This window comes from Flavobacterium album, assembly GCF_003096035.1.
GTDB lineage: Bacteria > Bacteroidota > Bacteroidia > Flavobacteriales > Flavobacteriaceae > Flavobacterium > Flavobacterium album.
Genome location: NZ_CP029186.1, coordinates 1,651,810 through 1,709,480 on the forward strand (window position 1 = coordinate 1,651,810; position 57,671 = coordinate 1,709,480).

Genomic DNA, 57,671 nt, shown 5'->3' on the forward strand with positions numbered 1-57,671 from the left:
CGGCGACCTGGGCGACTCAGCCTTTAACGATGGCGACATGAAAGTCATTATGGATGCCATCCTTGCCGAAAAGCTGGCACAGGAAGCCGAAGCCATAGACACTATGATTTGGCAGGGAGATGATACCGACCCGACCGAATTCGATGGATTCCTTAAACTCTTCGCAGCCGATGACGATATCATCACAGTAGACGGTATCGCGATCACCAAAGACAACGTAGAAGCCCAATTGATGAGGGCTCTTAGCGAAGTACCTGCCGGCTTGCAGAAAAAACCGATCAAAGTAGGTGTAGCATCAAACATCGCAATTGCCTATTCATTCCTGCTTATCTCGAAGGCAATTACCAATGGCCTGGCCAGCGACAGCAACAATCCGGGCAAAAGCGATGCAGCTACCGAGATCAAATTTGGTAAGTTCACCCTTGTAGAGCTTCCCGGGCTTCCGGACAACCACATGGTTATAGCAGAGCCTAAGAACGTAGTATTCGGTACCGGCCTTAAAGCCGACTTCAACAACGTACATGTAGTAAACACCAACGAAACCCTGCTTGACGGTAAAGTACGCGGCTCACTGGTGTACAACGCCGGCGTAGAGTACTACAACTCCGAAGAGATCGTGTGGTACAGGCCTGCAACACCTTCTGTATAATTTACGCACATTGTACCGTGAATTCTCCACGTTCTGTCGGCACATCCCGCTCCCTCTCCTTGGGAGAGGGAGCGGGGGTGAGGACTTTCCGGTATTCTAAAATAATTTAGTGAAATTAGTGTAGTAGTAGCAAAAAAATTAGGTACGAGTAAGCACGTCCCGCTCTCCTCTCTCCTTTGGAGAGGGGTCGGGGGTGAGGTCTAACCAGCAAGAGTTCAGCTCTTCCCCTTCTCTGGAAGGGTGTCCGTAGGGCGGGGTGGTTTAACTATAGCCCCATTTATTCCAACAACAATAAAAACAACCACTGCCCACGCAGTATAAAAAATCAAACAATATGGCATGTGACATCACATCAGGAAGAAAAGTACCTTGCAAAAATTCATTGGCAGGTACCTCGAAAGTATTTTTTATCAACCACGTCGAAAAGCCTTTCACAGTAGTAGATGGCGTAGCAACGGCAATCAACCCACTGATCGAGGAAGTATTCCAGTACGACCTTTCAGGCGAAGGCAATAGCCTGGCACAATCCATGGTTTCCGACAAAACAGCCGGTACCACCGTAAACACCCAGACGCTTACGCTTGCCCTGCAAAGGATAAGTAAAGAAGATAACCACCAGTTCAATCTCCTGGCCTACGGATTCCCGACCGTAGTGGTAAAAGATCGCAACGGCCTTTACCACGCAATCGGTACTTCAGAAGGTGTAGACTTTACAGTAGCACCAACCACAGGAGCAGCCAAAGCCGACTTCAACGGTTACAACCTTACCGGTGTAGCAATGGAAGGAGCCCTGGCCCCGATCCTCAGCGACGCAACAGTAACCGCACTATTGGCCCTTGTGCCGGAAGACGCACCATCGGTATAATTAATTTTTGAGTTTTATAACCTGCAAGGTCGCTAAGACCTTGTAGGTTTTATATTTTTTGGCGTGCCGGCTTCTCCCGAAACCTTTCGGGACTCCGCCGTCGGGCTGTGCGCTTTATCTGCCTTCGTTCCTCTGGCAGGATGCCGCCCTGCCTACCGCAGGCAGGTTCCATCCCTCACGCACCCGTAATGCTCATATCGTCGTTCAATAAGAGTAAGCACGCTTGAGTGTAGCTACTCCCGTCTCCTTTGGAGAGGGGTCGGGGGTGAGGCCAAAACCACAAGAGTAATCACTTCCTCTCGGCACGTTTCGCTCCCTCTCTTTTGGAGAGGGCCGGGGAGAGGATTTACAGTGCGAATGTAGCTGCTCCCCACTCCTTGGGAGAGGGGCTGGGGGTGAGGACAAAACTAAAACAAAATTCCACCTTCCCATTATTATAATATGAACATACTAAACCCCAACAACACAACCCATACCCTAAAGATAATACCGAGGTTTTATCCTCTTTCCGATGTGGTGCTCGAACTTGTAAGCGAAGAAAGGGAGCCGGGCAGTACCATAACAATTTTGCCAACAATCTCTAATGGTTATATGTTCCTGCAATTTGATAAGGCATTTAAAAACGCAACGAATTGGCAGGTAAAGGTAACCGGTGGAAATGAGATCGTTTACCGCGGTAAGTTATTAGTAACAAGCCAGGCATCGGATACACAGAATTACAAGACCACTAAAGACATATTCCTATTATGAGCGATGTTAAATTTCTATACCTGTCAGGCTATGTAAGGCCAAAGCTTGAGGAAAACAAAACAAAAAACTGGGTGCTCAACGGGCGCGATAACTCCTTCTACCAATATATAATCGACAGGAATAATGGCAGCGTTACCAATGCCGCCATCAACAAGTCGTATATCGACCTGGCCTTTGGACGGGGACTTACCGCCCGTGATGCCACCCTAAAACCAAACCAGTGGGCCGAATTCGTTTCGCTCATGAAGCCACAGGAACTGAAGAAGGTGATCACCGACTTCCAGATCTTCGGTGAAGCTTCTCTCCAGGTAGTAAAGACCAGGGACCGTAAAAAAGTATCGGGTATCTACCACCTCCCCAAACAGCTTGTGGCGCCGAGCATTGAGAACGAAGACGGCGAGATAGAAAGCTATTGGTACTGCAAAAATTGGAAGCAGGTTTATAAAACCCCACCTCAAGAATTCAGCGCCTTCGGAAGTTCAAAAGACGATATAGAAGTATACGTAATAAAACCCTACACACCGGGCTGCAATTACTTCGGTGCCCCTGATTATCTTGCCGGGCTGCAATATGCCGAAATGGAAGAAGAGATATCCAATTTTTGCATCAATTCCATCAAGCAGGGATTAACTGCCGGTTATATTATCAACTTTCCCGATGGTGAAGGCCTTACTCCTGAAGAAAAACTCGACTTTGAAAGAAAAGTAAAAGAGCAGCTTACAGGCTCAACCAATGCCCAAAAGTTTGTAGTCTCTTTCCAGAATAAGGACGCTGAAATCACGATAGTGCCTTTTCCGGTAAATGAGCAGCAGCACAAGCAATGGGACTTCCTCACACAGGAAAGCCGCCAGCAGATAATGACAGCTCACAGGGTAGTTTCACCAATGCTTTTTGGTATAAAAGACAGTACCGGCTTTGGCAACAATGCCGATGAGCTGGACACCGCCGAAGCACAATTGGTAAAAAGGGTAATAGCGCCAAAGCAGCAATACATTATCGAGGCGTTGCAAAACATCATTTCCCTCAACGGTATTACACTCGACCTGTATTTCAGGCCGCTTACTGAAACTCCGGCAACACCGCAGGAACCTCAGGTTAACGAAAAGAAAGCACCCCCAATGGATGTCGCTGCCTCAAAAAATTAAACATTATGGAAATACTTTTAATACGCCCTTCAGAAATTACAGCATACACGCCAATGGGTGGCAATGTTGATGTTGATAAATACATTCCGTGCATTCTGGATGTACAGGTTACTGTCATTGAGCCATTACTCGGAACAAAGCTGTACGAAAAGATAAAACAGGATTTTCAGGATGAAACGCTGGAAGGCGATTACCAGGTTTTGTTTACGAATTACCTCAGGCCGATACTCCGTCATCAGGTATTCGCCGAGTATGTGGAGATAGGAAGCTATACGGTAGCCAATGGCGGAATATTCAAGCATGCTCCGGAGAACAGTGAAACAGTGAATAAGGCAGAAGTACAGTACCTGGCACAAACACAGCGCTCCAAAGCACAGATGTATATCGAAAGGGCTGAAAGATGGTTGCGTAGCAACCCGCTGCCGGAATATTCAGGAAGTTGTAATAAAGATATAAAAGTATCCGGCGGATGGTTCCTATAACGGCAAACAGGCAGCTACCTTGCAAAAACACGATAGGAGGTATAAAGAAAGTTTTTTTGGCTCCGTACAAAAAAGTGCAGCGAAGCGAAATTACCTATAACGGTGTAAGCCTCATCGAATTCCCCGAAACATTCTTTTACATTTTCGACCTTGTTCAGGGGCCTGCATTTCTGCAACAGCAAAATGAAAATGAAGGAGGCAAATACTTTGAAGTATCGCTTTCTCTGACTTTCAATAGGATTACAGCTTTCGACAACCTGCAGTTTCAAAAGCTGTTGAAAAAAGACTACTTCCTCATTGTCCTGGATAGTAACGGTGATTACTTCCTTTTAGGCTTCAGAAACGGCTTGACAGCTGAAACCCTGAAAACTACTACAACACAGTACACTATTGAGTTTAAAGGTATGGAGGAAGAATTCGCTCCGTTTGTAAACGACATTATGGGTACAGATATCATAACTGTCGAAGGGTTGAATTACATCTTCCAGGACGGGAGGGATTTTATATTTGAAAACGATACTAATTACATATTTCAGTAATGGAAAATCAAAAACTTACACAAAGGCCACAGGCTGCAACGATAACAGAAAATGCGCTGATTCACATTGCCGAGCCATTTGATATATCGCAAGGACCGGATGGAAGCAGCTACAAATTTCCCGCAGCCAACCTTTTTGCAGCAGGACAGGATAATATCGATATAAGAAAATACATATCAGTTGAAGACGCCGATAATTTAAGTACTATTTTGTCTAAAATAAACTCGTTGCCACAATATGTAGTAAACGAAAAACAATCTGTTTGGTTTGTTACAAAAGCGGCTAACCGTTCAGCCGATGGTCTCTATTCTGCACAAAGGATATTGAAGTTTAAAATGATGAACAAAGGCAAGGGCACCTACGGTAGTGGCGCAACGCAGCTCACATCAAACGATATTGAGCTTATATATTCGAATGATGAAGTATTGTCAGATATTGGGGCAGACCCTGTAACCGACATAGTCGATTATGGAGCATTGGAAAATGAAACTCAAACGGTTTCGCAATGGTTAAACAGCCGTAATCCCGAAATAGTAATACAACCCCAAAATGAAGGTTATACACTATTTCAGGGAAAAGTCGACGGTATACCTGTATCTTATCTTTGGATAGGTTTGCCAGGAGTATATGGTGCAGGGGAACAGCAATCAATAGATGCTGATTTCCAGACTTTAGACGATACTATACCCCAATATGATAACAACACTCCGCTCATCCGTAATATAGGCCTTATACAAGTGTTTCCTGTAATTCAGGGCATGTGTGCAAAGCTGAACCAGCTTACCACTATAATTACCCCCCTCGATACTCCTGTGCTTTTTACGGGTTATACGATTGGAGAAACTGGAGCAGGTATCTCTCACACCTTTCTTTTTATGGGAGGGAAAGGTACGTGGGGAGTAGGAGGCAATAATATTGCCGCTCATATGCTTTATCTATTACTGGAAAAACCACTAGGCACAGATGACATTGAAGATAATGATACTACTATAATTATCCCCTTAGGCGAAATCGAAGAAGGTGGATTTCTCGCTGCTGCAAATTTCGACGAGCATGACTTTACTGGAACCGGGCTGGAATATTACTTCAGCTATTATATCGGTGATGTGTTGTATCTGGCATTATTTATTGGTGCGCCCGGAGTATATGGTAGCGATATAGATTCTGATTATTTTACAAATGCCGATTTCGCCCAGGTTACCAATGATAATATTTCAGGCATGCCGACATTGCAACTGGTTAATGCAGAAGGTAACGGCACAACCGATCCATTAACCGTAAAAGACACCTCTGGTACGCCGAAACTTTCACACCGTAGTGACAGGTTAATATTTACTGATGTTGAAAACATCGAGCATGAATATTCTTTTAGCCAAGAAGACGGGAATAGAATTGCCCGAATAAACGAAGCTATTCCAATAACGGGAACAACAGGAAACAATCCTGTTACTGGAGATATTGAGTTTGAAGGTTCGAGGCAATTTATAAATGGAGATATTAACGGGTTATACTCTATAATCTATTTAAATGATAATTCTGTAGGTATGAATTCGATAAGTACTGAACCTACGAAATATTCAGGGTTTTATATCTCATCAAATTATATTACTTCAACGATACATTCTCCTAATGCTAATTCAAGCTTTACAATAGGCGCAACAGGGATCAGTATGAATATTGGGAATACTTTTGAAGAAATCACTAGCAATGTGAGTTTTTCAACTTCAGGATTAACTTTAAACTCAAATGATCCGGCTTCCAAAGGTATATCGGGTTCAGCTGATTACACGCCAAATATTGGCGATCTCGATTACACGCAGAAAAAATATGTAGATGCACGAACTCTGCAACAGATACTTAGCAATGGTACTGTTGCAACGATAGGAACAAATCTTGCTTTAAATACAGCAATGGGTAATTTCCAGATTAACACAAACGGGGATGTTTTTTTTGGTGGTGCAGGAACATTCCAGATATCTCACCCCAATATTCAAATTACTGGTAATACAGCATTTGCCGGAGATGTTCAGATAACAGGCTCGCCATATAATTCAACTTCTGCTGTTCACAGGGGCTATGTTGATAATGCGATTGCAGGATTAAATTTTAAAGCACAGTGTGTTGTAGCTACCACAGGTAATAGCGCATTGTCTGGACTTTTAACCATCGACGGGATTACATTAACCGGAGGTGAGCGGGTACTTGTTAAAAATCAAATCACAGCTTCGGAAAACGGAATTTATATTGCTAACAGTTCTTCATGGACCAGGGCTTCCGATGCAGATACCGGTTCAGAATTGGAAAACAAAACAATTCCTGTTACTAAGGGTGTTGTTAATCAGGATACTTGGTGGACAATAACCAATGATTCAATCTCATTAGGGACAACTTCCATCACATTTTCCCAGACAGGAGGTATGGGTACCTATGCAAATGGAACAGGCCTGCAACTTGTTGGAAATATTTTTTCAGCCGATCCAAATTACATTGCTACGGCAGTAGCTACAGCATTGACAGGTAAGGAGCCAGTAATTAATGCAGGATTGTCTGGACAATATTGGAGAGGTGATAAAACATGGCAAACCCTAAATAAATCAGCAGTAGGATTAGGTAATGTTGATGACACCAGTGACACTAATAAACCTGTATCTACAGCACAGCAAATGGCGATGAATGGTTTGCTCAATAAGTTGAAAAACGATGTTGCTGACAGTTCTGCGTTAACAGGGTCAACAACTGAAACAATAATGGGCTCTTGCTATATAGCGGCGGGAACGATAGCAGCAGGCACGCTAACATTAAAGATGCCGTTCGCTAAATCATTTGCAAATGGTACAGTGGTATTGAAGGTGTATTGCAATGCTACAAATGACCTCATGGGATCACCGGTTTCGCTTGGAGCGTATACAGCGGCAGCAAATGTAAATTACATCCCGTTTTTCAGGGAATTTTTACTGAAAACAGGCAATGTTATTTTCGGTTGCAATGCAGCCACGTCAAGCGTAGACGGGCGCGCTGTGAGCACATCGGCCCCTTTGTCTGCAACGTTTAATACATCCAATAATAATTACATTATTGTAACAGCTACCCTCGCCAATGGCAGTGATTCCGTGACTTTGAAAGGTTTTGAAGTATTATTTGATAAAGCAGTATAATATGAGACAGAAAACATACCATGCCTTTACTAAAAGAGCAATATTAAACAGAACACCTAACTGGGCTAAAAACATGTTCAGGATAACATTTATACTCACTTCGGCAATTACCATTTTCATAGCCGGTACAAACCTTTTTTCGGAGGAAATAAAGTACGAATCTATGCTCGGATTAAAAGCACTTGATGCCGTGGTCTATGGCCTTTCAAAAATGTTTGGTGTAGAAATAAAAGAGGAACAATAGCATGCCACCATTATCAGAAATATTTCCATATGTAATGAGCGTTGGTGGAGCGTATGCATGGTTTGCCGCGAGCAAATTACGCCAGGCCGGTTTACGAAAAGCGAATGTTGAGGTCGACAGCAGTTGGAGGCAGTTTTATAAAGATCTTGTAACCGACATGAAAAGCGAGATAGGTGAATTAAAGCAGGAAATAGCCATACTGAGGCAAATAGTGGAGAGTTACAAGGCATCCTGTGATGGATGCCCCAATAAAAAAAGCAGGGTATGAATCACATAGCAGAATTTCAAAAAAAGAACGGCCTCAAAGATGACGGAATCGTTGGGAAGGACACGATAAAAAAAATGCGATACGTATTCGATATTCCGGACGATGCGCAAATGGCTCACTTTTTAGCGAATATTCATCACGAGACAGGTGGTTTTAAAGTAGATACCGAAAAACTGAATTACAGCGCTGCCGGATTAGTAGCCACATGGCCGGGTCGTTACAAAGATAAAAGGAGCGGTAAGCCAAATGCACTAGCAGTAACACTCGCTTCCAGGCCCGAAAAGATAGCTAATAATGTTTATGCAGATCGAATGGGCAATGGCAATGAAGCGTCTGGTGACGGCTGGAAGTACAGGGGGCGCGGATCGCTCCAGCTGACTGGTAAAAATAACTACAAGCTTTTCAGCGATTTTATGAACGATCCCGAAATTGTGACCAATCCTGACCGTGTAGCAACAAGATATTTTTGGGAGTCTGCATTATTTTATTTTACCAGGAATAAATTGTGGAGTAAGATGAAAGGCGCAACGCCTGCAGATGTCAAAGTTATCAGGAAAGCTGTAAACGGAGGGTATATTGGACTCAAAGATGTACAGGAAAAATTTACATATTACTATAACATTATTATTTAATGAAAAAATACATCCCATATATTGTTATCGCAATACTGGCAGTGATGCTATTAGTGTCTTTTCAGGAATGCAGCCACCGGGGCGAAATGACGGATACCAATCTTAAGGCTATAGTCGATACAGTACAACATTACAAAAACAGACTTGGTACACAGTCGTCAGGTATAAGGACATTACAGTTCGATAAAGCGCAATTGCAAAAGGAACTTATTGAAAAGGATAGCGACTTGGCCGCACTCACAAAAGAGTTTATAAAAGTCAGGTCAATAGTAAAATTCCAGGCGGTCACACAGTTCGATACTATTGGCATTGTTTACAAAGATAGCGTCCCATGTGTTTTTGAACGCTCAGGTAAAACTTTCGATAAATGGTACAGCTTTGGATATAAAGCAGACCAGGCAGGTGTGAAAATAGATTCGTTTAAAACCTGGACTTCAGCTAATATAATAACGGGCACAAAAAGAAAATGGTTTTTAGGGGAGCAGGCCATAAAAACCGATATTACGCTCTCAAATCCCAATATGGCCGTTACAAATATTACTGCGGCCGAGGTAATAATACCTTCTCCCTGGTACCGAAAATGGTATGTATGGCTGGCAGCAGGAGCAATAGGCGGATTTGTAATATCTAAATAATAGCTTCAAAACGAAAAACCCACTCCTAAGGAGTGGGTTTTTATGTGGTACCTCCAGGAATCGAACCAGGGACACATGGATTTTCAGTCCATTGCTCTACCAACTGAGCTAAGGTACCAGTATGTTTGCAATGTTACTACAGTGTTTCCTGTGCTTCAATGCGGGTGCAAATATAGAACCATTTTTAAATTATCCAAAACAAAATATAAAAAAAATCAATTGCTATCTTTGTTCCACTAATAATAACAAAATGATTTTAGCGGTTGATATCGGTAATACAAATATTAAAGCAGCTGTATTTGAGGACACTGTGCTTGTCGAAAAGTTTGTGTTCGTAAAAAGCAATGCTTCAGACGAGGCTGAAAAAATTTTTCAAAAATATACCAAAATCACCCATAGTATACTTTCATCAGTAGGGAAAGAGCAGGAAAGCCTGTTTTTAATATTGAAAGAAAAAACACGGCTGCTCGAGGTGAATCACGATTTTAAATTCCCTTTTCAAAACAATTACGGTACCCCGGCTACTCTTGGCATCGACAGGATGGTGCTTGCGGCTGGTGCTGTGCTGCAATTTCCGGGGTGTAACAGGCTGGTTATTGATGCCGGGACATGCGTTACCTATGACTTTGTAGACAGTAGTAACATCTATCCGGGTGGGGCTATTTCACCGGGCCTTAGGCTTAGGTATGAGGGCATGCATACTTTTACTGCAAAACTTCCGTTGTTATATCCGGAAATGCCTCAAAACTTCATAGGCAGCTCTACAGCAACATCCATGCATTCGGGTGTTGTAAACGGGCTTCTGTACGAACTGGAAGGGTTTATTGCGCAGTATAAGCAACAGTATCAGGATGTAACGATAATATTGACGGGTGGCGATGCTGATTTTTTGGCTAAAAGATTAAAAAACACCATATTTGCCAATTCAAATTTCCTTTTGGAAAGTCTGAATTTTTTATACTTATATACGATCAAGAAATGATTAAAAAAATTATTGCAGGTATCTGCCTCCTTTTTTCTTCTGTTGTTTTTTCCCAGGAAAGTAATGCGTCTCCTTATTCTTATTTTGGTATTGGTGACATAAAGTTCAAAGGCACCACAGAGAACAGGTCAATGGGCGGATTAGGGATACTGCCTGACAGTATTCACGTTAACCTGCAAAACCCGGCGGCTTATGCATCGCTTATGTATACTACTTTTACGGTAAGTGCTAGTAATTCAAAAACAAGATTCAAAACCGACTCAGCTTCAGACAATGCGAACAGGACTACGGTTGATTATATTGCGGTAGCTATCCCGTATAAAAAATTAGGCTTTGCGTTTGGGCTTATGCCTTATACTGCTGTTGGGTATAGGATAAAGAATGAGACAGTTGGCCCTGTAGCCGAAGATACGATTGTACGGACATTTAACGGTAGTGGAGGCCTTAATCGTGTATTTGGTGGAGTTGCGTATAAAATATCACCAAAATTTAGCATTGGAGCCGAGTTCCAGTATAATTTTGGGCAGGTAAAGACCAAAAGCATCACAAATATAAAGAATGAGGTGCAGGTTATACAGTATCCTACCAGGGAGACCAACAATTCTGATTACAACGGCTTCTCCTTTAACATTGGTGCAATATATCAGGGGAAAATAGGTAAGTACGACTGGGTTACCAGTGCAGCCTTTACGCCGCAAAGTACCCTTAAAAGCAGTACCGACAGGGAGCTGGCTACCATAACCATTACCAACTCTAACAATGAGATTGTGCACGACAATATCGATACGACTGTTTCTACTTCCGATGTTAAGATGCCGGCCAAAGCAAGTTTCGGTTCCGGTTTGGGGCAGAACAGAAGCTGGTTTATAGGCGCAGAATATACCTTCCAGCAAAGCAATGAACTCGGTAACCGTTTTGACAATGTTACCAATGCAAAATTTGAGACAGCCCATAAATTCTCTCTGGGAGGCTATTTTATCCCGAAATATGCTTCATTTACCAGTTATATTAGCCGTATCACTTACCGTGCCGGGCTAAGGTATGAGAAAACAGGGCTGGTAATAAATGGTGAAGCAATAAATGATATGGGCCTTAGCCTTGGCGTTGGCCTGCCGATTGGTGGGCGAATAGGCGGCTCTAATCTTAATATAGGTGCAGAGTTTGGTCAAAGGGGCACAACAAGCGCAAACCTTGTAAAAGAAAATTATGTAAATTTATTCATAAGCCTTTCTATAAACGACAGATGGTTCCAGAAAAGGAGGTATGAATAGTTAAAAACTATAACGGCATGAAAACACTACGCATAGTATCAGCATTTATTATAGGTTTATTTAGCATTGCGGCAAGCGCACAGGGGTCGGCTAAATGCGAAGCCGCAATCAAGACGTTTGAAGAAACGGTGATTGCCAGAAACTACAATGATGCTGCTGCACTCATGCCGGACCTGAGAAAAAAATGCCCCGAGTATAGCGAAAAGCTTTATACTTACGGGCAAAAAGTGATCGAATACAAGATTGAGACCGCGGCAACACCTGCCGAAAGCCGTATACAGCTGGACGATCTTGTTGCGCTGTATACCGAATATGCTAAATACTTCCCTAAAAGCGACGGAACTGTAAAAAAAGCGCTGCTCCAAAAAGTGAACAAGCTGGCTACCGATGATGAGGTGTACAAATTGCTCGATGCCGCTTTTAAATCAAATAAAGAAGGCTTTACCAATTATGATGCTCTCGAAACCTATTTCGATTTATATTTAGCACAGTTTGACGCCGGAAACAAAGGGATTTCACAGGACCAGTTTATCGGTAAATACGGAGAGTTGGCGGCACAGGTAGCCTACACTAAGAATAAGATTGCGGCCGATAAAGATGCGTTGCTTAAAAAACAGGAGACAACAAAGCTAACAGCTGACGAAACTCAGCAGATCGCTGATGCTGCAACAACTATCGATGCTCTCGATGCCGTAGCCGAAAACATGGCGCTGCAGTCGTCCAGGTATTTTACCTGCGAAAAATTGGAGGTCTATTACGATAAAAACTACGAAAAGCATAAAGAGGATATTTCCTGGCTTGAAGGCCTGACAACGGGCATGTACAGCAACAAGTGCTATAACTCACCGGTGCTCTATAAAGGGGCACAGGCAGTACATGCTGCAAAACCAACCGCACAAACCGCCTATATGCTTGGCAATATCGAATTGAAAAGGCGTAACCAAAAGCAGGCTATTGTTTACTTTGAACAAGCTGCTGCTCTCGAAAAAACACCCGAAAAGAAAGCATCGCTATATTATGATATAGCGGGTATTTTCAGGAATTCTGACAAAGCAAAAGCCAAAGAATTTGCTGTAAAAGCGATCGGGCTTAATGCTAAATTTGGCAAACCATACATATTGTTGGCTGAAATGTACACGACTGCCGGTAAAGAATGCGGCCTTTCAGAGTTCGACCGTAAGGCGCTTACATGGCTGGCTATTGAAACGCTTAAAAAAGCTGAGGTTGCCGAACCAAGGTATAAAACTACCGTTGCTTCATTGGTAAAAAACTTCGAAAAAAATAAACCTGCAAAAGAAGAAGCCAAAGCCGCAGGAAGGAAAAAAGGCGACGTGATTACCTATGGCTGCTGGATCAATGAAACTGTTACTGTACCAACCCTTTAATTGATGAAGGTTTATAAAATATATATACTGATTACTGTTCTTGCAGGTCTGTTGTTTTCCTGCGAAAGCAACCTGAAGGATGTGCAGCGAATTAATACTGTAACCTTCAGCCCTGCAGGCGAAACAGAAAATATCAACCTTAAATATACCGACTCCGGAAAAGTAAAGGCGATTTTGGTAAGCTCACTGATGAAAGATTTTTCCAACCTGCAATACGGATTTAATGAATTCCCTAAGGGGGTTCATGTGACCTTGTTAGACAAATCAGAAAAAAAGACCTACGTAGTATCGGATTATGCGATATGGTATAACAAATCGGATATTATAGACCTCCAGGGCAATGTAAGGATCACAACGGACGATGGAAAGGTCATGGAAACGGAGCAGTTGTATTATGACCAGAAGAACGAGTGGTTTTATACCGAGAAAAGGTTTAAATTTACAGATGAAAAAGGTAGTTATATAGAAGGGCCAGGCGTAGACTTCAGTAAAGACTTCAAGGTGTTTAACGCGCAGCGCAATGTCGCCGAAATTAATAATGTTGACTAACAGAAAATGAATATGTATTGGAAATATGCACCCTATTTATTTTTAGCGCTTGCCGCTTTTGCTCTGTATGATGCCATAATGAGGATGAACGAGGGACGGGATCCGCTTATCAGCTTCCTGTTCGCGGGCCTAGCAATAGCCTATTTTTTCTTTAAAAGAAATTTTTATAAAAAACGGTTCGATAACCGTAAATAAAAAAAAGGCCCATGGAAACGGCAGTAATAATACTATGTTTGCTTCTGTCCGCTTTCTTTTCAGGTATGGAGATCGCGTATGTGTCCTCCAACAAGGTGTATCTTGAGGTGGAGAAAAAACAGCCTGACATAATCTCAAAAATACTAACCCGCCTAACCGAAAAGCCCACGCTGTTCATGACGTCAATGCTGGTGGGAAACAGTATCGTGCTGGTTATCTACGGATATTACATGGGAAACGACGTGCTGCGGTGGCTGCATCCGGCTGTTGGCGAAATGAGCGTCTTTTTACAGCTGTTACTCCAAATTTCAATTTCTACATTTATCATTCTGCTCACGGCAGAATTCATTCCCAAAATATTCTTCCAGGTATACGCCAATACTCTTATAAAACTGTTCGCAATCCCCGCTTACGGATTTTACTGTATCTTCAACAGGGTTTCAAGGGTTATTATTGCAGTATCTGATTTTATACTTATAAAGCTGCTGCACACCAAAGGCGATACCCAAAAAGCATTTTTCAGCAGGGGAGAGCTTGGCACTTATATTACCGAGCAGCTCAATGGTGCAGATGAACAAGAGGAGGTGGATTCTGAAATACAGATATTTAGGAATGCGCTCGAATTCTCAGGCCTCAAAGCCCGGGATATCATGACGCCGCGTACAGAGATTGCTGCTGTAGAAGTGAACGATGCGGTAGCGGAACTGCGGGAACTTTTCATCGAAACAGGTTATTCTAAAATTTTGGTTTATTCGGGCACTCTTGATAACATTATCGGTTATGTGCATTCTTTCGAAATGTTTAAGAAACCGCTGACAGTGCAATCGGCAATGATACCTATAGAATATGCGCCACAAACCATTTTTATAAAAGACCTCCTGAACCTCCTTACCCGGAAAAGGAAAAGCATGGCAGTGATACTTGATGAGTATGGCGGCACTTCGGGCATCGTCACCATCGAAGATATAATTGAGGAGCTTTTTGGCGAAATTGAAGACGAGCACGACGACGCGGGCGGGGACATTATTGAGATGGCACTTGAAGAGGGGAGTTTTGTATTCTCCGCACGGCTGGATGTGGAATATATCAATGAAAAATACAACCTCAATATACCCGAAACTGACTCGTATACTACGTTAGGAGGATTTGCGGTGCATCACGCGAAGGAAATTCCGCAAACAGGTGAAAAACTGCTCGCAGAGGGCTTTGAGATCTTTATAGAACAGGCATCTGCCAAAAAGATAGAGCTCATTAAACTGGCGCCCTTAGCGCAGAAATAAAAAAAAATAGAAGATAGGCAAAAATATAAGGCCACCCCTTTTATTATTAAACAGATAATTGTATTTTCGCCCACTGAAATAAAATTTAACAACAATAAAAAATGGCGGTTTTATCAAAAATTAGGCAGCGTTCGCTCCTTCTGATACTGGTTATCGGATTCTGTTTATTGGCCTTTATCATAGGCGACATCATAAACAGTGGCGGTTTTGGCGTTACCAAAGAGGTGGGAAGTGTTGATGGCAAAGACATCATGGCACAAGAGTTTTTCCAAAAAGTAAACGAGTTCCAGACAAGGCAGCAGGGCGTAACAGCCACACAGGCTGCAAATGCGGTATGGAACCAGGAAGTTGACAACATACTTTTTGCGGAAAGGTTTGAAAAAACCGGCCTTAGGGTAGGTAAAGACCATGTGCTGAACATGTATGCACAGGACCCTAGTGTTGCACAAAACCCACAATTTTTGAATGCGCTTGGGAAATTTGACAAGGCTAAATTCAATGAGTTCCTTGTGAATATGAAGACAACCAATCCTGCGCAGTACCAAATGATCGAAAAGAACATTCCGCTTGTAGAGGATATGGCCAAAAGGCAGCTGTATGTTACTATGCTTAAAGCGGGTTTCTACACTACGGATGCAGAAGCAAAAGCAAAATATAAAGATGAGAGCGATAAAGCTACGTTTGATTATGTATATGTTCCGTTCACTACAATAAATGACGACCAGGTAAAAGTTTCTGACGACGAACTTGTTGCCTTTATGAAAAAGAATGAGAAAAAATACAAGTCGGAAGCCTCACGCGAGATCGAGTATGTGAAATTCGATAACAAGCCGTCTGTTGCTGATGAGACTGAAATGAAAATCAACATCAACGCGTTGCTTGCACCAAGTGTAAAATATAACGACAAGACTTCTAAGAACGACACCCTTCCGGGATTCAGGGAAGCTACAGATGTTGCCGAATTCGTAAACATGAATTCTGAAATTCCTTACGATTCTACCTATGTTACCAAAGACAGGCTGCCTGTAGAGCACGCCCAGCAGATATTTGGCCTTGCTAAAGGTGATGTTTACGGCCCTTATATCGATAACGGCTACTACAAGCTTACTAAAATGGTAAACAGGAAAGCCGGCGGAAGCGTAGATGCAAGCCACATCCTTATTTCTTTTTCAGGAAGCAAGATACCTGGCGCCACAAGGAGCAAAGAAGATGCTAAAATAAAAGCTGACGATCTTTTGAAACGGGTTAACACTAACCCTTCAGCATTTGCACAACTGGCAAAAGACAATACAGACGATCCGGGATCTAAAGAAAATGGCGGTGAGTATAAAGGCATCGTGCCAAACCAGATGGTTAAGCCTTTCAATGACTTTATCTTCAATAATCCTGTTGGAAAAACAGGTGTCGTTGAAACAGAATTCGGTTACCACGTGATGAAGATCAATGCTAAGAATGACGCCGTACAGGTAGCTACTATAGCACAAAAAATACAGCCGTCTGAAAAAACTTCTGATGACCTGTTTACCAAAGCTTCAAAAATGGAGATGGATGCTAAAGATAAGCCATTCGATAAGCTTGCAAAAGACCTTGGCCTTACGATCGTGCCGGTAAACAAATTGCTTGCCAACGATGAGAACGTTCAGGGAATTGGTAACAACAGGGACATTGTTAAGTGGGCATTCTCTAAAGATGTAAAAGTTGGCGATGTTAAGAAATTTGACCTGCCAATGGCACAGGGCCACGTTGTAGCGAGGCTTAAAGCAGTGAACGAAAAAGGCTTATTGCCAATTGAAGAGGCTAAAATGGTTGTGTTGCCAATTATCCGCAACGAGAAAAAAGCGGAGCTTATCAAAAAGAAAATGTCAGGCACTACCCTTGAGGCTGTAGCACAAAAAACAGGTTCAAGCGTTGCAACGGCTACCGATGTTACACTTGCCGCTCCAATGATCATGAATGTTGGTGCAGAGCCAAAAGTGGTAGGTAAAGCATTCGCACTCGCTGCCGGAAAAACTTCAGGACTTATTACCGGCCAGGGTGGAGTGTTCATGATAAGGACAAAGTCGGTAGTTGCAGCACCTGCGTTACCTAACTACACTGCTTATTCTACAAGGATGAAAGCGGAAAGCAGGGCAAGTGTTCCTAACAGGATATCCGGCGCGCTGAAAGACAAAGCTGATATTGAAGATAAAAGGTCTGAATTCAACTAAGAATTGCCTTCAAATTATAGAAGATCCCTGCCATTCGGCGGGGATTTTTGTTTGTAATATGATGAAAATCTAGAAGTAGAGACGGAGTGCCTGCGTCTTGTAGTGTTTCTATTCTGTATGGGAGTAGCATTCAATGAGTCTCTACCACAATGTTCAAAAGAAAATCAGCAGTCAAAAACTATTACAATATCATTTCTCTATATGGCACAACGATACCAAAGCCTTTTGTTCTAAAATAGGTTGTTGGGTCTTCAGCAGAAACAGCCAGTACGAAGTCGCCGCCCCAGGCTCCAAGGCTTTTCACTGTTCCGTTAAAATCAGGGAATAAAGCTGCTTTTGCAGTCGGCATTTTCAAAACTCCCGACATGAGCTGCTCATGCTGCTCCAGTAAAGATGCGAATGTGTTGAGGTCATGTCCTTCAGTAATAGCGGTAGTAAGGCAGCTGACCTGAGAAACGATTGGTGCGATATCTGCTCTTTGTTCGCGGTAAGCGGCAATGGCCTGGCGGCTGTTTTGCTTGCGGTTGAGGTAAACGAAATAAAGGTTGCCTGCAAAAGCCGGATTGAAACCAATGATCTTTACAACAGGCAGCTCATTTTCAAGGCTATATAATATAGGAGTATTGTTTTGGGCGCAGGCAATATCATAGCCGCTGCCGCCAAAACTGTTATTGAGGAGCTGGAAGGCATCAATGCCAAACCATTGTGCAATATTATTGATAAGGGTGGAAGAACTGCCCAAGCCCCAATTCCTTGGGAACGTTAGCCTTGTTGTAATAGAGAGCCCCTTTGCATTCTTAAGGAAATCGGTATTTGCTAAGTGCGCATTGTGCAGGATACCAATAAGCGTGTCGGCTTCCGGGCTGCCCCAGTGCTGCCTGTTGCCGATAATTCCCCGGAATGGGAGCTTGTCCTCAAACCAAACGCTGCCATCAGCATCTAAACTTTTCCATGTGAGCCATCCGTTATCTTCGGTTTCCTCAATATCGAGGTACTGGCCGGATTTTGTAGGCACTGCTAATGCAACTGCCCCATCGAGCACGGTATATTCGCCGGTAAGCAGGAGTTTCCCGTTACTGTAAAAAGTCTTTTTCAATAGTGGTGGGGTCAAATTTCCGCAATTGGTCGATATAGCTATGCACCGCCGAATGGCTTACGTTATTGTTTTGGAAATGTTTTACGGCTTCCAGTTTTTCATTTTCGGTAGCGTGTAGCTGGTTAAGGATGTTCATCAGGTGCATTTTCATGTGCCCCTGCTGTATGCCGGTGGTGGTAAGCGAGCGAAGCGCTGCAAAATTTTGCGCCAGCCCTGCCACGGCTACTATTTGCATGAGTTCATCGGCGTTAGGATTGCCCAGCATTTCGTGCGAGAGCTTTACCAAAGGGTGAAGTGAAGTAAGCCCACCTACCGTTCCTAATGCCAGCGGCACTTCGAGCCAGAAGGTAAAGATGCCATTTTCTACTTTGGCATGCGAAAGGCTGCCGTATTGCCCATTTCGGGAAGCGTAGGCATGCACCCCTGCTTCCACAGCGCGGAAGTCATTGCCGGTGGCTACAACTACAGCATCAATGCCATTCATAATGCCTTTGTTATGTGTCACGGCACGGTATGGCTCTATTTCGGCAATGCGGACGGCTGTAAGGAACTTTGATGCAAATTCCTGTGGGTCGATGCCGCTGTCGACATTCAATTCGGCTACGGGGCAGGATGCCTCGGCGCGGACGATACAATTGGGTACGTAATTCGACAGGATGCTCATTACGACCTGTACCTGCTTTTCGGTTTCAGTAAATTCGGCGTATGCCAAGGCTTCTTCCTTTAGTATCCTGGAAAATTGCTCCAGGCACGAATTGATGAAATTGGCGCCCATGCTGTTTTTGGTGTCAAAAGTGGCATGCAGCTGGTAATAGCCATGCAGTTCCGCCGTCTTGTCGCGAAGCGTTATATCGAGTATGCCGCCGCCGCGTTTCTGCATATTGGCGGTAATGGATTGTGTACCTTCAAAAAACTTAGGTTTTACGGTGTCAAAAAAAGCCTGTAGCTTTTCGGAAGTCCCATTAAATATAAAGTGTACCTGGCCAATTTTTTCGGTATTGATGACTGTTGCCTTGAAACCGCCTCGTGCCGACCAGAACTTTGCCGCTTTAGCGGCCGCCGCGACTACAGAGCTTTCTTCGGTAGCCATCGGGATGATATAGTCGCGCCCGTTGATGGTAAAATTCGGTGCAACCCCAAGCGGAAGGTAGAAGTTTGTGATAGTATTTTCTATGAATTCGTCGTGCAGTTGCTGCAAAGCGGCATCGGCATTCCAGTATTTTTTCAGCAGTGCTGCTGCTGCTTCGGGATTTGAAAAGTATTCGTTAGCTATCCAGCCGATCTTTTCTTCCTTGGAAAGTTTGGAAAACCCCGATATTGCTTTACTCATTTTCAGTTGCTTAAAATAATAATCGCCGGCAAAGATACGCTTTCGAGAATGCATTTACCAAAAATTATAAATGCCCGGTATCGCGATTTCTGCATTTTGCGAAAAAAAGGGTGGATAATTCATAAAAATTTACTAAAATTGGAGGTTTTTTACCATCTGCAAAATGAAATATATCAAAACGTCAATTATCCTCTTTTTACTGGCTGTAATGCCGGTGAGCGCGCAACAGAAAATAACGCTTCAGGAAATATGGTCGGGCGCTTTCAGGACTGAGGTCATGGACGACCTCCAGGCAATGAAGAACACCAACCAGTACACGGTGCTCAATGCCAATTATAAAACAGGAGTCGCACAAATAGACCTGTATGATTTCGCCACCCTGACCAAAACAGGCACGCTTATCGACTCGAAAAACCATAAGGAGCTAAAAGGCATCGACAGCTATACCTTTAGCCCGGATGAGAAAAAAATACTAATTGCCACTAACTCCGACCAGATATTCAGGCATTCGTTCGTAGCTGATTTTTATATTTATGATATCGCTTCTAAGACGCTTTCGAAATTGTCGGATAAAAAAGTGCAGGAGCCTACCTTTTCGGCAGACAACTCCAAAGTAGCCTACGGATATGACAACAACCTGTATATATACGACATTGCTTCAAAAGTAAGCAGGCAGATAACTAATGATGGCAAAAAGAATTCGGTCATTAACGGTATCACCGACTGGGTTTATGAAGAGGAGTTCTCTTTTGTAAGGGCGTATGACTGGAATGCGGCAGGCGATAAGATAGCCTACATCCGCTTTGATGAGACTGCTGTTCCGGAGTTTACAATGGAAGTATATGACGAAGGGCTGTACCCTGTACCGCATACCTTTAAATACCCGAAAGCAGGCGAGAAGAATTCAACCGTATCGCTGCACATATATGATGTAAAGGCGAATACCACCAAAGAGATCAAGCTTGGCAATTATTCGGACTACTACATTCCGCGCATCAAATGGACATCGGAAGCCCAGACGCTGAGCGCACAGGTGATCAACCGCCACCAGAATGACCTTGACCTTATTTTTGTGGATGCCAATACTGGTGCTGCAAAAGTAGTACTTAACGAAAAAGACAAAGCCTACATTGACATCACTGATAACCTGACGTTCCTGAAAGACAACAGCTTTATCTGGACCAGCGAGAAGGATGGCTTCAACCACATTTACCACTATAACAAGACCGGAAAGCTGGTAAACCAGATCACCAAAGGCCCCTGGGAAGTTACCGCTTACTACGGCTTTGACGAAAAGACCGGCAATATCTTCTACCAGTCGGTTGAGAATGGCTCTATCAACCGCGATGTGTACCGCATCAGCCTTAATGGCAAGAACAAAACAAGGCTAACCCCGCAAACAGGAACCAACGCAGCGACTTTCAGCCCTAACTTCCAATATTTTATCAATACTTTTTCGAGCGCTACACAGCCAACAACCTATACGCTTAATAATGCTAAGGATGGCAAACTCGTAAAAGAGATTAAGAATAACGAGGCTCTTAAAACCAAGCTTGAAAAATACAGCCTTCCGGCAAAAGAATTCATGGAGGTCACGACAGACAAAGGCAACAAGCTGAATGCCTGGATGATCAAGCCGAAAGATTTCGATCCAAACAAAAAATATCCCGTATTTATGTACCAGTACAGCGGCCCGGGTTCGCAGCAGGTGAACAACGAATGGCACGGCTATGACGATTACTGGTTCATGATGCTTGCCCAGCAGGGCTATATCGTAGCTTGTGTTGACGGACGCGGTACAGGCTACAAAGGCGCAGAGTTCAAGAAAGTGACGTACAAACAGCTTGGTAAATATGAGGTGGAAGACCAGATCGATGCAGCTAAAGTAATAGGGAAATACAACTATGTGGATGCTTCGCGCATCGGTATATTCGGCTGGAGCTATGGCGGCTTTATGTCGTCTAACTGTATCCTGAAAGGCAACGATGTATTCAAAATGGCAATTGCTGTAGCACCGGTTACCAACTGGCGTTTTTACGATTCGGTTTATACCGAGCGCTATATGCAGACACCACAGGAAAACGCATCAGGCTACGATGACAATTCGCCTATTAACCACGTGAAAAACCTGAAAGGCTCTTACCTTCTTGTACATGGATCTGCCGATGACAATGTACACGTACAGAATACCATGCTGATGGTGGAAGCGCTGGTACAGGCCAATAAGCAATTTGACTGGGCGATATATCCTGATAAGAACCACGGTATCTACGGTGGGGCTACAAGGCTGCAGCTGTATACGAAAATGACGAACTTCATTAAAGAGAAACTATAACTAAACAACGCTAAATTTTATGGATAAGACAACAACTCAAAAAGGCCACCCTACGGGACTTTGGTATTTATTCGGCACTGAAATGTGGGAGCGATTTGGATATTACCTGATGCTGGGTATCTTCTCGCTGTACATGATAGATGGCTGGAATAATGGGGGTATGGGATTTGATGCAGGTAAAAAATCAGATATTTACGGCACCTATCTCGGCCTTGTTTATCTTACCCCGTTTATTGGCGGCCTGCTTGCAGACAGGGTGTTGGGTTACAGGAGATCTATTATATTGGGAGGGCTGATGATGGCGTTGGGATATTTCCTGCTATCAATCCATGACATTACGAGTTTTTACGCCGGTTTATTCTTTATCATCCTGGGTAATGGCTTTTTCAAACCGAATATTTCTACGCTTGTAGGTAACCTGTACAGCACAGAAGAACTTAAGCACAAAAAAGATTCGGGTTACAATATCTTTTATATGGGAATCAACGTAGGGGCATTCATCTGCAACTTCGTGGCGGCTTACATGAGGCTTAACTTCGGCTGGAACTTTGCGTTTATCGCGGCGGGTGTCGGTATGCTTATCGGCGTTATTATTTTCCTTAGCGGCACGAAACACATCAGGCATGTAGATGTGATCAAACCGTTGCAGGCGGGAGATATGCCTACCACAAAAATATTAGGTTCTACTATATTGCCAATGTTTGTGTTTGGTATTCTTGGATATCTTATTCCTGATAATATCTTAGGCTCAGATACCAATGATGCATTCATTTTTGGTTGTGTACCGGTAATATTGTTCTTTATTTACCTTTGGTTCAAATCATCAGGCCTTGAAAAAAGGGCAATTGCGGCACTGCTTGCAGTATTTGCGTGCGTAATATTGTTCTTCGCGATATTCCACCAGAACGGCGATGCACTTACAGTATGGGCAGAAGATTATACCGACAGGGAAATGCCGGAATCTGTAGCTACAGTTGCCGATAAAGTGGATATGGCACAAACGGTAGAGAACAACGCTATTGTACAGCTTGACGATGCTGCCTTCAAAGCAAAAATGGAGCAATTGACAGCAGAAGAAAAAGCTATGCCTGAAGTAACCAAAGAGGAAATTGCAGCTAAAAAAGAAAAATCCAAGATCATAGCCGGATATGAATCATCGCGCAAATATTTCCAAAATCTTGGCGCGGATAAAGTTCCGGCGCAGGGAAGCAACCTTAAATTATATTCTACTGAGCTTTATCAATCGATTAACCCTATGTGGGTAATTGTGCTTACGCCAATATTAGTGGGTGTTTGGGGCTTTCTTCGTAAGAGAAAGAAAGAGCCAAGCACGCCTACAAAGATCGCATTAGGACTACTGATCACGGCGCTTTCGGCTTTGGTTATGGTGGGTGCGGTATATGCAACCAACGGACTTAGCATGAAGGCCAGCAGCTGGTGGCTTATCGCTTCATATGGTGTGATAACGCTGGGTGAGCTTTGCCTTTCGCCAATGGGCCTTTCGCTGGTGTCGAAACTGAGCCCGCCAAGGATCACGGCATTGATGATGGGCGGTTTCTTCCTCGCCATATCGGTAGGGAATAAGCTTGCCGGTATGCTTTCGAGCCTTTGGGAAAAAATACCGGAAAAGCAAAACTATTTCTACCTGAACTTTGGGCTTGTGCTTGGCGCAGCAATAATGTTATTCCTGATGCTGAAATGGCTAAATGGGGTAATGAGGGAGAATAACGTAAATTAATTTAGTATTATAAATGGAGATATCTAACCATAAGATAGAACTGGAAAAGATCCAGGATTTTAAAGGCAAATACCCGAAACAGCTTTGGTACCTTTTCCTGGTAGAAATGTGGGAGCGCTTCACGTTTTATGGGATGCGTGCGCTTTTAGGGCTTTACATTTCGCACCTTATCCTCACGGCCGATTATAAACCGCTGGAGCCTGCCGAACTGGAAGCTAAGAAAATTGAATTCCAAAAGCAGAACCATGAAGAACTCACGAAGGATCATCCGAGGTATTATATAGAAACCTCACAGCTCAAGTATAAAGATGCCGCGGAAAGCCGGTCAAACAAGCAATACGGACTAATACAGGCCTTTATATATGCAATGGCATTCGTGGGCGGTATGTTTGCAGATAAGATATTCGGTTTCCGTAAATCGGTTTTCTGGGGTGGTATCCTTATGGCTATTGGTACATTTACCATGGCATTACCGGGTGCGTTCCCATTCTATCTCGGGGTCAGTATCCTCATTGTGGGCAACGGATTTTTTAAGCCAAATATCTCTACTATGGTCGGGGCATTATACCGTCCAGGCGACCCAAGGAGGGATGCGGGCTTCTCACTCTTCTATTCCGGAATTAATATCGGTGCGTTGCTTAGCGGCCTTACCATCGCGTATATCGGTACATCGGTTAGCTGGTCATTAGGCTTTGCACTTGCAGGCGTATGCATGCTTTGTGGACTGGCGCTGTTTATGTTCACCCAAAAAACACTGGGGCCCATCGGGCTTCCGCCAGTGCCTGAAAAGCTAAAGGAAAAAAAGGCAGGCATAAGCAGGAACATGTGGGTGTACATCCTTTCTATAGTGTTCATGCCATTTTTCTTTGTACTTGTTTATTTTCCATTCGACATAGATTTCACCTTCCTTTTCGGACAGGATACCAATGATGCCGGAGAGTTAGTACCCTATATGGTGCAGTTCAGTGACCTGTTCATGATCTCTATTGCGGTCATTATTTTTGGGTTCCTGGTTTACACAATGTTCAATGTTGCCAAAGAAGAGAAAAGCAAGATGTTTGTGGCCGTAGTGCTTATATTGTTCTCTGTATTGTTCTGGTCGTTCTTCGAGCAGGGCGGTGGGTCGCTTAACTTCTTCGCCATAGGCAATGTAGACAGTCACGGACTCAACATGACGCAGGTGAACAACTCAGTAAATGCGCTATGGGTAGTGCTTGCCGCGCCGCTTGTGGGTATGCTTTGGATCGCCCTTAATAAAAGGAAAGCAGAGCCGAATACTGTTGTGAAATTCGGGCTTGGGTTTGTGTTCCTGGGGTTAGGGTTCCTTGTGTTCTATTTCAGTAAGTTCATGGCGAATGATGGCGGTTACACCCCGCTTTGGACATTCGTATTCGCGTACCTGGTGATTACTATAGGAGAGCTTTGCCTTTCGCCCATCGGCCTTTCGATGGTAACGAAGCTTACGCCCAACAGGCTGCATGGCGTAATGATGGGTACATGGTTCCTTGCCAGTGCTTACGGGCAGTATGGTGCAGGGCTTATCGGGTCGGCGCTTGCAAAAGTAGATACTTCGATCAAAAACCCGACTAACCTTGACAAGCTGGAGCAATATACCAACGGTTACCAAAGCATCGCTTATATAGCCATTGGCGCGGGTATCGTGTTGTTGCTGATATCGCCGATCCTTAAAAAGCAGATGAAGGGTGCGGGATAATTTTCGGCACTATTTTTGTCTTACAAATAAAAACGAAATATAAAATGAAAAAAATACTTTTAGCATTGTTTATAGGGCTTGGCACTTTGGCTGTACAGGCACAGGAAATAAAATGGATGAGCATGGACGAAGCGCTTGCTGCCCAGAAGAAAAAAGCGAAACCCATCTTCATGGACGTATATACCGATTGGTGCGGCCCGTGCAAAATGCTCGACAAGAATACCTTTCACGACCCTGCTGTAGTGAAATATATTTCTGAAAATTATTATGCCGTAAAATTCAATGCAGAAGGCCAATCCGATATTACGTATAAAGGTAAAAAATACAGCAACCCCGGCTTTGTAGAAGGCCGTAGCGGCAGGAACGCTGTTCACGAATTTGCCGCATTCCTGCAGGTTCGCGCTTATCCTTCAATGATCGTATTCGATGCTAAAGGCGAAGTAAAGGCCCCGATAGTAGGGTATTACCAGCCGGAACAATTGCTGGAAGCGCTAAAAAAATAAGTTAATTATTTAATTCCGTAAGATCCCTTTTCTGCCGTGGCATGGAAAGGGATCTTTTGTTTTTGGCAGGTTGCTTTCCAGCGTGCCACATAGGTTTTGTAGTTGGTGGCGTCGGCAACCACTTGTTTGGGATGCAGTTCGGCCAGCAATCTTTCAAAGTTCACTTTAGGCGAATGGATAAGCAAGAGAACGTCCGGCTTCATTGCAGGGCTATAGGCTGCCGTGCTGTCTATTATCAGGACCTTGCTTCCCTTATGCCATAAAACATTCTGTATGGGCTTTAGGATAACTTCTGAGGCAAAATTCCCTTTCCGGTAGGATCTTATGTTGAAGTTCTTTAAGGCAAGGCTGTCTTCACTCAGTATCATTATGCGACTGCTTATTCTTTCGGCAAGGAGCGTGCTTTTCCGGTTATTGAAGACGATAAGCTCATCGTGGCTTTTGCTGTCCCACACCGTTATGGTATAAATGGACTGAAAAACAAGCACTGATACAAGCAGGGCTGCCGTGCGCCGGTAGGTCTTTTTATAAAGCCACAACACCATCAGGATAATAACGGCGTAAAGCGAAACATTTAGCAATAGTGTGAAAGGGATGTCTTTTAAAACCAAACTGTCAAATGAAGCGATCCAGGCTATAAAGCTGTTCATTGCCACAATAAGCCATTCCAATACAGATCCCACTATGATCGCCACAGGCGGCGCTATAAAATTCAGGAGCAGTACAATGAGGCCTGTCACCAGTACTACATTCGATAACGGGATCACTACAAGGTTGGCCAAAAGGAATAGCAGCGGGAACTGGTGGAAATAATACAGGCTGAGTGGCAATACGCCTATCTGGGCGGCAAGTGAGATGAGTACTGTGTCTATGGCATAGTTGATTATGAGGTATCCCGACCTTCCAGTTTTTTTGTAAATCGGCTGCAACCATACAATTGAAAACATGGCGACATAACTTAACTGGAATCCGACATCGAACAAGAACATTGGCTTTGCCAGAAGCAACACCAACATAGAGACTGCAATGGAGTTGTAAATGTTGGCATTGCGGGTATGATACTGGCCAATCATGATGAAGCTGAACATCACTACAGAACGCACCACCGATGCCGATAAACCCGTGATAAAGGCAAATCCCCACAACAGCGCCAGTATGACTATGAGCTGTAGCAGTTCGCCTTTTCGCCGTAAGCGGTTCAGGGGTTTGAATAGCGTGGTGAGAATTAAGAACAGCATCGAAAAATGAAGCCCCGAGATAGCGAGTATATGCAGCACGCCTGCATTGGTATAATTATCGGAAGTCTCCTGATCCATATCCTGCCTCTGGCCCAAGAGCAACGCATTGATGACATTGCGGGTTTCAGCGCTGTAATTATGGATATCAAAGCTATGGATGAGCGTTTCCCTCAGTTGGCCTACATAAGCATCAAAACTATCAATTTGCCCTGCCTTCACAAAATTATCCTTCAGGCGCACCTGGTGGAAAACACCCTGCTTTGCCATATAAGCGGCATAATCGAACTGGCCGGGGTTCATTGCGGCAGGTATGGGCTGGAGTTCGTCGGCAATGATAAAAGCATCGCCTGCGTGGAGCAGCCTGCCTAAACTGTCTTTCGGAACGGTAACAAGAAGTTTGCCTGTGGCTGGTTTCCCATTGGCCGACAGCACATCAAAATAATATTTTTCAGAGTATGCGTTGGGTTTCAGCCGTTCGGAAACCACGGTTTTCAGTACGGGTATATCATTAGTGAGTGAGTTCGTGTAATGCAGCTTTTGGTTTGGTGGATAGTGCAGCATTTGAACAAGCATACCCATTACAAAGGCAAACAGCCATGACGTTATCCCGAAATACGGTTTTTGGATGAGGTCTTTTTTTGCAAGGAAATAGGAGGTAAGCAGGAGTGCAAATACACTTCCCAAAAGTGCGTAAAGAAATCCGGGAGCAGGGGAAAGGTAATACCCTGCCAGTATGCCCAGCGCGAGGAAGAATGTAATGGCAATAACGGGATATTTCAATACCTTCATACGTCGGGGATTGAAACAAACATACGGAAAAATCTTATTTGTGAATGAAGTAAATAAGAATCAGGGGTGAAATTTTTACCATAAGGAACACTAAGGATTGGCACTAAGTACACAACGCCGTAATAATATACTTAACTGTAAAGCCCGCATGAATTGTAGTAAAAACGTGATGAAAAAAGGTTTATTCTTCTTCGATAACCCTGTTTGCCTGTACAAAAGTACGTGCGTTATAAGGCTCATTCATAGAGGATACCATAACACCTGAGCTGGTAGAAGAGTGGATAAACAGTACTTCGCCTTCTTCGGTTACCTCACTAACGATGCCAACGTGGTTGATGCCCCTTCTGTTGTGGCTGTTCTTGAAAAGAAGCAGGTCGCCCCTTTTTACTTCAGAAAGTTGTACTACCCTGCCTGCACCTGCCATGCCGGCGGAGCTGCGCGGTAATGTAATGCCGAATATCTGGAAAGTAGCGTAAACCATGCCTGAACAGTCCATTCCGGCTTTTGTGGTGCCGCCTGCCCTGTAACGAACGCCGATAAAATCTGCTGCATTGTTTACTATCTGAACCGCAAGGTAGCTTTCGGAAGGTTCCGGTGTAAAATCCGGGTCAGTAGCCTCGTCGATAATTACCGTACCGTTTTTGATGGGGTTGGTCCTGGTACGCTCGATTTCAGATTTTCTTGGGCCTCCCTTGCTTATATCTTTTTTCTGAACCGGCTCATACGCAACAACATCCCTGTCGTTGAGTGAAGCCACTTCCTTCATAACCGCTGCTTTGTCTATAGCAGGTGCCGGTTTTGAAGCCTGTTTTTCAGTGTAAGAATAAATACCCTTTTTTTGGGCTTCTTTTTTAGAAGTTACGATCTGTGCCGAAGCGGTAAAAGATGCTATCAGGAACAGTACCAGGGTTAGGGGGCGGAGGTTTTTCAAATCTTTAATCTTATAATTCTACATCGGTTTGAAGCAAATATAGGGAAATAATTTTAAAGAAATTTTAAGAGACTATGTTAAATGTTTGATTATGAGGCTTGCTGTTTTTTCACTGGCGCCGATTCCGCCCAGCCTTTCCTCCAGTAAATCGTACTGTTTCAGGAGATTCCGTCTGTATTCGGGTGTTAATAACTTTTGGAGTTCTTCTCTTATGTTTTTTTTGTTAAAGTCATCCTGGATGAGTTCTTTCACAACCTCTTTATCCATGATAAGGTTTACCAGCGAGATGTATTTTAACGTGATAATACGCTTTGCGATCTGGTACGAAATCCATCCGCCCTTGTAGCAAACCACTTCCGGTACTTTGAACAATGCAGTCTCTAACGTAGCCGTTCCCGAGGTGACCAAAGCTGCGTATGCAATGCTCAGAAGGCCATAGGTTTTATTTGAAATGAACTTTACATTGCTATTGTTGAGGAACGGCTCATAAAAAGAATATTCCTGCGACGGCGCTCCGGCAATGACGAACTGGTAATCCGGGAAATCATCGGTTACAGAAAGCATTACCGAAAGCATCTTGATTATTTCCTGCTTCCTGCTTCCCGGCAGCAGTGCGATGACCGGCCTTTCGTCCAGTCCGTGCTCTTTTTTGAAAGCTTCCGGATCGGTTTTCTCGCGGTTGTGTATGGCATCTATCAGGGGGTGCCCCACAAATTCAACAGCAAAATTATGCTTGTTTTCGTAAAAGTTTTTTTCAAAGGGCAGTATGATATACATGTGGTCCACATCGCGGCGGATGGCCTTGATGCGGTTCTCTTTCCATGCCCATATCTGCGGGGAAATATAGTAATGTGTTTTGATGCCCAGCTCTTTTGCCCATTTCGCAATACGCATGTTGAAGCCGGGATAGTCGATAAAAATAATTACATCCGGTTGGAAGGAAAGAATATCCTGCTTGCAGAACTTTATGTTGTTCAGTATAGTCCTAAGGTTTTGCACCACTTCGGCAAAGCCCATAAACGCCAGTTCGCGGTAGTGCTTTACCAGCGTGCCCCCGGCAGCCTGCATGAGGTCGCCGCCCCAAAAACGAATATCCGCGTGTGGGTCTTTCTTAAAAAGTTCCTTCATCAGGTTTGACCCGTGCAGGTCGCCCGATGCTTCGCCGGCTATAATGTAATATTTCATTGCCTGTTGTTTACGGTTTCAAAAGTAGTGTTTATTTGGGACTTGAAAAAAGGAGTTCCATCCTCCAATAAAAAATGCCCCACAAAAGCAGGGCATCTAAATAAGATTTGACAGGTATTAATTACTGTTTGGTAAATACCAGTGTAGCATCAATGCTGTCAGAAGTTGTCTGCCCGTTTACGGTTACTTCCACTTCATAAAAGTCAGGTACCAGTGCTGTAAGCGTATTTCCATTTTGGGTGTAAACAGTAGTATCATTGTCGCCCTCATAGTTCACGGTAACAGTTACTTTGTTGCCATTTACGCTATACTCGCCATCTGCCTCTGCAGTGAAGCAGGCATCCCCCAGCATAGGCGCACTAAGGAAATTAGCAACCGTGTGGTTAGCGCCAAACTGAAGGTAGGAATCTGTAAAGCACGCGCCGCCTTCTGTGATAAGGTTGGTAGAAGATACACCATCATCATTGCCGTCAACAGCATGAGAAGCGGTTACCGCAGTAAGCATCCATTTTCCGGATACAGTAGCATTGTTGTTTGTAGTATTGTTGTCATCGTCTGAACACGACAAAGCTGTAAAAGCTGCAGCTGCAAAAGCTACCATTGTAAGTTTTTTCATAGTTTGAAATTAATTTTTTTTTGTTAATGCCAAACAAGCTTGCAACAAGCGTGCCATTAAAAGTAATTTAATTTTTAAATTTTTGGCATAATCTCAATTTTTTAGGTTAAATAACTAAAAAACAGCATTATTAAGCAGTTGATTTCTTTTTAACAAATCAATACCTGATTAAATTTTTAATAAGCTGTACTGCTTTTTCAAACTTTTCATCAAAGCTTCCGCCGATCTCAATGTAGGGGATTTTATTGTCGTCTAATGTTTTTCTGTGCGAAAGGTCCAGCAGGCGGACCTGAGCTTCGTTGAGCCTCGAACCATCCTGGAAATACCCACTGTTGTTGGTAAGATAAATGCAGAGGCCGGCCTTGTTCGCTTCACAAACAGTATCGCTAACATGAAGCTCTTCCCCAAAAGTAAATTGCGCGTACGACCTGGTGATATGTACGTCAGTATCAATGATAATAAGCGGGCAGTTGCCTTTTTCGGCTTCATTTATCCTGCGGGCATGTTCAATAGCGGTTTTATGAAGGTCGGCCATAGTAAAGGAATTCGAGTTGGGGATAATGTCCCGCCCCGCTTCGTTTACCAATATACAGCCGAAGTGTGCCGAAAGCCTTTGTGCCAATGTGGTCTTGCCGGCAGATTCCGTACCCAGTATCGTAATTTTAAAAGCATAATAAGGCTTCACGCTATCGGGCAAATAATCCCACCATTCAAAAACGTTGTTGCGTATGAGCGTTGCGGAAACGGGATACAGCTGTTTCGGGATATCGAACGGGATGTGCCTGATACCCATGAATTCCGCGACATAATCGCCGTAAGGCTCTGAAGTGATAAGCAGGGAATGATCGGGGAATAGATTGCTGAATACCGGCGCCCAGATAGCCGATACTTCTTTTGATGAAGCTGAAGTATTGGGAAAATCGGATTCTTTGTATTCGAAGCTAAGGACTTCAATAGTATTAATTTCGCTAAAGGTCGCACTGATCCAGCGTTTGCGTGCTTCAGCGGGGATATCTTCCTTATCGCTGCAGCAAACCAGTACAGATACAAAATCGGACTTTGTCAATGCAAACCGTATCATCGCTTCATGGCCTTTGTGGAACGGAAGGAATTTCCCGAAAACGAACGCTTTAACCATGCCTCAGTTTTTTATGCCAGTTGTACAATCCATAAGAAGCCAATCCAAAGAAAACCACGTATTCGAGCGAAAGGAAATAAACGCTCTTGGCATAATACACGGCAATACTGGCAATGTTTACCATAAGCCACAGGTACCAGTTCTCTAATTTCTTTTGTGCCAAAAGCGTTGTTGCCGTAATGCTCGCTACCATAATAAACGAATCGGCGTACGGATAAGCGGCCGGTATTTTGAAATACTGCGGCCGGTATTCGTGGATGTGCGAGAATAGATAGCCTGTAATTATGGTTGTGCCTATTACTATGGCTATTGTAAGTAGCCTGCCATTTTTTGACAGGATTGTAATATCCTTATTGTCTTTTTTCCGGTTCCAATAGTACCACCCGTAGAGCGTGACGATGAAAAAATAGATTTGCAGGAACATATCGGCATAAAGCTGCACCTGGTAAAAAAGCACGAACAGGAATACCGCATTGAGCGTGCCGGTAGGCCAGGTGAGGATGCTTGCACGCGATGCATAATATACCGATACCAGTCCGCTCAGCGTGGCGAGCAGTTCAATATAGCTGATTGGGTAGCCGCAAATTTCGCCTATAATATTCGATATGTCGAAAATAGCTATCACAGGTGGTACACTAAGGATGCGTAAACGTTCACGGGTGCCTGCACAAAATATTTTTTGGTGCCGTCGGTCTCTACATAACCATTGTTGAAATATTTCGTGTTGGTAATGTTATTAGCAAAAACAGCAGCTTCCAGTTTCCCGAAAGTGTAACCGGCACGGGCATTCAGCAGGAAATAGCCATCTATCTGTGCGCTGTTGGCAAAGTCGATATACGATTTATCCTGGTAGCGGCCGGTAAGCGATAAAGAAAGCTTTTCAAAGGTGTAAGCTGCTTCCTGGTTGATAATGAACTTAGGGCTCAGTATCGGGCTGAACGATTCGTCCTGCTCTTTGATGCGGCTGTGGTTCCAAGAAGAATTGTTGATAAACGTAAAGCTGCCCATTTTATAGGAAGCGCTTAGCTCCACCCCGGCACGGATGCTTTGTTTTACGTTGTTGGTCAGCGCCAGCCCATTCGGGCCGAATTTCCCGTCGAGCACGATCTCGTTCTCAAAATCCATATAATAGGCATTCGCATCAATGCGCCAGTTGCCTTTATTGTAGCGTATTCCCAGTTCGTGGTCGGTTACCTGCTCGGCTTTTTTAATGAACAGAAGGGCGTTGCCGTTGTCGTCGGCCAGGAGGTCGTCGCTTCCGCCAAAGATATCGTTGCGGGTAGGCTCCCTTTTGGTTCTTCCGACACTGTAATATAAGGTTGTCCCGGCAGATGGCTGGTAGCTCAGGCCCGCCTTTGGGTTGAAGAAATCCCATTTCATGGCATCAAAAGGAACCGCACCGTCATAGCTAAATTCTACATGGCGGTATTGCAGGTCGGCAAAAAGGGTAAACCTGTTTATGCTATAGCTCGCTTTCGTAAAAATGCTTTCTTCGTGCTTACGGCCTGTGTTTTCATACAGCTCGCCTAATGTCCTCTCACTCCCGGTATGCCTGCGGCTGTAGGTATTGGCGTGGATGCCCGTTGTACAACTGAGGTTATTTTTGGTAAAAGTATAATTCGAAAATACCCCTGTGAGATTGGACAGGAATGCATAATTGTACAATTCTGTCGATGGCGGGTAGCCGTAATTATTGGGGTCGAAATCATAATTGCCTTTCAGAAAGGTATAATATACGGAAGATTGCAAGGTAGAGGCGTTGCTTATACGCCAGGTATTGAGCACCTGCGACATTGCCTGTAAAAAATGGTCGTCTTCATTGTTGTTCACATTCGTGCGCCTGTCTTTAGCGATAAGCGAATCGGCAACGCCAAGCCACGCCAGCTGGTTTCGCTGCTGCCCGGCAAGGAGGTTGATCTTCCAGTCCGACCTTTTTCGGAAAAGCCCGCCGCTCAGGAAAGCCGACTGCGACTTGTTGGAAGAGTGATATTTGTAGCCGTCAGAATAAATTTGCGATACCCGTGCATATAGCGCCTTGTTGTTTTTGATGCCGCTGTTGTATTCGGCGAATGCCCTTGCACTGTTGAACGAACCGTAGCCAGCCCCTACAGATGCACTTTGCTTATCAGAAAGATTGGGAGCAAAAAGCTGTACGCTGCCGCCATAACCCGCTGTACCGTTCTTGGAGGTGCCCACGCCGCGCTGCACCTGTACATTGCTTACAGAATTGAAGATGTCCGGGTAGTTGGAAAAATAAGCGCCCTGGTCTTCGGGGTCGTTAAGCGGTACGCCATCAAGTGTCATGTTGATACGCGTCTGGTCGATGCCCCTCATACGGAAATACGAATAGCCCTGCGTGTTGCCGCCATCGGAATATACCGTGATGGAAGGTGTTTCTGAAAGCAGGAACGAAGGCTCCTGCCCAACAGATTTCCTGTCGATGGTTGCAGCATTAATATTAAGGAATGTTACTGGTGTTTTACTTCCGGCCTGGTAGGTGAGCTGCACTTCCGGCAGTCGTGTTATAGTGTCGGTTGGTATCGTGTCCTGGGCGTTTACAAAACAGGAAATTAAAAGAAATGCATAAAAGTGCTTGTATCTTATCAGGTGGCTGGGTAACATTTGGCTGTTGGTTTAAGGCCAAAAATACAATTTTTTATTTGGGGTGATGCCAAAAAAAATGCCTCCGGTAGTGGAGGCATTTAGAATTATGTTTGTCGTATTATTCTTTTCGGAATACCATTTTGGCATCAATTGCGACATGCCTTATTTCCCCGTCTACGGTTACTTCAATTTCGCGAAGGGCAGGTACGGATAGCGTAATTAGATTGCCGGTTTTAGCATAGTTGGTATGTGTTTTGATTCCATCATGAACAAAAGTTGTCTGGACATTATATGGAGTAAATTTATACGTGCCTTCATCTGTTGCAGTGACACAATTCGTTCCTTCTGAAGGAATTGTGCTTGTAACGGTTTTAATGGTGTTTATGTTTCCGAATTCTACATACGAATCCGTATAGCAGGATCCAAGTTCAGTAAGAATATCGGTTGAGGGTGTTCCGTCTCCATTGCCATCAAAAGCACGGTTACTCGTTACTGATATAAGCTTCCATTTTCCTTGTAGGGGCACATCAGGAGTGCTGTCGTCGTTTGAACATGAGAATGCCATGAAGGCGGCTGCTGCGAAAGCTGCCATTGTCATTTTTTTCATTTTGATTGATTTGATTGATGATTATTATTTAGTTGCGGACAACCATACTAATAGTCGATCAATAACGGTATTTGTTACACTTTTCTTATAAAAAAAGTAAAGCAGTCCCGTCTTTTTTAATCAATGAAGGATAAGTGATTGTCTTTTAATTTGTTGAGATAATTTTTTTGTAATAAAATTTTTCGTACGGATATGTAAATAACAAAAAATAGAATGGTGCGATTCTATTTTTTGTTAAGGTTCCACCCGTTCAGTCCCTGTATTGCATGATGCGCTGTCAGGTCGAATTGTACCGGGACCATAGAAATATAGCCATTAGCCAAAGCCCATTCGTCGGTATCTTCGCCGTTGTCAAGGTTAACGAACTTTCCGCCCAGCCAGTAATAATCGCGCCCCATTGGGTTGGTGCGTTTGTCAAAACTCTCCGCCCACATGGCTTTTGCCTGGCGGCACACTTTTATGCCTTTGATATCCTTCTCTTTCAGCTTAGGGAAATTCACGTTCAGGATCACACCTTCGGGCAGCCCGTTCTGCAGCACCTGCTCGGTAATCTTTTTGATAAAGGGCTTTATGGACTCAAAGTCGGCATTCCAGTTGTAGTCCAATAAAGAGAACCCAATTGCGGGAATCCCCTCGATGCCGGCCTCCACTGCGGCGCTCATTGTACCGGAATAGATCACATTGATAGAAGAGTTGGAACCGTGGTTCACACCGCTCACGCACAGGTCGGGCTTGCGGTGCAGTATCTCATTTACGGCAAACTTTACACAGTCGACCGGTGTTCCGCTGCAGCTGTATTCGGTTTCGATATCCGGGTCGATGTTTACCTTGTTGATATAAAGCGTACTGTTGATGGTGATGGCATGGCCTGTGCCGGATTGCGGGCTGTCGGGTGCGACCACAACCACATCGCCAATCTGTTTCATTACCGATATAAGCGCCCGTATCCCGGGTGCGGATATACCGTCGTCGTTTGTAACTAATATCAATGGTTTTTTCTTCATAGCTATGGCAAAATTCAAAATAAGTATCGTACTTTTACGTTTGCTAAATTACGCAATTTTGCAAAGCTGTCGTTTGATGATGATTTTTTGGGGTTGATTGATTTTTGGCACGCTTTTTAATGTAATTGATAATAAGATAATCTAATGAATGCCGTTATAAAGTTTATGAAAAGAAATTATAAAATAGTTATAGTTGTCGCTGTGCTTTCAGTGGCGCTATGGAGTTTTATGCCCGGTAAGCCTAAAAAAGCTAACGATCCCGAAAAGGATAAACTGCTTTTGGAGCTCCTGACATTTGTGATAGAGAAAGGCCACTACGACCCGGCAGCCATTGACGATACATTTTCGAAAGGCGTTTATAAAGATTACCTGCAGCAAATAGATCCTTCGAAGAGGTTCTTTACGCAGGCTGATATCGACGAGTTTTCAAAATACGAAGACAAAATCGATGATATGATAAACGAAAGGGACCTTACGTTTTTTGATCTTACCAACCAAAGGCTGTTGGAACGGATCAAGGAGTCTGAAGGCTTCTATAAAGAGATTCTTGCCAAGCCTTTCGACTTTACTAAAAACGAGAACTTTAGCGTAGACTACGATAAGCAGCCTTATGTAAAGAACGATGCCGAACTGAAAGAACGTTGGGAGAAGCAGCTGAAGCTGTCTGTGCTTTCGACAATTACCGATAAGCAAAAGCTGCAGGAAGAGATCGCAAAAAAGAAAACTGATAAGGCAACTGAACCGCAAAAGTCGTTTGCCGACCTTGAAAAAGAAGCACGTGAATCTACACTGAAGTCGCTTAATGATTACTTCAGCTTTATGAAAGACTTTAAACGTGACGAATGGTTCAGCATGTACCTGAACGCCATTGCAGAGCGTTTCGATCCGCATACTTACTACTTTGCACCGGACGATAAAGAGAAATTCGACACCAGCATGAGGGGCTCCCTTGAAGGTATTGGCGCCAGGCTGCAGAAAAAAGGAGATTATATCGAGATATCAGAACTGATACCCGGCGGCCCGGCATGGAGGGGTAAAGAGCTTGAGCAGGGCGACCTTATCATGAAAGTGGCGCAGGGCACAGGCGACCCGGTAGATATCGCAGGTATCCGCCTTGACGACGTGGTTAAAAAGATAAAAGGGCCAAAAGGTACTGAAGTGCGCCTTACTGTCAAAAAAGTAGACGGTTCAGTAAAAGTGATCCCGATAATAAGGGAAGTTGTAGAAATAGAAGAAACCTACGCAAAATCGAGCGTGGTGAATAAGGACGGTAAGCTGTACGGCATCATCAACCTTCCGAAATTCTACATCGACTTCGAAAATAAAGACAATCGTGATGCTGCAAAAGACGTTGCACTTGAAGTGGAAAGGCTGAAACAGCAGGGCGTTGAAGGCATTATCATGGACCTTAGGGATAATGGCGGCGGCTCTTTGAAAACCGTTGTAGAGATGGCCGGATTGTTCATCCAGGATGGACCTGTTGTCCAGGTAAAATCAAAAGAAAAGAAAAAAGAAGTGCTTAACGATACGGACTCAAGGGTTCAGTGGGACGGGCCTCTTGTGGTGCTTGTGAATAACTTCTCAGCATCAGCTTCAGAGATATTCGCGGCAGCAATACAGGATTACCATCGCGGGCTGATATTGGGCAGCAAACACACTTACGGTAAAGGTACTGTACAAAACATCATCGACCTGAACCAATTCGTAAGGGGTAATTCGCTGGGTGACCTTGGAGCGCTTAAGACCACTACACAGAAATACTACAGGATAAACGGCGGTTCTGTACAAAGGGAAGGTGTTTACAGTGACATTATTATGCCGGACAGGTATTCCTACATCGACATGGGCGAGCGCGATACCGACAATGCCATGCCGTATGATAAGATTGATGCAGCCAACTACAAGCCGGTGAAAAATAACTTTGAAGGCGTTATTGCCAACAGCAAAAGAAGGATGGCGGCGAACCCGCAATTCAAGCTGATGGATGAGAATGCAAAATGGGTGAGTGAGAAAAAAGACGATAACACGTACAGTCTTAACGCAGACAAATTTAAAGCTGAGGTTGTGAAAATGGAAGAAACAACCAAAAAATTCAAGGCGCTTAATGATTATAAAAACAGCCTGAAATTTGAAGCACTGCCTTACGAAAAAGCGATCTTCAAGAAAGACCCTTCACTGGCGGAGAAGAAAGAAAGATGGTATGAAAGTTTGTCTAAAGATATATATATAGAAGAAGCGCTGAATATCCTTAACGATATGCAGCCAAAAGCTTCAGGTAAAAGTGCGGCCAATGTTCAGAAGCCGTCACTTGGCAAAACAAGGTAATGATTGATGGATAAAGCAAATCAATCGCTTACAGGCTTAGCGCTCCAAAAATTCAGAAAGAATTTTTGGGGCGTTTTAAGTTTAGTGTTTATTGCGATCCTGTTGTTCATTTCCATCTTTGCCTACGTGTTGGCACCCGACAAGACAAAGGATGCCAATTGGGGCGACCTTTCCATACATTCTAAATCGCCAGGCTTTACCGTAAAAATGCTTCATTTTCCTTCGGAAGGAATGACCTTCAGCGAATACTTTACCGGCAGGGAAACACCGGAGCAGAAAATACCCATTCTCAAATACGAAGTAAAAGGTGACAGCCTGACTTATTTCGAATATAACGATGAGCCTTCGCTTGCGGTTTCCAAAACCATCCCACTTACAGATTTCGGGCCTAAAGTTACTGCGGCATCTGTCGCAAAAGATCATGTGAAAGACCAGCAATTCATCCTCGGCACCGACAGCCAGGGGCGCGACCTGCTAAGCAGGCTGATCATTGGCTCACGGGTATCTATCGCTATCGGGTTTGTAGCGGTGTTCATATCCTTGCTGGTAGGTATCTTCTTTGGGGCGATCGCAGGCTATTATGGCGGCAAGGTAGATGCGTTTGTTATGTGGCTTGTCAATATCATCTGGTCGATACCTACGTTGCTGCTGGTTATTGCCATTACGCTGGCTTTAGGTAAAGGCTTCTGGCAGGTTTTTGTGGCCGTAGGACTTACTATGTGGGTTGAGGTTGCAAGGGTCGTGAGAGGGCAGGTGATGAGCATTAAGCAAATGCAGTTCGTTACAGCAGCGCGTGCATTGGGATACCGCAATTCGAGGATCATCTTCAACCATATACTGCCCAACAGCATGGCGCCGGTCATCGTGATCTCAGCTGCGAACTTTGCATCCGCTATATTAGTCGAAAGCGGCCTTAGCTTCCTGGGTCTTGGCGCACAGCCGCCCATCCCTAGCTGGGGCGGCATGATAAAAGACCATTACAATTATATTATATTAGGTAAGCCTTATCTGGCGCTTGCTCCCGGAATAGCTATGCTGCTATTGGTGCTCGCCTTTATGATGGTGGGGAATACGTTACGGGATGCACTGGATGTGAAATCGGAATAGTTTTCAGTCGCAGCCTGCATACCGGCAAATGCAGGGCGCAGTTTCAGCGTACACTATATACAAAACACGTTTATGCAATTACTTTCTAAATGGACACTCATCAATATAGTATTGTCGTTGCTTCTTTTTGCCTGTATATTTTATTCCTATGCTGGAGCTTCGGGAGGTGATATGGCTATTGTGATCGTAAATATAATGACAGGGCTACTCCAGGTAATAACCATCGCCGTAATTTCCAGGATTAATAGTGCTAAGTCAGGACAGATGATTACCGGTGTCATAGTAATGCAGGCAATCGAATTATTGGTTTTTAGCCAATGGGGTTATGCTTTAAATGAATTTATAAAAGGACTTAAAATTAGGTCGCTTTTTACTAATGTGAGGTTTGAAAGAAATCTGCGTAAATCCGCCCGATCCGCGTCATCCGCGTTCTAATTCACAAGCTACCACTCATTCACCTTATTTGCATCCAGCTTAATAAAGACAAACAACAATATGGTAAACGCCCAAAGGCTCGACCCGCCATACGAGAAGAAGGGGAGGGGAACACCGATGGTTGGGAACAGCTTGATGAGCATGGTGATATTCACAAAAAAATGTGTGAAGAGGATTGCCGCGACGCAATAGCCATAGGTCCGGCTGAACTTCGACTTCTGTCGTTCCGCCAGGTAAACTATTCGTAGCAGCAGCGTTACAAAAAGAGCTATGAAAACTACAGAGCCAACAAACCCCCATTCTTCGCCTACTGTGGTAAAGATATAATCGGTATGCTGTTCGGGAACGAAGCCGCCTTTGGTTTGCGTTCCTTCGAGATAGCCTTTACCCAACCATCCTCCCGAACCGATCGCGATCATCGACTGGTTGAGGTTGTAGCCTTCGGCCTGCTGGTTTACATCTTTATCAAATAGCACGTTGATACGGTCTTTCTGGTGGTCTTCGAGCACGTTTTCATATACGTAGTCAACAGAAAATACAAAGCCGCTAACCGCCACAAATATAAGTGTAGAGAGTATCGGGTTACGAAAGGCCCTTCGCGTAAGTATAAACTGGACTATAATGACAATCAGGGCAGCCCCCACTATTATATAAGGTTTTACCAGTAACGCCAATAGGAACAGCACTATTGCCACAGCGCCAGTGAACAGGTACCACCCGGGAAGCCCTTCGCGGTACAGCACAAGGAAAAGCGCTGTAAATATCATGGCGCTTCCTGCATCGGGCTGCATCATGATAAGCAGTACAGGCAGTATTATTATGGCAAATGCTAAAAGCTGGTGGTTTACTTTTTGGAGATTTATCTGAACGTCGCTGAGGTACTTTGATAGCAGAAGGGCCGTGCCTATCTTGGCGAATTCCGACGGCTGCATACTAAAGCCGCCGAACGAATACCAGTTGGTCTGCCCCTTGATGGTTTTTCCCAGTACAAACAGGCCTGCCAGCAGGACAAGGCCCAGTCCGTAGAATACAAGCGCGTATTTTTCATAGATCTTCGCATCGACCGTAAGCACAACGATAATAAGCGGTATGCTGGTCATGATGAACATGATCTGCTTGCCGTATATCTGCCCTATGTCAAATATAGAGGTGGTCTTATCAGGCAGGGAAGCCGAATAGATAGTCATCCAGCCCATACACACCAGCAGTATATACAGCAGGATGGTTATCCAGTCCAAATTTCCTACAACGCTTTGATTCTTCATTTTAGTTATTGATCGAAAAAGGCTGGCCGCTTGTTACTTTGGCATATTCTGCCTTAAGGCCCTGGGTCAGCATTTTGGTTTCAAGGTCGGTACGGGTTATGGTTCCCCTAAGGTATTTCTCGATCATGAGGCTGGCAATAGGGCCTGCCCAGCGTGCACCCCAATAGCCGTTTTCTACAAATACGGCTATGGCAATCTTAGGGTCGTTGCGCGGTGCGAAAGCCACGAAAATAGAGTGGTCGCTCAACTGGGTCCTTACACCGTTTATTTTGGTAAAGTTTTCTGCGGTCCCTGTCTTTCCGCATATCTCAATGCCCTCAACGCGCAATCCGCGCGCGGTACCTAGGTTGTACACGTCGAACAAACCATCGATAACGGGTCTGAAATATTGCTTGTCTATAGTAGTGTAATGTTTCGTCCTGAATTTTTTGTCTATCTCGCGGCCTTCAATTTTCTTGATCATATGAGGCGTGTAATAGTAGCCTTCGTTTGCCACCGTTGCCATCATGTTCGCAAGCTGTATAGGTGTCATGGCAACTTCTCCCTGCCCAATAGAGTTGGATATGATTGTAGTGCTCCTCCATCCTCCATTAGGATAGAAACGCTTGTAAAATTTCGAGGTTGGGATGTGCCCTTTTCGTCCGGGCGGAAGATCATAACCCAGGAAGTCGCCAAGGCCAAAGCTCTTCAGGTGGTTGCTCCACGCATCAACGCCATATTGCGGCTTAGGGTATTTATCTATCGAAAGCTTGAACACATTGGCAAAATAAGTGTTGCACGATTTATAGATACCATTGTGCAGTTGTATGGCACCGCCGGGGCAGTGGCATTTCATAAAAGCGCCGCGCCCGTAAGAAAACCCGTGGCTGCAGATAAACGTACTGTTCTCATCGATAACTTCCTCCTGCAGTCCTACCAGCCCGGAAAGGATTTTGAATGGCGAACCCGGGGGATATTCTGCCAAAAGCCCGCGGTCGAACAGCGGCATGGCAATAGTATCGTTGAACATTGCGGTATAGTTCTTAGAGCGGTCACGGCCTACCAGAAGCGCAGGGTCGTAGGACGGTGCGGTAACCAGCGCCAGTATTTCGCCTGTCTTTGGCTCTATGGCTACAATCCCGCCACGCTTTTCGAACATCAGGGCTTCGCCGTATTTTTGAAGTTCTGCATCCAGCGAGAGGGTGATGTCCTGTCCCTGGATAGCAATCGTGTCGTATATGCCGTCCTTAAAAGAGCCTATTTCCCTGTTGAAACGATCCTTTTGAATGTATTTCACGCCTTTAACACCGCGCAACACTTCTTCATACATTTCCTCAACACCCTGTTTCCCGATGTAGTCGCCGCTTTTGTAATAGGGGTTACTTTTGATTATAGGGTCGTTCACCTGCTGTATATAGCCAAAAACATTAGCTCCCACGCTCACCTGGTAATCGCGCAGGGAACGCTTTACGATGTCGAATCCTTTAAACCTCCGTATCTTTTCCTGGAAAGCGGCAAATTCTTTTTTGCTGAGCTGCGGCAAAAATACCGACGGCAGCTTGTAGCTGTACACTTTTGCTTTGGCAACCCGCTCTTTAAAATATTCTTTGGAAATATTGAGCAGCTTACAGATCTCAAGGGTGTCCGTGCCGCTTTTAGGCATATCATTGGGCGTTACCATGATATCATAGGAAGGCTGGTTTGCCACGAGCAGCTTGCCATGCCTGTCATAAATGTAGCCCCTTTCAGGGTATTCGTACTTGATCTTTATGGCGTTGTTCTCAGACTTCTTGATGTAGGTATCATCAAGTATCTGCAAATAAAAAAGCCTTGCCACTATTAGTAAAGTTGCGGCAATTATAAGTGCTGGCAGTAAGATCTTTCTCATTGTTTGCCCGGCTTAATTAAGTAAATAATAATGATGCAGGTGATTAAGGTAAATACAGTGGACAGCAATGTGCGGACTAAAATATCCCATGCAAGGCTGAACCTGAATATCTCCAAAAGGTATAAAATTAAATGATGCGTTACAACAGAAATCAGAAGAAAAGAAAATCTTTCGGGTGAAAGGCGGTCGTTTATCCTTACCGTCTGGTATTCGTAGCTGATACCGAAGGAGAACTTGAAGAATACCGGCCTAAGGTAGGCAAGTGTTACGCATGCAACGGCGTGTGCACCACCCGAGTTCATGAACATATCCAGTATAAGCCCTAAAAAGAACGCGGAGACCAATAGCCCTGCCTTATTGCCGTTCACCGGGTAAAGCAGAATGAAAAGAATATACGGATAAGGGTCTACGAACCCAAAAAGATCGATATTGTTGCATACCACGACCTGCAACGCAAGTAGCAGTATGAAACGGATTATATTTATAATGACAGTACTATTCATTCCCCTTTGTGGTTTCCTCCAGCTGTATTATCTCTTTTCTGTCTTTGTTCTCTATTACATACACGTGGCCCAGGCTGGTCATGTCGTTAAACAGTTTTATCTCCAGTGTGTAATAATTTGTCTTTTTATCAACATATACTTTTTCGATAATGCCCACAGGAATGTTCTCCGGGAATATCCTTGATTCCGCCCCGGTAACTATCGTGTCACCCTTTACCACCGTGGCAAGGCGAGGCACATCGGTAAGCTGGGCAAAGCCTGTATTTTTCCCATTCCATGACAGCGTGCCTATGTGGTTGTTCTTCTTGATCTTCACCGGCAGCCTGAATTTCATGTTCAGCACGCTGATCACGGTCGAATAGTTCTCTGAAGTGTTCTCTATTACGCCAATGATCCCAAGGCTGCTTACAACCCCCATATCTTTGCTGATGCCGTCTTTTCGCCCGCTGTTGATAGTAAGGTAATTCTCGTATACGTTATACGAGTTCTTGATCACTTTCGACTGTATCACCTTGTAGTTGCCTACACCCTGAGGCACTTTTACAGGAGGTATGTTGGCAGTATCCTGTGTGTTGTAGAGCAATCGTTTCAGCTGTGCGTTCTCGGCGGCAAGTGCATCATTCTGCGATTTCAGGTTCAGATAGGCCTCTACGGTATTTATCTGCTCATATACATAGCCGGTCATGGCATTCGCCGAAGACACAGCGCGGCTCTTGTGGTAGGAGTGCGATTGTATGGTAAGCGTTAACGATATGCCCAAAAGCAGCAAAAACAGTAATAAGATACTGTTTTTAAATATAAAATTAAATATTTGCTGCATCGGTTACCCCTTTATTTTATAAGTATGCTCCTGAATTTTTGTATGTTTTTTAGTGCCATTCCCGTTCCGCGTACTACGGCCCTCAGCGGGTCTTCGGCGATGTAAACCGGGAGGTCTGTTTTTTGCGATATCCTCTTGTCGAGACCCCTTAGCATCGATCCGCCGCCTGCAAGGTAAATACCTGTGTTGTAAATATCGGCAGCAAGTTCGGGAGGGGTTTGCGACAGTGTTTCCATAACCGCATCTTCAATCCGCTGTATCGACTTATCAAGCGCTTTGGCGATCTCGCGGTACGAAACATCAACCTGTTTCGGCTTACCGGTAAGAAGGTCACGCCCTTGTACCGACATCTCTTCAGGAGGGGTTTCCAGGTCTTCGATGGCGGCCCCTATAGTGATCTTTATTTTTTCTGCGGTGCTTTCCCCAACAAAAAGGTTGTGCTGGGTCCTCATATAATATACAATGTCGTTGGTAAATACGTCGCCGGCGATCTTAACTGACTTGTCGCATACGATACCGCCAAGCGCGATAACTGCGATCTCTGTCGTACCACCGCCTATATCCACGATCATGTTACCTTTTGGCTGCATGATGTCTACCCCAATACCTATTGCCGCTGCCATCGGCTCATGGATAAGGTATACCTCTTTGCCGTTTACCCTTTCGGCCGATTCCTTAACCGCACGCATCTCCACCTCGGTAATGCCCGAAGGGATACAGATCACCATGCGAAGTGCAGGGGTGAACAGGCGTTTTTTAAGGGCCGGTATGCTCTTGATGAACATGCTTATCATCTTTTCAGAGGCATCAAAATCGGCAATAACACCATCCTTAAGCGGGCGTATGGTCTTTATGTTTTCATGTGTCTTACCCTGCATCATATTGGCCTCTTTACCTACGGCAATGATCTTGCCGGTAACGCGGTCGCGCGCCACGATAGAGGGGCTGTCTATGACTACTTTGTCATTATGGATAATTAGGGTATTTGCGGTACCAAGGTCGATGGCAATGTCCTCGGTCATGAAGTCAAAAAATCCCATACTGGTGTATTATATTAAGGTTCTGTATTAAAAATTGTTTAAGCCTGTAAAAGTAGTAAAATTAATGTTTAAAATGACGGGTCCCTGTAAATACCATTGCAACATTATTTTCATTGCAATAATTGATGCTCAACTCGTCTTTTATAGACCCTCCCGGCTGGATAACGGCTGTGATCCCGGCTTCTTTTGCCAGCTCCACGCAATCCGGGAACGGGAAGAAAGCATCGCTGGCCATAACAGCGCCATTAAGGTCGAAATTGAAGGAAACCGCTTTCTCGATTGCCTGCTTCAGGGCATCAACGCGGGAGGTTTGCCCGGTGCCTGCCGCAAGCAACTGCCCGTTTTTTGCAAAAACGATCGTATTCGACTTGGTGTTCTTGCATATTTTCGAGGCAAAGATCAGGTCTTCAACTTCCTGTGTAGTAGGTGAAGTTATGGTAACGGTCTTTAGGTGTTCTTTATTGTCGGTGACATTATCTTTATCTTGGACCAGCAATCCGTTAAGGCAGGTGCGCACCTGTTTCTGCGGAAGCTCCACCTCGTGCTGCACCAGTATGATCCTGTTTTTCTTTTCCTGTAGTATCGCTGTTGCATCGTCATCATAGGCTGGTGCGATCACCACTTCGCAAAACAGCTTGTTGATATCTTCGGCTGCAGCCTTGTCAATTTTTTCATTGGATATCAGCACACCGCCAAAAGCCGAAGTAGGATCTCCTGCTAACGCGTCAAGGTAGGCTTCTTTCACCGTACTCCTTGTGGCAAGCCCGCAGGCGTTGTTGTGTTTCAGGATGGCGAAGGTTGGGCCGTCATTTTTAAATTCATTGATAAGCGTCACGGCAGCGTCTACATCCAGCAAGTTATTGTACGAAAGCTCTTTTCCGTGGAGCTTGGTAAACATCTTGTCAAATTCGCCAAAGAAAAATCCTTTCTGGTGTGGGTTCTCGCCATAGCGCAGTTCCTGGCCGTTGCCAACGCTCTGCTTGTAGAACGTTTCCTCTGTATTGAAGTAGTTGAATATGGCAGTGTCGTAATGTGAAGACACATGGAATGCCTTTGTAGCGAAACGCTTGCGCTCTTCCAGCGTAGTGCCGCCATTATTTTCGGTAAAAGTTTCGAGGAACAGCGAATAATCTTCAACTGAAGCTACGATAACGGTGTCCTTGAAGTTTTTTGCGGCAGCGCGAATCAGCGATATGCCGCCGATGTCTATTTTCTCGATGATGTCGGCTTCAGAAGCGCCCGACGCCACCGTTTTTTCAAAAGGGTAAAGGTCAACTATAACAAGGTCGATCTGCGGGATGTTGAATTCTTTCATTTCCTGCACATCGCTTTCGTTGTCCTGGCGGTTCAGTATGCCGCCGAATACTTTTGGGTGGAGCGTTTTTACCCTTCCGCCAAGGATGGATGGGTAAGAAGTAACGTCTTCTACCGGCACAACAGGTATGCCAAGGTCTTTTATAAACGATTCGGTACCTCCTGTAGAATAGATAGTTACCTCGTGTTCGTGGAGTTTTTTTACAATAGGTTCAAGGCCTTCTTTATCAAATACGGATATCAGTGCCGATGAAATTTTACTTACGCTCATGTTGTTGTGTGTTTTGAAGTTGCAAAAGTAGTTATTACTGGCTTAACATTCAAAAGCAGTGAAGTCTAAATTTGAGTGATTTTTTAAAAATTTATCGCTTTATGATACGCGGTTTTTAAAAAAATGCAGAATTTTACGCAAGACAATATTATAAGTATGCTGCTATACCTCCGTTTGTTAAAAGAAAGCTTTGCATTTGCCATGAATGCGCTCAGGAATAACATGCTCCGGACGTTCCTTTCGCTCCTTGGTGTGACCGTTGGGATCTTCTCGATCATAGCTGTTCTTGCTGCTGTCGACTCGCTTGACCGGAAGATCAAGTCTGATATGAGCAGTGTCGACAAAAACACGATGTACCTGAAACGCTTCTCTTTCGGGCCATCTGAAATACCGCGGTGGAAACGCGAGCAGTTCCCCGACGTGAGTTACGACGAATACCAATACCTTAAAGGCTCGGTAAAGTCGGCACAGGATATGGCTTTCCAGATTTTTACTAAAAACGAAACGGTAAAATATAATGACCAGTCAGTAAGCAGTATCAATATGGTGCCGGTTTCGTTTGAATTTTCCAATATTCAGAGCGTTAAAATAGAGCATGGCCGTTTTTATAATGAAGCCGAATCAAACTCCGGCTCGGGTGTTGCGGTCATTGGATATGAAATAGCCCAAAAGCTCTTCGGGAATGAAAACCCGCTTGAAAAAAAGATACGTGTGTACGGGCGAAAGCTGACGGTTATTGGCGTGATCGAAAAGCAGGGGGCAGGCACGTTTGGGCAAAGCAACGACACATCTATATTTTTTCCTGTAAATTTCCTGAGGAAAATGTATGGCGACCATAACGACTTTATGACCCCTGTAATTGTAATAAAGCCTTTCCCCGGAGAAGATGCTGAAGCCGTTAAGGCCGAAGTGACCCAGAAACTCCGTGCTTACAGGGGAATTAAGAACGGAGAGATAGACAATTTCATGATCGATATCCTTGCCGGCTTCACCGAACTGATCGACCAGATGATCGGGATGATGAACAAAGTAGGGTGGGGCATCAGCTTCTTTTCGCTTTTGGTAGGAGGCTTCGGTATTGCCAATATTATGTTTGTTTCGGTAAAAGAGCGTACCAACCTTATAGGTATCCAAAAAGCGCTTGGCGCCAAAAATAAATTCATATTGTTCCAGTTCCTTTTCGAGGCGGTAATCCTTTCTGTGATTGGAGGCATCGTGGGTATGCTGCTGGTGTGGGGCATTACCATATTGCTGACTAAAGTATTTGAGTTTGAATTTGTGCTGGGCCTTGGCAACGTTATCATAGGTACGGGGCTGGCTATGGCTATCGGGCTTGTTTCAGGAATACTCCCGGCTATATCGGCCTCAAGGCTGGACCCTGTGGAAGCGATTCGCAGCGGGATGTAAAAAAATGCGATACGGTAATGCCCCCAATACCGTATCGCTGTACAATTTGTAAATTGCTGAAAGAATATATTCTCTTGCTGATATATTCAGGTGCAAACTAACTGTTTTTACACCAGAAATTGTAGTTTTAAGTATAGACAAAACCGTGACAAAAATGCATTTCACGCTGTTTTTTATACAGATTACGACAATTCGGAGAAGAGTAGTTTATTAATAGGTGATTTGGACTACTAGTTTATCTGAGAAGAACATTCGATATATTTATTTACCGCTAAAGAAAATCTGCATTTATCTGCCTAATCTGTGTCATCCGCGTTCCATAAAAGATAGCTTTACAATGACGGATTGTTAAAAATTATCCATAAAAAATCCCGCCATCTGCGGGATTCCTATTATCTATCGTATCGGCTGATTCTGTATCAGATCCAGGTAAAGATTTATTTTATCTTTCAGTTCCTTTCGAGGGGTGATGAAATCCAGGAACCCATGCTCAAGTACGAACTCTGCGGTCTGGAAACCTTCCGGCAGGTCTTTACCGGTGGTGTCTTTCACAACTCTTGGGCCTGCAAAGCCTATCAGTGCTCCCGGCTCAGAGATGTTTACGTCGCCCAGCATCGCATAGGATGCAGTTGTTCCTCCTGTTGTAGGGTCGGTACAAAGCGAAATATACGGTATGCCTGCATCCGCAAGCTGTGCGAGTTTGGCCGATGTCTTGGCAAGCTGCATCAGCGAGTAGGCTGCTTCCATCATCCTTGCGCCGCCAGATTTAGAAATCATCAGGAACGGGATTTTGTTTTTTATAGAGTGGTCTATGGCGCGGGCAATTTTCTCACCAACCACAGCACCCATCGAGCCGCCGATGAAAGAGAAGTCCATACAGGCGATTACGATGTCTTTGCCTTTCGACTTTCCTACAGCTGTCCTTACGGCATCCTTCAGTTTTGTTTTCTCCATAGCATCTTTCAGCCTGTCGCCATACTTCTTGGTATCAACAAACTTAAGCGTGTCCTTGGATGTCATATCCTTGTCAAGCTCCTTAAATTCGTTGTTGTCAAACAGGATGTTAAAGTACTCCTTGCTGCCTATCCTTACATGGTAGCCGTCTTCAGGGCTTACGTAAAAATTTTTGGCAAGCTCATCTGCATCTACTATTTTACCGGTAGGCGATTTGTACCATAATCCTTTCGGTACATCTTTCTTGTCTTCGGTAGCTGTTGTTATCCCTTTTTCCGTTCTTTTAAACCAAGCCATAATTCTTTTGGATTTGTGGGTTGTCAATTGCCGGTTGTCAGGCATTCCATCAACCGGCAACTATCAACCATCAACTATATATTATAATGTATTTACGTTGTTAAGGTCGGCAAAAGCCTGCTCCAGCCTTTTGTTGAAAGTCAGTTCGCCTTCGCGCACCCATTTCCTTGGGTCATAATGTTTTTTGTTTGGCGACTCCGGCCCGTCAGGGCTGCCTATCTGTGTTTTCAGGTAGTCGATCTTAGAAGTCATATAATCACGGATACCTTCGGTAAATGCAAATTGCAGGTCGGTATCAATATTCATTTTGATAACACCATACGAAATAGCTTCCCTGATTTCCTCAAGTGTTGAGCCTGATCCACCGTGGAATACAAAATCTACAGGGTTTGGACCTGTGTTGAATTTGTTCTGTACATATTCCTGTGAGTTTCTTAGGATTTTCGGTGTAAGCTTCACGTTACCCGGTTTGTATACGCCGTGTACGTTCCCGAAAGCAGCAGCGATGGTAAATTTGTCTGACACTTTCATAAGTTTCTCATAAGTATGTGCTACCTCTTCAGGCTGGGTGTATAGTTTTGAGCTGTCGACATCAGAGTTATCAACGCCATCTTCCTCACCGCCCGTAATGCCCAGCTCGATTTCAAGGGTCATGCCCATTTTGCTCATCCTTTTAAGGTACTGTACGCAGATTTCTATATTCTCTTCCAAAGGCTCTTCCGAAAGGTCAAGCATGTGCGAGCTGAACAATGGTTTTCCTGTTTCGGCAAAATGCTTTTCGCTGGCATCAAGAAGCCCATCTACCCACGGAAGCAGTTTTTTCGCGCAATGGTCGGTATGTAGTATCACTGTTGCGCCATACGCTTCAGCAAGGGTGTGTATGTGTTTTGCACCGGCAATGGCTCCAAGGATGGCTGCACGTTCTCCTTCATTAGAAAGTCCTTTGCCCGCATTAAAGGCAGCGCCGCCGTTAGAGAACTGGATAATTACAGGGGCTTTTAGTTTTGCCGCTGTTTCAAGCACACCGTTAATGGTGCTTGAGCCGGTTACGTTTACTGCCGGAAGGGCAAAACCTTTCTCTTTGGCATATTTAAAGATCTCCTGAACCTGGTCTCCCGTTGCTACGCCGGGCTTAATATTGTGGGCCATTGTTTTTTGGGTTTTAGAAAATTGATTTACAAAAATACTATTTTTATTTTGAGACGGTTGAAATTTTCGAGAAATAATGGATATTAAACGGCTACGAGATTCCTGTAATCGAATTTTTGATATTCTTTTATTTTCTTCTCTTCTTTCTTCAATTCAATAAGTTCATTCTTTACCTGGATACGGTACCAGTATTCCGGCCTGGTGTGCGAAAAAGCGCTAAGTTTTAAAACAACCTCCGCATTTAGTTTTCGCTCACCCGATAAGTATTTATGTAAATTGCTGTCCTTCATCTCAAAATAAGCCGCCAGTTCTTTTTTTGTTAGATTAAGGGCTTTCAGGTACATTTTTACAAAATCCAGCACCTTAAGTATTTCACTGTTTTCATCCTCGCTTTGGATATAATCTTCAAGAGTATAGCTAATTGCCAATAGCTTGTTGGCTAATTGGCGCTCTTTTGATTGCAGGGCTGATTGGTCGGCAATAAAATCTTTTAGCTCCTCTTTCTTCTTTGGATTAAAAACCTCTTCAAATTTAATTTCTTTCCTAGCCATAATTTTAATTTAAAAATTCCTCGATTAATTTTTGTCCTCCCTCAGGTGGGATAACCATTGTGGTTTCCCCAAATCTTTTAGCATGGTATTTTTGGGAATAATTGGCCATCAGTTTTATTTCAGCTTCTTTGTCTTCTTCCAAGACATCAAATGCCAGCCAGCCTCTGTAAATATCATTTCCTTTAATGAAGCTCAATCTGCAGGCAAAGGCGATTAAACAGCCTGCAACTCTTTCAAATTCTTTATCTTTTCCCTGATTATGCGGTGCAATTTCAACAAAAGCCATATAAGGCTCAATCTTATCTTTCATTTCAAAAATCAGGCAGCCTTCAATTATATGAGGTGAATCTTCCTTTATGAGCACATAAGTTTCAAGTCTGCGGTTTTGGAATGCTTCTTAAAATTGAACCTCCAGCCATCCACCATTGATGGAAGGCTTAACCTTGTGGATTTAGCATCTAAAATATCAGCGTCTATAAGTAGATTTCCGTCTAATTTTAATATTTTGACTTTCATTTACATGATTAATACTACTACAAAGATAATAAATAATTATACAAATCGTATAATTGGTAAATTGTTTTCTTAGGTTTGGGAGATTATTAGAAAGGATAATTTATCCCCACATTATAAACGCATTTGGAAAGGTTGTACTCATTAAACCAGCGTTCGCCTTCCGGTTTTCCGGGATTGTACGTCTTGAATCCCACATCAAAACGTACAATGAAGAAGTTAAAGTCATACCTGAAGCCAACGCCTGTGCCGAGTGCCAGGTCTTCAAAAGATTTCAGGCCGTTAAAGGTGTAATTAGGATCGTCCACCTGGTCAAAAACATTCCAGATGTTGCCTACATCGCCAAAGATCGCACCGTTAAGCTTGCCGAATATATTAAAGCGAAGCTCGGCGCTGTAGGCCATTTTGAGGTTGGCTTCATTAAAGTCGTTAACCCCACCGCTGCGGCCGGGTCCAAGGCTGTAGGACTGCCATGCCCTGTTATCATTCGAGCCTCCCGCGAAATAGCTTCGGGCAAAAGGTATCGAGGTAGAGTTGCCGTAGGGTACCGCCAGCCCGAAAAACGCGCGCATGGCCAGTACTTTCCCGCGCCTGAGGTCAAAGTGCTTTATAAAGTCGAGCTCTCCTTTTATGTACTGCGAATATTGTACATCCAGAAACGTACGGCTGCCTACAGGCACATCCTTGTTTTCTGACATAAGGGGGGCTATCAGCGAGGGTATGCTGCCGGCGGCTTCTACCTTAGTCTTGAAAATAAAGAAAGTATTATCAAGAAGGTCTTTTTTAGAATTGGTAGTGTAAGTGAAATTTGTCGCAAAGATCAGGTTGTTCTCTGTAAGCCTCTGCCTGCGCTCCTCGATGCGGTTGATGCCCTTGCGGTCTTCGTCGCTCACTGTTATCTGGTTGTTTTTTATATCTGTGATAAAGCCGTTGGTGCCCGATTCTATTTTCAGGTCCTTAGAACCATCCGGATTTGGAGGTGCATTAAAATAGGCTGGGTCTACCTGGCTTTCATAAGTATTGGCATATTGGTTAAGCCTGTTGTAGGACGAACGGTATACATTAAAATAATTGCCCGCATTTACATTGCGTATGTATTGTATGTTAAACAGGTCGAGTTTTGCTGTGCGGCCCCTGTCAGGTGTCCAGTTATAGCTGAGCACCCCTGTAAAATTTTCCTTGTCAAGCCCGATGTTCCGCTGCCTGCTGATACCAAAACTCATTATCGTTGACGGGATCATCTTTTTCGGTATGATCTTTTCGGTTTTGAAAGGGAAGAAGATGCGAGGAAAGGTAAGCTTCAGGTCGGCACCATATTCAAGTATATTGAAGAACGACCTGTCAGGTATTGCCACATCCCTCGATGAGCCGATGTTGCCGCGTGTGGAGATCTCCAGGATCTCGGCGCCCTTAAAGATATTTCTTATCGATACCCCAAGGCTCCCCTGGATCCCGAAATCCTGGATGTTGGAGTGAGTAAAATCGACGCTGGGAGTAAAGCGGAATTTTTTTCGCGGATTTAGGTAAATATTGGTTATCAGCGAAGTGCCGGTCGGGTCTCTCGGGTCTTCTTTGTATTCAATGGTTGGGTAGTTAAAAACCCTCAGGTTGGTAAGGTACCTTGAGGTAAGCATCCTCCTGAAATCGGCGAAGTCGCTCCCCTGTGTTATAAATACCGCATCAGTAAGCGCTTTTGGCCGGTAGTTCAACTTCCCGGTGCTGTACAGGTTAAAACCATTGTAACTCACGCTGTCAATGGCCTGTTCGGGGCTTGTGGGATTTTTGGTGTAAATATTTACCTGGCTGATCTTGTACAGCCTGAACGGCCTTACAAAAGTAGAGTCGCCCTGCTTTACGGTCTCATTGTCAATGATAAAGTCGACATTGGCCTTGTAGTTATTGCCCACAGTGTCCAGTACATATGATATATTATTTTGCTGGAAGGTATAGGCTCCGCGGTTACGGAAGTAGGTTGTGATGCGTTCCCTTTCTGCTGTAAAATTAGCTTCATTATACTGGTCGCCTTTCTTTATGAGCGATCCTGCTTTTATAGTGATGTAAAGGCTGTCGAGCGCCGGAGTTTCTATGTAAGGTATGATCGAGTCCAGCTTGTAAGGCTTCCCTGTTTCGATATCATAACGCACTTCAGCACGCTTGTTTTCAAGGGTGTCAATGGTATATTTTACGTTTGCCCTGAAATAACCTTTCTTGTAATAAAAGGCAAAAAGCCTGTTGCGTGATTTCTTTATCCTGTTCAGGTCAACAATTACAGGAGGCTCGCCGGTTTTTTTGGCAAAGTTGCTAAAGCCCGACACGAAAAAGGAATTACCCAGCCGCTGTACCTGCTTTTCCGAAAGCATCTTTCGTAAGAACTCATGCCTTCCCGGCTTCCTTTTAAGCCATTCCTGATAGGAGGAGTCGGCATCCTTGTTGGCAAGGTTGTAAATGCTCAGGCGAATGTGCCAGCCTAAAACATCGGTATTGGGCAATTGGTAGAGCTGCGCTTTGTGCTCATCGTCGTTTTTTTCTTCGCCGTTTACCCTTACATCATTTTTTTTCAGGAGGTGCTTACCCTCCGGCACGTTCTTAACGAGCGAACAGGAATATAAAAACCAACCCGATATAAGAATTAGTGCTATTTTTGTTGTTATATTTCTCAAGGCAGTTGCGGCAAATAGTAATTCAAAAATACATTTTTTATGGTTAGCAAAAACCAAATTAAAACAATAACGGGTTTACAGCAAAAAAAATACAGGAAGCTGCACAAATTGTTCTTTGCCGAAGGGATAAAGGTAGTGCAGGAATTGCTGAATTCCAATTTTGAATTGCACAGGCTGTTTACCACCCAGGATATATTCAGTGAACTGCCAAAAGATAAAGTTGATATCATTACCGAAGCCGAGCTGAAAAAGATAAGCGCCTTGGCAACACCTAATGCCTGCCTGGCCTTATTTGTTGTCCCCGACGAAAAACAGGTGCCTGAAAACGGCCTTATCGTTGCGCTTGACGATATACGTGACCCGGGTAACCTGGGGACTATCATCAGGCTGTGCGACTGGTTTGGTATAGAACATTTGGTATGCTCTGAAAATTGTGTGGATGTGTATAACCCAAAAGTAGTACAGGCTACAATGGGCTCTATTACACGGGTCAATGTGGTTTATACCGACCTGTCGGACTACATTGCTAAAACTTCGCTCCCGGTATTCGGTACCTTTATGGACGGGAAGAATATTTATAGCGAAGCGCTGCCGAAGGATGGCATCATTGTTATGGGCAATGAAGCTAATGGCATTTCTCCAGAAATAGAAAATCTGGTGACAAATAAAATAGCGATCCCGCGCTTTGGCAGCCTGCAAATGACAGAAAGCCTCAATGTGGCTACCGCAGCAGCTATCACATTAAGCGAGTTCCGAAGGAATTTTGAAAGTATTTAGTGCAAGTCACTATTACCACTCTGAAGTTTATTCAAGCTTTCCAGGAAAAAATCCGTGAAAATCTGCCAAAATCCGCGTCATCTGCGTTCCCTTTCTAAATTAATGGAAAGTGAAGTTTACAAAAACACCACGGGTTTTCATTGAGCCTACATTGCCGGTATAAGGGCTGTTTGGGTCATTATCCCTGATAAGCTCATCGTCAAGGCTGAACACGCCGCGTATAGAAGGCGAGAATTTGAAGTATTCGAAGTAAAGGTCTATACCAATGCCCAATTCATAATTGGTTGTCCATTTTACCATCCTGAAATTTCCCCCGGTCATGTTATCGTCTTTGGCATCAGCATTACTGCTGAGGTTCCAGGAGCGCGAAAAACCGCCCAGAAGATAGGGGCGTACATTGCCTGTCCGCTTTGAAGAGAATTTCAGCAATAACGGGAAATGCAGGTACGTCGATTTTACCTGCCTTTTATTATCCACCAGGCCGTCTTCATAAAATGTAAGGTCGCGTTGGGTATAATAAAGGCCCGGCTCAAAACGCAGGTCAAGGTATTCGAAAATCCTGAGGTTGCCCACAAGGCCAACGTTAAAGCCGGTAGTACCCTTTACCTCTATGTCCTTACCCGGATTGTTCTTGTAGTCGAATTTGAAATCGTAGCTATTGAAGCCAAGAAAGTAACCCCAGTGCGTACGCTGCTTGTCGAAGTTCTCCAGGTGTATAATAGGGTCGCGGCCAAATATGCGGGTGCCAAACTGCGCCTGGCTTGTAAGGCCTGATAGCAGTAGTATGAATAGAATTAATTTCTTCATTTTATTGTTTTGAAGCGGAGTAAATGGTTGCCACACCAAAGGTCTGCGGCATATTCTTAACCTCTATAAACCCAATTTTGCGTAAAATATTGTTCAGCGCTTCACCATGTGGGAAAACCGAAGCCGATTCGCTAAGGTAAGCATACGCCGAACGGTCTTTAGAGAATAGCCTCCCTATCATCGGAAGCATGTACTTGCTGTAAAAAGTGTAGCCCTGCTTAAACGGGAATTTTTCAGGGACGGATGTTTCGAGTATCACAAAAATGCCGTTGGGCTTCAGTACGCGCAGTATTTCGGCAAGGCCTTTTTCAAGCGTTTCGAAATTGCGTACCCCAAAAGCTACGGTTATGGCATCAAAGTAATTATCGGCAAATGGCAGGTTTTCGCTGTCACCATATACTAGCTTTACCCTGCTGTCAAGGGTTTTTTCAGTAACTTTTTTACGCCCGACTTCCATCATCCCTTCGGATATGTCGGCACCTATAATTTCTTTGGCATTCGTCTGCGCCATCAGGATGGCGAGGTCGCCGGTACCGGTGGCAATATCCAGTACGCGCTCCGGGTTTTTGGCAGCAACCATCTTCAGGACCTTCTTCCTCCATTTCACGTCTATGCCAAAAGAGATTACACGGTTCAGTCCGTCGTACTTGCCGGATATGGTATCGAACATCTGTGCGACCTGCTCTTTCTTGCCAAGGCCGGAATCTTTGTATGGAGTAACTTGTTGTGACATTGCTTTAATTTACGGTGCAAAGATAAAGTAAGTTTTGTTAATCAGGAGTTATAAAGATACCTATTCATTTGCTTGTTTTAAAGCGAGATCTTCTAATTCTCCTGAAATCCTAAAATCGGTTTGTTTGATTTTGTTTAAATACGGCTTTATAGAAGGGATTATACCCGAAAGTTTCGCCTTTACAATAATTCCGATAGTCCCTGTGATAGTTAAGCCTAATCTAACTGCTATTTTTCTTGCTTTATAATCATCAAGAATCAATGTGCATTCGACAATTTCTAAAGCTAGAGCTATTGCGCTTGATTCGCCTCTGTCAATCTGTAATTCCAGAATTTGCTGTCGTGAATTGTCAGCTATGCGCCGGACAATTATCCATTCAGGCAATGGCTCGCCAAATTCTTCTGCTATTTCAGGTGTTGTAATAATTTGACCGTAGATAAGCTTCAGCAGGTCAAGTTCGCCAATTTTCGACAGTATAATAAGGCAGCTGGTATCGGAGATTATAATCTTATGCACTGGCTATATCATTTGCCAAATCGGAAGCAGGATAATTAAAAAGAGAAATATCGTATATTCCTATTATTTCTGCAAATGCACGTTTTGAAAGGCCTGCCAATGTAGCAGCCTGACCCAGGGACAGCCTTCCCTGCTCATATAGCTTGGAGGCTGCAAGCATTAAAAATTCCCTGCTATCCAGATTAAAGTCATCGGGGATATTGATTGTCAGTGTCTTCATACGTCAAAATTACAAATAAATTCTAAACTTTATCTAATACCATATCATACAAATCAAATCCCTTTGCCCAATAATCTTT

General features: G+C 44.1%; 52 protein-coding genes and 1 tRNA gene (2 of these 53 only partly in view). 25 read left to right on the forward strand and 28 right to left on the reverse strand.

Annotated features, from left to right (window positions below):
* The 11 genes from HYN59_RS07235 to HYN59_RS07285 all read left to right on the forward strand — a co-directional run.
* Nucleotides 1-649 carry the 3' portion of a hypothetical protein gene (locus tag HYN59_RS07235; protein WP_108777638.1) on the forward strand. 293 nt of this gene lie to the left of the window's left edge, so the window shows 649 of its 942 coding nt (coding positions 294-942); its start codon lies off the left edge, out of view; the stop codon is at nt 647-649.
* Nucleotides 650-983: 334 nt separating this feature from the next.
* Nucleotides 984-1,514, forward strand: coding sequence for a hypothetical protein (locus HYN59_RS07240; protein ID WP_108777639.1), 531 nt, complete (start codon nt 984-986; stop codon nt 1,512-1,514).
* 441 nt (nt 1,515-1,955) lie between these two features.
* Entirely contained in the window at nt 1,956-2,264 is a 309-nt protein-coding gene (locus HYN59_RS07245; protein WP_108777640.1) for a hypothetical protein, read from the forward strand.
* Complete coding sequence (locus HYN59_RS07250; RefSeq protein WP_108777641.1) at nt 2,261-3,409, forward strand: phage portal family protein; 1,149 nt, start codon at nt 2,261-2,263, stop codon at nt 3,407-3,409. Before HYN59_RS07245 ends, HYN59_RS07250 begins: the two co-directional genes overlap by 4 nt.
* 5 nt (nt 3,410-3,414) lie before the next feature.
* Nucleotides 3,415-3,891, forward strand: coding sequence for a DUF6712 family protein (locus HYN59_RS07255; RefSeq protein WP_146185887.1), 477 nt, complete (start codon nt 3,415-3,417; stop codon nt 3,889-3,891).
* A 56-nt stretch (nt 3,892-3,947) separates the two neighbouring features.
* Nucleotides 3,948-4,430, forward strand: a complete 483-nt coding sequence (locus HYN59_RS07260; protein ID WP_146185888.1) for a hypothetical protein — start codon at nt 3,948-3,950, stop codon at nt 4,428-4,430.
* A complete protein-coding gene (locus HYN59_RS07265; RefSeq protein WP_108777644.1) occupies nt 4,430-7,585 on the forward strand; it encodes a phage tail protein in 3,156 nt (1,051 codons plus the stop codon). The genes HYN59_RS07260 and HYN59_RS07265 overlap by 1 nt, the downstream gene beginning before the upstream one ends.
* 1 nt (nt 7,586) lies before the next feature.
* Nucleotides 7,587-7,829 carry a hypothetical protein gene (locus tag HYN59_RS07270; RefSeq protein ID WP_108777645.1) on the forward strand — a complete coding sequence of 81 codons (243 nt, stop codon included), beginning with the start codon at nt 7,587-7,589 and terminating at the stop codon, nt 7,827-7,829.
* A 1-nt stretch (nt 7,830) separates the two neighbouring features.
* Entirely contained in the window at nt 7,831-8,097 is a 267-nt protein-coding gene (locus HYN59_RS07275; RefSeq protein ID WP_146185889.1) for a hypothetical protein, read from the forward strand.
* Complete coding sequence (locus HYN59_RS07280) at nt 8,094-8,729, forward strand: peptidoglycan-binding protein (protein ID WP_108777647.1); 636 nt, start codon at nt 8,094-8,096, stop codon at nt 8,727-8,729. Before HYN59_RS07275 ends, HYN59_RS07280 begins: the two co-directional genes overlap by 4 nt.
* Nucleotides 8,729-9,364, forward strand: a complete 636-nt coding sequence (locus tag HYN59_RS07285; protein ID WP_108777648.1) for a DUF6549 family protein — start codon at nt 8,729-8,731, stop codon at nt 9,362-9,364. Before HYN59_RS07280 ends, HYN59_RS07285 begins: the two co-directional genes overlap by 1 nt.
* Before the next feature lie 45 nt (nt 9,365-9,409).
* On the opposite strand, the gene HYN59_RS07290 is transcribed toward HYN59_RS07285, so the two are convergent.
* A tRNA-Phe gene (locus HYN59_RS07290) sits at nt 9,410-9,482 on the reverse strand.
* 132 nt (nt 9,483-9,614) lie between these two features.
* Here HYN59_RS07290 and HYN59_RS07295 point away from each other — a divergent pair.
* The 6 genes from HYN59_RS07295 (at nt 9,615) to HYN59_RS07325 (ending at nt 17,233) form a co-directional block, all read left to right on the forward strand.
* Nucleotides 9,615-10,346 carry a type III pantothenate kinase gene (locus HYN59_RS07295; protein WP_108777649.1) on the forward strand — a complete coding sequence of 244 codons (732 nt, stop codon included), beginning with the start codon at nt 9,615-9,617 and terminating at the stop codon, nt 10,344-10,346.
* On the forward strand, nt 10,343-11,617 hold the full coding sequence (bamG, locus tag HYN59_RS07300) for a BamG family beta-barrel-assembly machinery protein (RefSeq protein WP_108777650.1): 1,275 nt from the start codon (nt 10,343-10,345) through the stop codon (nt 11,615-11,617). Before HYN59_RS07295 ends, bamG begins: the two co-directional genes overlap by 4 nt.
* A gap of 17 nt (nt 11,618-11,634) precedes the next feature.
* Nucleotides 11,635-13,002: a tetratricopeptide repeat protein gene (locus HYN59_RS07305; RefSeq protein ID WP_108777651.1), complete on the forward strand. Its 1,368-nt coding sequence runs from the start codon at nt 11,635-11,637 to the stop codon at nt 13,000-13,002.
* A gap of 3 nt (nt 13,003-13,005) precedes the next feature.
* Nucleotides 13,006-13,551 carry an LPS export ABC transporter periplasmic protein LptC gene (gene lptC / locus HYN59_RS07310; RefSeq protein WP_108777652.1) on the forward strand — a complete coding sequence of 182 codons (546 nt, stop codon included), beginning with the start codon at nt 13,006-13,008 and terminating at the stop codon, nt 13,549-13,551.
* A 206-nt stretch (nt 13,552-13,757) separates the two neighbouring features.
* Nucleotides 13,758-15,026 carry a hemolysin family protein gene (locus tag HYN59_RS07320; RefSeq protein ID WP_108777653.1) on the forward strand — a complete coding sequence of 423 codons (1,269 nt, stop codon included), beginning with the start codon at nt 13,758-13,760 and terminating at the stop codon, nt 15,024-15,026.
* A gap of 101 nt (nt 15,027-15,127) precedes the next feature.
* The gene (locus HYN59_RS07325) at nt 15,128-17,233 is read left to right on the forward strand and encodes a peptidylprolyl isomerase (RefSeq protein WP_108777654.1); all 2,106 of its coding nucleotides are present in this window, start codon (nt 15,128-15,130) and stop codon (nt 17,231-17,233) included.
* 181 nt (nt 17,234-17,414) lie between these two features.
* Here the strand turns inward: HYN59_RS07325 and HYN59_RS07330 are convergent, their stop codons facing one another.
* Together HYN59_RS07330 and HYN59_RS07335 are read right to left on the reverse strand one after the other, a co-directional pair.
* Complete coding sequence (locus HYN59_RS07330) at nt 17,415-18,329, reverse strand: GYDIA family GHMP kinase (protein WP_108777655.1); 915 nt, start codon at nt 18,327-18,329, stop codon at nt 17,415-17,417.
* Nucleotides 18,307-19,659, reverse strand: a complete 1,353-nt coding sequence (locus HYN59_RS07335; RefSeq protein ID WP_108779665.1) for a hydroxymethylglutaryl-CoA reductase, degradative — start codon at nt 19,657-19,659, stop codon at nt 18,307-18,309. The genes HYN59_RS07330 and HYN59_RS07335 overlap by 23 nt, the downstream gene beginning before the upstream one ends.
* 163 nt (nt 19,660-19,822) lie before the next feature.
* On the opposite strand from HYN59_RS07335, the gene HYN59_RS07340 reads away from it, so the two are divergent.
* Genes HYN59_RS07340 through HYN59_RS07355 form a run of 4 tightly spaced genes read left to right on the forward strand, consistent with a single transcriptional unit; the run spans nt 19,823 to nt 25,949 of the window.
* Nucleotides 19,823-21,994 carry a S9 family peptidase gene (locus tag HYN59_RS07340; protein ID WP_108777656.1) on the forward strand — a complete coding sequence of 724 codons (2,172 nt, stop codon included), beginning with the start codon at nt 19,823-19,825 and terminating at the stop codon, nt 21,992-21,994.
* A gap of 19 nt (nt 21,995-22,013) precedes the next feature.
* Entirely contained in the window at nt 22,014-23,732 is a 1,719-nt protein-coding gene (locus HYN59_RS07345) for a peptide MFS transporter (RefSeq protein ID WP_108777657.1), read from the forward strand.
* 13 nt (nt 23,733-23,745) lie between these two features.
* Nucleotides 23,746-25,446, forward strand: a complete 1,701-nt coding sequence (locus HYN59_RS07350) for a peptide MFS transporter (RefSeq protein ID WP_181369529.1) — start codon at nt 23,746-23,748, stop codon at nt 25,444-25,446.
* A 44-nt stretch (nt 25,447-25,490) separates the two neighbouring features.
* Nucleotides 25,491-25,949, forward strand: a complete 459-nt coding sequence (locus tag HYN59_RS07355; RefSeq protein WP_108777658.1) for a thioredoxin family protein — start codon at nt 25,491-25,493, stop codon at nt 25,947-25,949.
* A gap of 5 nt (nt 25,950-25,954) precedes the next feature.
* Here HYN59_RS07355 and HYN59_RS07360 read toward each other — a convergent pair whose 3' ends face one another.
* The 9 genes from HYN59_RS07360 to surE form a co-directional block, all read right to left on the reverse strand.
* Nucleotides 25,955-27,976 carry a ComEC/Rec2 family competence protein gene (locus HYN59_RS07360; RefSeq protein WP_108777659.1) on the reverse strand — a complete coding sequence of 674 codons (2,022 nt, stop codon included), beginning with the start codon at nt 27,974-27,976 and terminating at the stop codon, nt 25,955-25,957.
* 181 nt (nt 27,977-28,157) lie between these two features.
* Nucleotides 28,158-28,907: a C40 family peptidase gene (locus HYN59_RS07365; protein WP_108777660.1), complete on the reverse strand. Its 750-nt coding sequence runs from the start codon at nt 28,905-28,907 to the stop codon at nt 28,158-28,160.
* 72 nt (nt 28,908-28,979) lie between these two features.
* On the reverse strand, nt 28,980-30,092 hold the full coding sequence (lpxB, locus tag HYN59_RS07370; protein ID WP_108777661.1) for a lipid-A-disaccharide synthase: 1,113 nt from the start codon (nt 30,090-30,092) through the stop codon (nt 28,980-28,982).
* A 121-nt stretch (nt 30,093-30,213) separates the two neighbouring features.
* On the reverse strand, nt 30,214-30,708 hold the full coding sequence (locus HYN59_RS07375; RefSeq protein WP_108777662.1) for a lipocalin-like domain-containing protein: 495 nt from the start codon (nt 30,706-30,708) through the stop codon (nt 30,214-30,216).
* Nucleotides 30,709-30,865: 157 nt separating this feature from the next.
* Entirely contained in the window at nt 30,866-31,846 is a 981-nt protein-coding gene (locus HYN59_RS07380) for an AAA family ATPase (protein ID WP_108777663.1), read from the reverse strand.
* Nucleotides 31,839-32,471, reverse strand: a complete 633-nt coding sequence (gene pnuC / locus HYN59_RS07385; protein ID WP_219928799.1) for a nicotinamide riboside transporter PnuC — start codon at nt 32,469-32,471, stop codon at nt 31,839-31,841. Before pnuC ends, HYN59_RS07380 begins: the two co-directional genes overlap by 8 nt.
* The gene (locus tag HYN59_RS07390; protein WP_108777664.1) at nt 32,468-34,468 is read right to left on the reverse strand and encodes a TonB-dependent receptor; all 2,001 of its coding nucleotides are present in this window, start codon (nt 34,466-34,468) and stop codon (nt 32,468-32,470) included. The genes pnuC and HYN59_RS07390 overlap by 4 nt, the downstream gene beginning before the upstream one ends.
* A 100-nt stretch (nt 34,469-34,568) precedes the next feature.
* Entirely contained in the window at nt 34,569-35,057 is a 489-nt protein-coding gene (locus tag HYN59_RS07395) for a lipocalin family protein (RefSeq protein ID WP_108777665.1), read from the reverse strand.
* 224 nt (nt 35,058-35,281) lie between these two features.
* Nucleotides 35,282-36,061 carry a 5'/3'-nucleotidase SurE gene (gene surE / locus HYN59_RS07400; protein WP_108777666.1) on the reverse strand — a complete coding sequence of 260 codons (780 nt, stop codon included), beginning with the start codon at nt 36,059-36,061 and terminating at the stop codon, nt 35,282-35,284.
* A gap of 144 nt (nt 36,062-36,205) precedes the next feature.
* Here surE and HYN59_RS07405 point away from each other — a divergent pair, with 144 nt between their 5' ends.
* Nucleotides 36,206-38,386 carry a carboxy terminal-processing peptidase gene (locus HYN59_RS07405; RefSeq protein WP_108777667.1) on the forward strand — a complete coding sequence of 727 codons (2,181 nt, stop codon included), beginning with the start codon at nt 36,206-36,208 and terminating at the stop codon, nt 38,384-38,386.
* A gap of 6 nt (nt 38,387-38,392) precedes the next feature.
* On the forward strand, nt 38,393-39,493 hold the full coding sequence (locus tag HYN59_RS07410; protein WP_108777668.1) for an ABC transporter permease: 1,101 nt from the start codon (nt 38,393-38,395) through the stop codon (nt 39,491-39,493).
* 443 nt (nt 39,494-39,936) lie between these two features.
* Here HYN59_RS07410 and rodA read toward each other — a convergent pair whose 3' ends face one another.
* From rodA to purH, 6 genes are all read right to left on the reverse strand, one after another.
* Nucleotides 39,937-41,193, reverse strand: a complete 1,257-nt coding sequence (rodA, locus tag HYN59_RS07420; protein ID WP_108777670.1) for a rod shape-determining protein RodA — start codon at nt 41,191-41,193, stop codon at nt 39,937-39,939.
* Between the two features lies 1 nt (nt 41,194).
* Entirely contained in the window at nt 41,195-43,060 is a 1,866-nt protein-coding gene (gene mrdA / locus HYN59_RS07425) for a penicillin-binding protein 2 (protein WP_108777671.1), read from the reverse strand.
* Nucleotides 43,057-43,563, reverse strand: coding sequence for a rod shape-determining protein MreD (locus tag HYN59_RS07430; RefSeq protein WP_108777672.1), 507 nt, complete (start codon nt 43,561-43,563; stop codon nt 43,057-43,059). Before HYN59_RS07430 ends, mrdA begins: the two co-directional genes overlap by 4 nt.
* Nucleotides 43,556-44,383, reverse strand: coding sequence for a rod shape-determining protein MreC (gene mreC, locus HYN59_RS07435; protein ID WP_108777673.1), 828 nt, complete (start codon nt 44,381-44,383; stop codon nt 43,556-43,558). Before mreC ends, HYN59_RS07430 begins: the two co-directional genes overlap by 8 nt.
* Nucleotides 44,384-44,394: 11 nt before the next feature.
* Nucleotides 44,395-45,423 (reverse strand): rod shape-determining protein, encoded by a 1,029-nt coding sequence (locus tag HYN59_RS07440; protein ID WP_108777674.1) that lies wholly within the window; start codon nt 45,421-45,423, stop codon nt 44,395-44,397.
* 61 nt (nt 45,424-45,484) lie between these two features.
* Nucleotides 45,485-47,008, reverse strand: a complete 1,524-nt coding sequence (purH, locus tag HYN59_RS07445) for a bifunctional phosphoribosylaminoimidazolecarboxamide formyltransferase/IMP cyclohydrolase (RefSeq protein WP_108777675.1) — start codon at nt 47,006-47,008, stop codon at nt 45,485-45,487.
* 156 nt (nt 47,009-47,164) lie between these two features.
* Between purH and HYN59_RS07450 the strand changes: the two genes are divergently transcribed.
* Nucleotides 47,165-48,415 carry an ABC transporter permease gene (locus HYN59_RS07450; RefSeq protein ID WP_108779668.1) on the forward strand — a complete coding sequence of 417 codons (1,251 nt, stop codon included), beginning with the start codon at nt 47,165-47,167 and terminating at the stop codon, nt 48,413-48,415.
* 396 nt (nt 48,416-48,811) lie between these two features.
* On the opposite strand, the gene accD is transcribed toward HYN59_RS07450, so the two are convergent.
* The 5 genes from accD to tamL all read right to left on the reverse strand — a co-directional run bounded on the left by accD (nt 48,812) and on the right by tamL (nt 54,539).
* Nucleotides 48,812-49,666, reverse strand: coding sequence for an acetyl-CoA carboxylase, carboxyltransferase subunit beta (gene accD / locus HYN59_RS07455; RefSeq protein WP_108777676.1), 855 nt, complete (start codon nt 49,664-49,666; stop codon nt 48,812-48,814).
* Nucleotides 49,667-49,747: 81 nt separating this feature from the next.
* Complete coding sequence (fbaA, locus tag HYN59_RS07460; protein ID WP_108777677.1) at nt 49,748-50,815, reverse strand: class II fructose-bisphosphate aldolase; 1,068 nt, start codon at nt 50,813-50,815, stop codon at nt 49,748-49,750.
* A gap of 83 nt (nt 50,816-50,898) precedes the next feature.
* Nucleotides 50,899-51,366 (reverse strand): helix-turn-helix transcriptional regulator, encoded by a 468-nt coding sequence (locus HYN59_RS07465; protein ID WP_108777678.1) that lies wholly within the window; start codon nt 51,364-51,366, stop codon nt 50,899-50,901.
* Nucleotides 51,367-51,370: 4 nt separating this feature from the next.
* The gene (locus HYN59_RS18250; RefSeq protein ID WP_245895681.1) at nt 51,371-51,676 is read right to left on the reverse strand and encodes a hypothetical protein; all 306 of its coding nucleotides are present in this window, start codon (nt 51,674-51,676) and stop codon (nt 51,371-51,373) included.
* A gap of 292 nt (nt 51,677-51,968) precedes the next feature.
* Nucleotides 51,969-54,539, reverse strand: coding sequence for a translocation and assembly module lipoprotein TamL (gene tamL / locus HYN59_RS07475; RefSeq protein WP_108777679.1), 2,571 nt, complete (start codon nt 54,537-54,539; stop codon nt 51,969-51,971).
* A 39-nt stretch (nt 54,540-54,578) separates the two neighbouring features.
* On the opposite strand from tamL, the gene HYN59_RS07480 reads away from it, so the two are divergent.
* Nucleotides 54,579-55,316, forward strand: coding sequence for a TrmH family RNA methyltransferase (locus HYN59_RS07480; RefSeq protein ID WP_108777680.1), 738 nt, complete (start codon nt 54,579-54,581; stop codon nt 55,314-55,316).
* A 99-nt stretch (nt 55,317-55,415) separates the two neighbouring features.
* Here the strand turns inward: HYN59_RS07480 and porT are convergent, their stop codons facing one another.
* The 5 genes in view from porT to HYN59_RS07505 are tightly spaced (at most 60 nt apart) and all read right to left on the reverse strand, a layout consistent with a single transcriptional unit that may run on beyond the window.
* Nucleotides 55,416-56,123: a type IX secretion/gliding motility protein PorT/SprT gene (porT, locus tag HYN59_RS07485; protein WP_108777681.1), complete on the reverse strand. Its 708-nt coding sequence runs from the start codon at nt 56,121-56,123 to the stop codon at nt 55,416-55,418.
* Nucleotide 56,124: 1 nt separating this feature from the next.
* Nucleotides 56,125-56,856 carry a bifunctional demethylmenaquinone methyltransferase/2-methoxy-6-polyprenyl-1,4-benzoquinol methylase UbiE gene (ubiE, locus tag HYN59_RS07490; protein ID WP_108777682.1) on the reverse strand — a complete coding sequence of 244 codons (732 nt, stop codon included), beginning with the start codon at nt 56,854-56,856 and terminating at the stop codon, nt 56,125-56,127.
* Between the two features lie 60 nt (nt 56,857-56,916).
* Nucleotides 56,917-57,372: a PIN domain-containing protein gene (locus HYN59_RS07495; protein ID WP_108777683.1), complete on the reverse strand. Its 456-nt coding sequence runs from the start codon at nt 57,370-57,372 to the stop codon at nt 56,917-56,919.
* Nucleotides 57,365-57,592, reverse strand: coding sequence for a UPF0175 family protein (locus HYN59_RS07500; protein ID WP_108777684.1), 228 nt, complete (start codon nt 57,590-57,592; stop codon nt 57,365-57,367). The genes HYN59_RS07495 and HYN59_RS07500 overlap by 8 nt, the downstream gene beginning before the upstream one ends.
* A 22-nt stretch (nt 57,593-57,614) precedes the next feature.
* Nucleotides 57,615-57,671, reverse strand: partial view of a GNAT family N-acetyltransferase gene (locus HYN59_RS07505; protein WP_108777685.1) — the final stretch only. 387 nt of this gene lie beyond the right edge of the window; 57 of the gene's 444 nt are visible here — the last part of the coding sequence; its start codon lies off the right edge, out of view; the stop codon is at nt 57,615-57,617.

Bases quoted from the DNA above. Each gene is read 5' to 3' on its own strand.
- HYN59_RS07240 (WP_108777639.1), top strand. From the start codon at position 984: ATGGCATGTGACATCACATCAGGAAGAAAAGTACCTTGCAAAAATTCA.
- HYN59_RS07245 (WP_108777640.1), top strand. From the start codon at position 1,956: ATGAACATACTAAACCCCAACAACACAACCCATACCCTAAAGATAATA.
- HYN59_RS07250 (WP_108777641.1), top strand. From the start codon at position 2,261: ATGAGCGATGTTAAATTTCTATACCTGTCAGGCTATGTAAGGCCAAAG.
- HYN59_RS07255 (WP_146185887.1), top strand. From the start codon at position 3,415: ATGGAAATACTTTTAATACGCCCTTCAGAAATTACAGCATACACGCCA.
- HYN59_RS07265 (WP_108777644.1), top strand. From the start codon at position 4,430: ATGGAAAATCAAAAACTTACACAAAGGCCACAGGCTGCAACGATAACA.
- HYN59_RS07270 (WP_108777645.1), top strand. From the start codon at position 7,587: ATGAGACAGAAAACATACCATGCCTTTACTAAAAGAGCAATATTAAAC.
- HYN59_RS07275 (WP_146185889.1), top strand. From the start codon at position 7,831: ATGCCACCATTATCAGAAATATTTCCATATGTAATGAGCGTTGGTGGA.
- HYN59_RS07280 (WP_108777647.1), top strand. From the start codon at position 8,094: ATGAATCACATAGCAGAATTTCAAAAAAAGAACGGCCTCAAAGATGAC.
- HYN59_RS07285 (WP_108777648.1), top strand. From the start codon at position 8,729: ATGAAAAAATACATCCCATATATTGTTATCGCAATACTGGCAGTGATG.
- HYN59_RS07295 (WP_108777649.1), top strand. From the start codon at position 9,615: ATGATTTTAGCGGTTGATATCGGTAATACAAATATTAAAGCAGCTGTA.
- bamG (WP_108777650.1), top strand. From the start codon at position 10,343: ATGATTAAAAAAATTATTGCAGGTATCTGCCTCCTTTTTTCTTCTGTT.
- HYN59_RS07305 (WP_108777651.1), top strand. From the start codon at position 11,635: ATGAAAACACTACGCATAGTATCAGCATTTATTATAGGTTTATTTAGC.
- lptC (WP_108777652.1), top strand. From the start codon at position 13,006: ATGAAGGTTTATAAAATATATATACTGATTACTGTTCTTGCAGGTCTG.
- HYN59_RS07320 (WP_108777653.1), top strand. From the start codon at position 13,758: ATGGAAACGGCAGTAATAATACTATGTTTGCTTCTGTCCGCTTTCTTT.
- HYN59_RS07325 (WP_108777654.1), top strand. From the start codon at position 15,128: ATGGCGGTTTTATCAAAAATTAGGCAGCGTTCGCTCCTTCTGATACTG.
- HYN59_RS07335 (WP_108779665.1), bottom strand. From the start codon at position 19,659: ATGAGTAAAGCAATATCGGGGTTTTCCAAACTTTCCAAGGAAGAAAAG.
- HYN59_RS07340 (WP_108777656.1), top strand. From the start codon at position 19,823: ATGAAATATATCAAAACGTCAATTATCCTCTTTTTACTGGCTGTAATG.
- HYN59_RS07345 (WP_108777657.1), top strand. From the start codon at position 22,014: ATGGATAAGACAACAACTCAAAAAGGCCACCCTACGGGACTTTGGTAT.
- HYN59_RS07350 (WP_181369529.1), top strand. From the start codon at position 23,746: ATGGAGATATCTAACCATAAGATAGAACTGGAAAAGATCCAGGATTTT.
- HYN59_RS07355 (WP_108777658.1), top strand. From the start codon at position 25,491: ATGAAAAAAATACTTTTAGCATTGTTTATAGGGCTTGGCACTTTGGCT.
- HYN59_RS07360 (WP_108777659.1), bottom strand. From the start codon at position 27,976: ATGAAGGTATTGAAATATCCCGTTATTGCCATTACATTCTTCCTCGCG.
- lpxB (WP_108777661.1), bottom strand. From the start codon at position 30,092: ATGAAATATTACATTATAGCCGGCGAAGCATCGGGCGACCTGCACGGG.
- HYN59_RS07375 (WP_108777662.1), bottom strand. From the start codon at position 30,708: ATGAAAAAACTTACAATGGTAGCTTTTGCAGCTGCAGCTTTTACAGCT.
- HYN59_RS07380 (WP_108777663.1), bottom strand. From the start codon at position 31,846: ATGGTTAAAGCGTTCGTTTTCGGGAAATTCCTTCCGTTCCACAAAGGC.
- HYN59_RS07390 (WP_108777664.1), bottom strand. From the start codon at position 34,468: ATGTTACCCAGCCACCTGATAAGATACAAGCACTTTTATGCATTTCTT.
- HYN59_RS07395 (WP_108777665.1), bottom strand. From the start codon at position 35,057: ATGAAAAAAATGACAATGGCAGCTTTCGCAGCAGCCGCCTTCATGGCA.
- surE (WP_108777666.1), bottom strand. From the start codon at position 36,061: ATGAAGAAAAAACCATTGATATTAGTTACAAACGACGACGGTATATCC.
- HYN59_RS07405 (WP_108777667.1), top strand. From the start codon at position 36,206: ATGAATGCCGTTATAAAGTTTATGAAAAGAAATTATAAAATAGTTATA.
- HYN59_RS07410 (WP_108777668.1), top strand. From the start codon at position 38,393: ATGGATAAAGCAAATCAATCGCTTACAGGCTTAGCGCTCCAAAAATTC.
- rodA (WP_108777670.1), bottom strand. From the start codon at position 41,193: ATGAAGAATCAAAGCGTTGTAGGAAATTTGGACTGGATAACCATCCTG.
- mrdA (WP_108777671.1), bottom strand. From the start codon at position 43,060: ATGAGAAAGATCTTACTGCCAGCACTTATAATTGCCGCAACTTTACTA.
- HYN59_RS07430 (WP_108777672.1), bottom strand. From the start codon at position 43,563: ATGAATAGTACTGTCATTATAAATATAATCCGTTTCATACTGCTACTT.
- mreC (WP_108777673.1), bottom strand. From the start codon at position 44,383: ATGCAGCAAATATTTAATTTTATATTTAAAAACAGTATCTTATTACTG.
- HYN59_RS07440 (WP_108777674.1), bottom strand. From the start codon at position 45,423: ATGGGATTTTTTGACTTCATGACCGAGGACATTGCCATCGACCTTGGT.
- purH (WP_108777675.1), bottom strand. From the start codon at position 47,008: ATGAGCGTAAGTAAAATTTCATCGGCACTGATATCCGTATTTGATAAA.
- HYN59_RS07450 (WP_108779668.1), top strand. From the start codon at position 47,165: ATGCTGCTATACCTCCGTTTGTTAAAAGAAAGCTTTGCATTTGCCATG.
- accD (WP_108777676.1), bottom strand. From the start codon at position 49,666: ATGGCTTGGTTTAAAAGAACGGAAAAAGGGATAACAACAGCTACCGAA.
- fbaA (WP_108777677.1), bottom strand. From the start codon at position 50,815: ATGGCCCACAATATTAAGCCCGGCGTAGCAACGGGAGACCAGGTTCAG.
- HYN59_RS07465 (WP_108777678.1), bottom strand. From the start codon at position 51,366: ATGGCTAGGAAAGAAATTAAATTTGAAGAGGTTTTTAATCCAAAGAAG.
- HYN59_RS18250 (WP_245895681.1), bottom strand. From the start codon at position 51,676: ATGAAAGATAAGATTGAGCCTTATATGGCTTTTGTTGAAATTGCACCG.
- HYN59_RS07480 (WP_108777680.1), top strand. From the start codon at position 54,579: ATGGTTAGCAAAAACCAAATTAAAACAATAACGGGTTTACAGCAAAAA.
- porT (WP_108777681.1), bottom strand. From the start codon at position 56,123: ATGAAGAAATTAATTCTATTCATACTACTGCTATCAGGCCTTACAAGC.
- ubiE (WP_108777682.1), bottom strand. From the start codon at position 56,856: ATGTCACAACAAGTTACTCCATACAAAGATTCCGGCCTTGGCAAGAAA.
- HYN59_RS07500 (WP_108777684.1), bottom strand. From the start codon at position 57,592: ATGAAGACACTGACAATCAATATCCCCGATGACTTTAATCTGGATAGC.